General features: G+C 37.9%; 55 protein-coding genes and 1 other annotated feature (1 of these 56 running past the window's edge). Of the genes, 38 read left to right on the top strand and 17 right to left on the bottom strand.

What is annotated here, in order from left to right:
* Positions 1-573, bottom strand: partial view of an IclR family transcriptional regulator gene (locus N0O92_RS05600; protein WP_315613676.1) — the 5' portion only. 204 nt of this gene lie to the left of the window's left edge; the window shows 573 of its 777 coding nt (coding positions 1-573); its start codon is at positions 571-573; the stop codon falls past the left edge of the window.
* A 24-nt stretch (positions 574-597) separates the two neighbouring features.
* On the bottom strand, positions 598-1,359 hold the full coding sequence (locus N0O92_RS05595) for an IclR family transcriptional regulator (protein WP_315613675.1): 762 nt from the start codon (positions 1,357-1,359) through the stop codon (positions 598-600).
* A gap of 139 nt (positions 1,360-1,498) precedes the next feature.
* On the opposite strand from N0O92_RS05595, the gene N0O92_RS05590 reads away from it, so the two are divergent.
* Positions 1,499-2,692, top strand: coding sequence for a 4-hydroxybenzoate 3-monooxygenase (locus N0O92_RS05590; protein WP_315613674.1), 1,194 nt, complete (start codon positions 1,499-1,501; stop codon positions 2,690-2,692).
* Positions 2,693-2,734: 42 nt separating this feature from the next.
* On the opposite strand, the gene N0O92_RS05585 is transcribed toward N0O92_RS05590, so the two are convergent.
* Together N0O92_RS05585 and N0O92_RS05580 are read right to left on the bottom strand one after the other, a co-directional pair.
* The gene (locus tag N0O92_RS05585) at positions 2,735-3,676 is read right to left on the bottom strand and encodes an amidohydrolase family protein (RefSeq protein ID WP_315613673.1); all 942 of its coding nucleotides are present in this window, start codon (positions 3,674-3,676) and stop codon (positions 2,735-2,737) included.
* A gap of 92 nt (positions 3,677-3,768) precedes the next feature.
* Positions 3,769-4,545 carry an IclR family transcriptional regulator gene (locus tag N0O92_RS05580; protein ID WP_315613672.1) on the bottom strand — a complete coding sequence of 259 codons (777 nt, stop codon included), beginning with the start codon at positions 4,543-4,545 and terminating at the stop codon, positions 3,769-3,771.
* A 227-nt stretch (positions 4,546-4,772) separates the two neighbouring features.
* Between N0O92_RS05580 and N0O92_RS05575 the strand changes: the two genes are divergently transcribed.
* From N0O92_RS05575 to pyc, 8 genes are all read left to right on the top strand, one after another.
* The gene (locus tag N0O92_RS05575; protein WP_315613671.1) at positions 4,773-6,233 is read left to right on the top strand and encodes an aldehyde dehydrogenase; all 1,461 of its coding nucleotides are present in this window, start codon (positions 4,773-4,775) and stop codon (positions 6,231-6,233) included.
* 80 nt (positions 6,234-6,313) lie between these two features.
* Positions 6,314-7,096: a 2-keto-4-pentenoate hydratase gene (locus N0O92_RS05570; protein ID WP_315613670.1), complete on the top strand. Its 783-nt coding sequence runs from the start codon at positions 6,314-6,316 to the stop codon at positions 7,094-7,096.
* Between the two features lie 19 nt (positions 7,097-7,115).
* Complete coding sequence (locus N0O92_RS05565; RefSeq protein ID WP_315613669.1) at positions 7,116-8,003, top strand: acetaldehyde dehydrogenase (acetylating); 888 nt, start codon at positions 7,116-7,118, stop codon at positions 8,001-8,003.
* Between the two features lie 35 nt (positions 8,004-8,038).
* A complete protein-coding gene (dmpG, locus tag N0O92_RS05560; RefSeq protein WP_315613668.1) occupies positions 8,039-9,064 on the top strand; it encodes a 4-hydroxy-2-oxovalerate aldolase in 1,026 nt (341 codons plus the stop codon).
* A gap of 12 nt (positions 9,065-9,076) precedes the next feature.
* Entirely contained in the window at positions 9,077-9,865 is a 789-nt protein-coding gene (locus tag N0O92_RS05555) for a 2-keto-4-pentenoate hydratase (protein WP_315613667.1), read from the top strand.
* A gap of 398 nt (positions 9,866-10,263) precedes the next feature.
* Positions 10,264-10,461: a 4-oxalocrotonate tautomerase gene (locus N0O92_RS05550; protein WP_315613666.1), complete on the top strand. Its 198-nt coding sequence runs from the start codon at positions 10,264-10,266 to the stop codon at positions 10,459-10,461.
* 100 nt (positions 10,462-10,561) lie between these two features.
* Positions 10,562-11,386, top strand: a complete 825-nt coding sequence (locus N0O92_RS05545) for a DODA-type extradiol aromatic ring-opening family dioxygenase (RefSeq protein WP_315613665.1) — start codon at positions 10,562-10,564, stop codon at positions 11,384-11,386.
* Between the two features lie 226 nt (positions 11,387-11,612).
* Entirely contained in the window at positions 11,613-15,053 is a 3,441-nt protein-coding gene (gene pyc, locus N0O92_RS05540; protein ID WP_315613664.1) for a pyruvate carboxylase, read from the top strand.
* Positions 15,054-15,121: 68 nt separating this feature from the next.
* Here the strand turns inward: pyc and N0O92_RS05535 are convergent, their stop codons facing one another.
* Entirely contained in the window at positions 15,122-15,328 is a 207-nt protein-coding gene (locus N0O92_RS05535) for a heavy-metal-associated domain-containing protein (RefSeq protein ID WP_315613663.1), read from the bottom strand.
* Positions 15,329-15,511: 183 nt separating this feature from the next.
* Between N0O92_RS05535 and N0O92_RS05530 the strand changes: the two genes are divergently transcribed.
* From N0O92_RS05530 to N0O92_RS05520, 3 genes are all read left to right on the top strand, one after another.
* Complete coding sequence (locus N0O92_RS05530; protein ID WP_315613662.1) at positions 15,512-16,042, top strand: LysM peptidoglycan-binding domain-containing protein; 531 nt, start codon at positions 15,512-15,514, stop codon at positions 16,040-16,042.
* Positions 16,043-16,160: 118 nt separating this feature from the next.
* Positions 16,161-16,408, top strand: a binding site (T-box leader).
* A gap of 47 nt (positions 16,409-16,455) precedes the next feature.
* Positions 16,456-17,454 (top strand): tryptophan--tRNA ligase, encoded by a 999-nt coding sequence (locus N0O92_RS05525; protein ID WP_315613661.1) that lies wholly within the window; start codon positions 16,456-16,458, stop codon positions 17,452-17,454.
* 65 nt (positions 17,455-17,519) lie between these two features.
* Entirely contained in the window at positions 17,520-19,121 is a 1,602-nt protein-coding gene (locus tag N0O92_RS05520) for an N-acyl-D-amino-acid deacylase family protein (RefSeq protein WP_315613660.1), read from the top strand.
* 7 nt (positions 19,122-19,128) lie between these two features.
* Here N0O92_RS05520 and yyaC read toward each other — a convergent pair whose 3' ends face one another.
* The 3 genes from yyaC to N0O92_RS05505 form a co-directional block, all read right to left on the bottom strand.
* Entirely contained in the window at positions 19,129-19,731 is a 603-nt protein-coding gene (gene yyaC / locus N0O92_RS05515; RefSeq protein WP_315613659.1) for a spore protease YyaC, read from the bottom strand.
* Between the two features lie 187 nt (positions 19,732-19,918).
* The gene (locus tag N0O92_RS05510; protein ID WP_315613658.1) at positions 19,919-20,347 is read right to left on the bottom strand and encodes a hypothetical protein; all 429 of its coding nucleotides are present in this window, start codon (positions 20,345-20,347) and stop codon (positions 19,919-19,921) included.
* A 181-nt stretch (positions 20,348-20,528) separates the two neighbouring features.
* Positions 20,529-21,206, bottom strand: a complete 678-nt coding sequence (locus tag N0O92_RS05505; protein WP_315613657.1) for an NAD(P)H-dependent oxidoreductase — start codon at positions 21,204-21,206, stop codon at positions 20,529-20,531.
* Between the two features lie 266 nt (positions 21,207-21,472).
* Between N0O92_RS05505 and N0O92_RS05500 the strand changes: the two genes are divergently transcribed.
* Positions 21,473-22,450 carry a ring-cleaving dioxygenase gene (locus N0O92_RS05500; RefSeq protein WP_315613656.1) on the top strand — a complete coding sequence of 326 codons (978 nt, stop codon included), beginning with the start codon at positions 21,473-21,475 and terminating at the stop codon, positions 22,448-22,450.
* Between the two features lie 54 nt (positions 22,451-22,504).
* Here N0O92_RS05500 and N0O92_RS05495 read toward each other — a convergent pair whose 3' ends face one another.
* Complete coding sequence (locus N0O92_RS05495; RefSeq protein WP_315613655.1) at positions 22,505-23,968, bottom strand: NADP-dependent isocitrate dehydrogenase; 1,464 nt, start codon at positions 23,966-23,968, stop codon at positions 22,505-22,507.
* Between the two features lie 111 nt (positions 23,969-24,079).
* Here N0O92_RS05495 and N0O92_RS05490 point away from each other — a divergent pair, with 111 nt between their 5' ends.
* The 3 genes from N0O92_RS05490 (at position 24,080) to N0O92_RS05480 (ending at position 26,668) form a co-directional block, all read left to right on the top strand.
* A complete protein-coding gene (locus N0O92_RS05490) occupies positions 24,080-24,373 on the top strand; it encodes a DUF6407 family protein (protein WP_315613654.1) in 294 nt (97 codons plus the stop codon).
* Positions 24,374-24,559: 186 nt separating this feature from the next.
* Complete coding sequence (locus tag N0O92_RS05485; RefSeq protein ID WP_315613653.1) at positions 24,560-25,483, top strand: LysM peptidoglycan-binding domain-containing protein; 924 nt, start codon at positions 24,560-24,562, stop codon at positions 25,481-25,483.
* 111 nt (positions 25,484-25,594) lie between these two features.
* Positions 25,595-26,668 (top strand): DNA alkylation repair protein, encoded by a 1,074-nt coding sequence (locus tag N0O92_RS05480; protein ID WP_315613652.1) that lies wholly within the window; start codon positions 25,595-25,597, stop codon positions 26,666-26,668.
* A gap of 156 nt (positions 26,669-26,824) precedes the next feature.
* Here N0O92_RS05480 and proB read toward each other — a convergent pair whose 3' ends face one another.
* Both proB and proC read right to left on the bottom strand, forming a co-directional pair.
* Positions 26,825-27,958: a glutamate 5-kinase gene (gene proB, locus N0O92_RS05475; RefSeq protein WP_315613651.1), complete on the bottom strand. Its 1,134-nt coding sequence runs from the start codon at positions 27,956-27,958 to the stop codon at positions 26,825-26,827.
* Positions 27,959-28,042: 84 nt separating this feature from the next.
* Positions 28,043-28,888 carry a pyrroline-5-carboxylate reductase gene (gene proC, locus N0O92_RS05470; protein WP_315613650.1) on the bottom strand — a complete coding sequence of 282 codons (846 nt, stop codon included), beginning with the start codon at positions 28,886-28,888 and terminating at the stop codon, positions 28,043-28,045.
* Positions 28,889-29,051: 163 nt separating this feature from the next.
* On the opposite strand from proC, the gene N0O92_RS05465 reads away from it, so the two are divergent.
* Entirely contained in the window at positions 29,052-29,372 is a 321-nt protein-coding gene (locus N0O92_RS05465; RefSeq protein ID WP_315613649.1) for an antibiotic biosynthesis monooxygenase, read from the top strand.
* A gap of 56 nt (positions 29,373-29,428) precedes the next feature.
* Here the strand turns inward: N0O92_RS05465 and N0O92_RS05460 are convergent, their stop codons facing one another.
* Positions 29,429-29,722, bottom strand: a complete 294-nt coding sequence (locus N0O92_RS05460; protein WP_315613648.1) for a hypothetical protein — start codon at positions 29,720-29,722, stop codon at positions 29,429-29,431.
* 227 nt (positions 29,723-29,949) lie between these two features.
* Between N0O92_RS05460 and N0O92_RS05455 the strand changes: the two genes are divergently transcribed.
* Both N0O92_RS05455 and N0O92_RS05450 read left to right on the top strand, forming a co-directional pair.
* Positions 29,950-30,282 (top strand): toprim domain-containing protein, encoded by a 333-nt coding sequence (locus N0O92_RS05455; protein ID WP_315613647.1) that lies wholly within the window; start codon positions 29,950-29,952, stop codon positions 30,280-30,282.
* Positions 30,283-30,337: 55 nt separating this feature from the next.
* Complete coding sequence (locus N0O92_RS05450) at positions 30,338-30,478, top strand: hypothetical protein (RefSeq protein ID WP_315613646.1); 141 nt, start codon at positions 30,338-30,340, stop codon at positions 30,476-30,478.
* Between the two features lie 95 nt (positions 30,479-30,573).
* On the opposite strand, the gene htpX is transcribed toward N0O92_RS05450, so the two are convergent.
* Positions 30,574-31,488: a protease HtpX gene (htpX, locus tag N0O92_RS05445; RefSeq protein ID WP_315613645.1), complete on the bottom strand. Its 915-nt coding sequence runs from the start codon at positions 31,486-31,488 to the stop codon at positions 30,574-30,576.
* Between the two features lie 186 nt (positions 31,489-31,674).
* Between htpX and N0O92_RS05440 the strand changes: the two genes are divergently transcribed.
* The 3 genes from N0O92_RS05440 (at position 31,675) to N0O92_RS05430 (ending at position 35,713) form a co-directional block, all read left to right on the top strand.
* Positions 31,675-31,821: a hypothetical protein gene (locus tag N0O92_RS05440; RefSeq protein WP_315613644.1), complete on the top strand. Its 147-nt coding sequence runs from the start codon at positions 31,675-31,677 to the stop codon at positions 31,819-31,821.
* A 289-nt stretch (positions 31,822-32,110) separates the two neighbouring features.
* Complete coding sequence (locus tag N0O92_RS05435; RefSeq protein ID WP_315613643.1) at positions 32,111-34,096, top strand: S9 family peptidase; 1,986 nt, start codon at positions 32,111-32,113, stop codon at positions 34,094-34,096.
* 135 nt (positions 34,097-34,231) lie between these two features.
* On the top strand, positions 34,232-35,713 hold the full coding sequence (locus N0O92_RS05430; RefSeq protein ID WP_315613642.1) for a nicotinate phosphoribosyltransferase: 1,482 nt from the start codon (positions 34,232-34,234) through the stop codon (positions 35,711-35,713).
* Between the two features lie 63 nt (positions 35,714-35,776).
* Here N0O92_RS05430 and N0O92_RS05425 read toward each other — a convergent pair whose 3' ends face one another.
* Positions 35,777-36,427, bottom strand: coding sequence for a DsbA family oxidoreductase (locus N0O92_RS05425; RefSeq protein ID WP_315613855.1), 651 nt, complete (start codon positions 36,425-36,427; stop codon positions 35,777-35,779).
* Positions 36,428-36,914: 487 nt separating this feature from the next.
* Entirely contained in the window at positions 36,915-37,001 is an 87-nt protein-coding gene (locus N0O92_RS05420) for a YjcZ family sporulation protein (RefSeq protein ID WP_315613854.1), read from the bottom strand.
* 203 nt (positions 37,002-37,204) lie between these two features.
* Between N0O92_RS05420 and N0O92_RS05415 the strand changes: the two genes are divergently transcribed.
* From N0O92_RS05415 to N0O92_RS05380, 8 genes are all read left to right on the top strand, one after another.
* Positions 37,205-37,609 (top strand): BMP family ABC transporter substrate-binding protein, encoded by a 405-nt coding sequence (locus tag N0O92_RS05415; RefSeq protein ID WP_315613641.1) that lies wholly within the window; start codon positions 37,205-37,207, stop codon positions 37,607-37,609.
* 31 nt (positions 37,610-37,640) lie between these two features.
* Positions 37,641-38,183 (top strand): BMP family lipoprotein, encoded by a 543-nt coding sequence (locus N0O92_RS05410; protein WP_315613853.1) that lies wholly within the window; start codon positions 37,641-37,643, stop codon positions 38,181-38,183.
* A 31-nt stretch (positions 38,184-38,214) separates the two neighbouring features.
* A complete protein-coding gene (locus tag N0O92_RS05405; protein WP_315613640.1) occupies positions 38,215-39,867 on the top strand; it encodes a methyl-accepting chemotaxis protein in 1,653 nt (550 codons plus the stop codon).
* A 238-nt stretch (positions 39,868-40,105) separates the two neighbouring features.
* On the top strand, positions 40,106-41,074 hold the full coding sequence (locus tag N0O92_RS05400) for a glutathione S-transferase family protein (protein ID WP_315613852.1): 969 nt from the start codon (positions 40,106-40,108) through the stop codon (positions 41,072-41,074).
* 12 nt (positions 41,075-41,086) lie between these two features.
* On the top strand, positions 41,087-41,587 hold the full coding sequence (locus N0O92_RS05395; RefSeq protein ID WP_315613639.1) for a GNAT family N-acetyltransferase: 501 nt from the start codon (positions 41,087-41,089) through the stop codon (positions 41,585-41,587).
* Positions 41,588-41,859: 272 nt separating this feature from the next.
* A complete protein-coding gene (locus N0O92_RS05390; protein ID WP_315613638.1) occupies positions 41,860-43,593 on the top strand; it encodes an ABC transporter ATP-binding protein in 1,734 nt (577 codons plus the stop codon).
* 383 nt (positions 43,594-43,976) lie between these two features.
* Positions 43,977-45,176 (top strand): endo-1,4-beta-xylanase, encoded by a 1,200-nt coding sequence (locus N0O92_RS05385; RefSeq protein WP_315613637.1) that lies wholly within the window; start codon positions 43,977-43,979, stop codon positions 45,174-45,176.
* 208 nt (positions 45,177-45,384) lie between these two features.
* Positions 45,385-47,097, top strand: a complete 1,713-nt coding sequence (locus tag N0O92_RS05380; protein WP_315613636.1) for a SulP family inorganic anion transporter — start codon at positions 45,385-45,387, stop codon at positions 47,095-47,097.
* 89 nt (positions 47,098-47,186) lie between these two features.
* Here N0O92_RS05380 and N0O92_RS05375 read toward each other — a convergent pair whose 3' ends face one another.
* Complete coding sequence (locus N0O92_RS05375) at positions 47,187-47,369, bottom strand: hypothetical protein (RefSeq protein ID WP_315613635.1); 183 nt, start codon at positions 47,367-47,369, stop codon at positions 47,187-47,189.
* A gap of 225 nt (positions 47,370-47,594) precedes the next feature.
* On the opposite strand from N0O92_RS05375, the gene N0O92_RS05370 reads away from it, so the two are divergent.
* Both N0O92_RS05370 and N0O92_RS05365 read left to right on the top strand, forming a co-directional pair.
* Positions 47,595-49,010, top strand: coding sequence for a Na+/H+ antiporter NhaC family protein (locus N0O92_RS05370; RefSeq protein WP_315613634.1), 1,416 nt, complete (start codon positions 47,595-47,597; stop codon positions 49,008-49,010).
* A gap of 168 nt (positions 49,011-49,178) precedes the next feature.
* Positions 49,179-50,609 carry a hypothetical protein gene (locus N0O92_RS05365; RefSeq protein WP_315613633.1) on the top strand — a complete coding sequence of 477 codons (1,431 nt, stop codon included), beginning with the start codon at positions 49,179-49,181 and terminating at the stop codon, positions 50,607-50,609.
* Positions 50,610-50,805: 196 nt separating this feature from the next.
* Here N0O92_RS05365 and N0O92_RS05360 read toward each other — a convergent pair whose 3' ends face one another.
* On the bottom strand, positions 50,806-50,958 hold the full coding sequence (locus N0O92_RS05360; protein ID WP_315613632.1) for a hypothetical protein: 153 nt from the start codon (positions 50,956-50,958) through the stop codon (positions 50,806-50,808).
* 458 nt (positions 50,959-51,416) lie between these two features.
* Here N0O92_RS05360 and N0O92_RS05355 point away from each other — a divergent pair, with 458 nt between their 5' ends.
* The 6 genes from N0O92_RS05355 to N0O92_RS05330 all read left to right on the top strand — a co-directional run.
* Positions 51,417-52,253, top strand: a complete 837-nt coding sequence (locus tag N0O92_RS05355) for a pyruvate, water dikinase regulatory protein (RefSeq protein WP_396334470.1) — start codon at positions 51,417-51,419, stop codon at positions 52,251-52,253.
* The gene (ppdK, locus tag N0O92_RS05350) at positions 52,246-54,921 is read left to right on the top strand and encodes a pyruvate, phosphate dikinase (protein ID WP_315613630.1); all 2,676 of its coding nucleotides are present in this window, start codon (positions 52,246-52,248) and stop codon (positions 54,919-54,921) included. Before N0O92_RS05355 ends, ppdK begins: the two co-directional genes overlap by 8 nt.
* A gap of 168 nt (positions 54,922-55,089) precedes the next feature.
* A complete protein-coding gene (locus tag N0O92_RS05345; protein ID WP_315613629.1) occupies positions 55,090-55,296 on the top strand; it encodes a methionine aminopeptidase in 207 nt (68 codons plus the stop codon).
* 163 nt (positions 55,297-55,459) lie between these two features.
* Positions 55,460-56,158 (top strand): MerR family transcriptional regulator, encoded by a 699-nt coding sequence (locus N0O92_RS05340; RefSeq protein ID WP_315613628.1) that lies wholly within the window; start codon positions 55,460-55,462, stop codon positions 56,156-56,158.
* Between the two features lie 198 nt (positions 56,159-56,356).
* Positions 56,357-57,187, top strand: a complete 831-nt coding sequence (locus N0O92_RS05335; RefSeq protein ID WP_315613627.1) for a formate/nitrite transporter family protein — start codon at positions 56,357-56,359, stop codon at positions 57,185-57,187.
* Positions 57,188-57,217: 30 nt separating this feature from the next.
* Positions 57,218-57,671: NAD(P)/FAD-dependent oxidoreductase (locus tag N0O92_RS05330; RefSeq protein WP_315613626.1), on the top strand; the 454-nt coding region annotated here is incomplete at its 3' end.

Raw genomic sequence — 57,671 nt, 5'->3', positions numbered from 1 at the left:
TTGATATCGGATATTAGCCAGGGTTTTAATAAATTCATTTGGTGAAGTGATTGTTTTGGCTGTATATGCTTCTAAACCTTTTTCGATAACTGCTTGAATCTCACGGTCAGGTTGATAGGCAAGGATTGCTTGCCCTGAACTTGTGCAGTGAACAGGATTTTGTCTCCCCGCATGAGAAAGTAAGTGTACAGGGTGAAGGCTATCAACTTTATATAAATAAACAACTTTGTTATCTTTTAGAATGGAAATGTGTGCGGTTTCTCCTGTCTTTTTTGTTAATTCCTCTAAAATGGGGATAGAGTATTGTGACAGTCGGTATCTTTTTAAAAAAATGTTTCCCATGGATAGTATAGAAGAAGCAGGGCGGTAGGTTTTCATAATTGGTTCTTTTACTAGTAAACCTGAGTGAAGCAATGTGTTTGTTAAGCGATGAGCAGTACTATGAGCAATTTGAAGCTTGTCAGCAATCTCACTTAAATTTAATTCAGGCTCTTCAATTGTAAATAAGTTTAATAGTCTTAAAGCATTGCGCATGGATGAATAAGATTCGTTATTTATCGCTGGATACCTCATAGGTTTCTCCCTTCCAAATAAAAATTATAGATCAATATATCCAAGCTTTTCCGAGATGTCTTTTCCTGCTTTCACAACTTCCTTTACATAGTAAGGAAAAAGAGGTTCATTCATTCTGTGACTCGGTCCTACAATACTTACAGCTGCTATAACGTCCCCAGAATAGTCCCTTACAGGTGCAGCTATGCTGACAACCTCATCATGAAGTTCATTAATACAAATTGAATAGCCATTTTGACGAATGATTTCTAAATCTTTCATTAATTGATTTTGATCCGTAATACTATTAGGGCCACACTTTGGAAGTCCATTTTTAACCACGCTTGTAACAACCCAATCAGGTTGATAAGCAAGTAGTACCTTACCAGAGCTCGTGCAAGTGGCTGGATTATTTTTCCCAATGTAGGATAATAACTGTACAGGCTGGTTGCATTCTACTTTGTGTAGATAGGTAATACTTGCATCTTCAAGCACGGCGATATGTGCTGTTTCTTCAACTTTGTTGACTAAAGAATGTAAAGTTAATTTGGCTTCTCGGTAAATTTCTAAGTGAGATGTAACAACACCACTTAGGCAAAGGACCGAAATACCAAGTTGATATTTTGATCCATTTTTCTCCAAGAAACCTTCAAGAACAAGTTCCTTTACTAATCGACTTACTGTACTTTTGTTTAATGATAGAGCATTGGCCATTTCTGTTACGCCCCAAGTAGGTTTTTCATTGGTGAATAAATGTAGGATGTTAAGGCCGTTTGAAACTGATTTTAGGATACTTTGAAACTCCATACAGAAAAACCTCCACCAAAAAAGTTAAATGTTTCATATAAAAGAAATGCAATCTTTTATTCTGAACATTCTCATATTACCATTTTAATTGAGAGTGGTAAGCGTTTACAATATAAATATTTAAAGGAGCGCAAATAAAATGAAAACACAAGTTGGAATTATTGGTGCAGGTCCTGCTGGTTTAATGCTTTCTCATCTGTTGCATCTTGAAGGAATTGAATCTGTTATTCTTGAAAACCGTTCTAGAGAAGAAATAGAAGGAACGATTCGTGCTGGAGTACTTGAGCAAGGAACGGTAGATCTTTTAAATGCAACAGGTGTTGGTGAACGAATGATGCGAGAAGGTCATGCTCATCATGGGATTGAACTTCAATATAATGGTACGAGACACCGTGTAAATATGCATGAGTTAACAGAAGGTAAAAGTGTCATGGTATACCCGCAACATGAGGTCATTAAAGACTTAGTAGCAGAACGTCTATCATCAGGAGGTAAAATTTATTTTAGCGTTAGTGATGTAACGTTACATGATATTGAAACCGATTCACCGAAAATTCGTTTTAAGCATGATGGTGGGGAGGAAGAATTAATCTGCGACTTCATAGGTGGATGTGATGGCTTCCATGGTCCAAGTCGTAAAATGATTCCTAACCGTACAGAAAATCAAAAGATTTATCCATTTGGTTGGCTTGGAATATTAGCTAAAACACCTATTGCGAACCCTGAGTTAATTTATGCAAACCATGAAAGAGGATTTGCCTTAATTAGTCAGCGTACTCCTGAAATACAACGTCACTATATTCAAGTTGATCCAAGTGATGATATCGCAAATTGGTCTGATGACCGTATTTGGACGGAATTAAAAGCAAGAGTAGAAACAGATGGTTGGACTTTACCAGACGGTCCAATTATCCAAAAGAATATTGTTTCTATGAGAAGCTTTGTTTGTGAGCCAATGCAGCATGGTCGATTATTTATTGCAGGTGATGCAGCGCATATCGTTCCTCCAACGGGAGCAAAAGGGTTAAATTTAGCTATGTCTGATGTTCAAGTACTGAGTCGCGGCATTCAAACATTCTATAAAACTGGTAGCCAAGATTTATTATGCAGTTATTCAGAAATCTCTCTTCGGCGCATTTGGAAAGCTCAACGTTTCTCTTGGTGGATGACTACGATGCTACATCGCGACTTCAGCCACAGTTCTTTTGAAAGAGGAATCCAAATTAGTGAGTTAGACTATGTAACATCTTCTCGTGCTGCATTAACAAGTTTATCTGAAAATTATGTCGGCCTTCCTTTGGAATGGGAAAGCGTGAAGACATTACAGGTATAAGTATGTAAAGGCTACCATTTTGCTAAATGGTAGCCTACTGAATTATTTAATACCTAAAAGTGAGTTAGCACCTTTGGCAAAATTGCTAGCTGGTGGCCAAGCGCAAAGGTCGAACGGGAAGTCCGAACCTGGAACAATCCGTTCTTCTCCAACAGATTTAGCTAAATATTCTAATGTATTAGGATTCCATAAAACCGTATCATACCAGAAATCTTTTAAGTATTCTGTTGGTTCTTTTTGTAGTGCATTTGAAACAAGAGGCCACATTTCATAGCCTTTGTTCATACGGCCAATTTGATAAGGAAGAAATCCGCCGCCGTGTGCTAAAAGAATACGAACATCGCTATATGTATCTAGCATACCACTTAATAGAAGATCTGTAGCTGAGATAGTCGTTTCCCAAGGTACACCAATCAAGTTTGGCATCATTCTTTGATTTAATCGTGGATCTTCACATAATAATGGGTGAATAAAGATAATTGCTTTTTGAGTATTTGCTTCTTCCCAGAACGGAGTGAAAGAAGGATCAGAAAGTAATTTGCCATTAAGTCCTGGTCCAATAATAGCTCCGCGTAAACCAGCATCCATTGCATCTCTTAAGTCACGAGCTGCAAGATCTGGATTATTAAGTGAAACAGTGGCTAATCCTGATAGCTGTTTGCTGTTGGACTGACACCATTTGGCAAGTGATTGATTGTAAACAGTTGCTAATTCACTCGTAATCTCTGAAGGGAAATCATATAAAAATAGTTGAGGAATTGGGGAAACGATCGCATGTGTCACACCAACTCTTTCCTTATCGGCTAAATAAAGTTCAGCATCAATAAATTCTTCTTTTAGTTCAAACGCCCACTTATCATTAATAGAAAGAAACTCTTCTTTATTAGGATTTTTCTTAATCCAACTAGCGTTTACTTTCTCTTTGTTGTCTTTAATCCAGTCCATTACTTCGTTAGGAATAAAATGAGTGTGAAAATCATGCATGAATGTCAGCTCCTTCATAATTTAATCGTAAATTGGATCGAAATTTCGACTTAGATAATGCTCAAAGTAAGACAAGCCTTTTTGAGCACTATCTAAAATGATCGATATCCTAATCTTTCAGATATCTGTTTTCCTGCTTCGACTACTTTTTTTGTATGAACCGGAATGGTACGTTCGTTTAGCCTTTGCATCGGGCCGACAATATTCACTGAAGCAATGACTTGGCCTGTATAGTCTCTCACTGGGGCTGCTATTGAAACAACACCTTCAAAGATTTCTTCGATACTAAGGGCATAGCCTTTCGTACGAACTTCTTTAAGCGCTTTCAATAATTGGGATCGATTAGTGATTGTATTGTTAGTGAATTGTTCAAACCCTCTCTCGACTGTTCGATCAACAAATTGCTCTTCGTTATATGCAAGCATAATCTTACCAGAGCTAGTTGCATAGGCTGGGTTTCGTTTTCCAATGTGTGTGAAGGCACGAACGTGATGTTTGCTTTCTACCTTGTGGAGATAAATAACATCTAATCCATCTAAGATCGCTAAATGTGATGTTTCACCGGTTTTCTCTACTAGCGAGTGTAATACAGGCATTGCTTCCTTATGAATTTCAAAGTTTGATGTACAAACACTTGCTAGAGAGAGAATGGATAGTCCTAGGCGATAGCGTTGATTATCTGGATTTTTTTCAACAAATCCTTCGCTTGCTAAGGTGGACATTAATCGACTTACGGTACTTTTTCCTAAATCTAAGTCTTTTGCTAGATCAGTAATTTTTAACTCAGATTCTTCCATAGAAAACCTTCGCAAAATTCGCAAGGCATTTTTTACGGAAGAAAGTGTATAGTCTTTCTTTTCAGTTGTCACATAAAAACCTCCTAACTTGTTGTTTATAGAGGAACACAGTTCTTTTATGGGAGTTCAACTTACTATATCATATTAAATGAGAAAAATGAATAATCAAAAAATTTTTTAAAAAAGTTTTTATTTGTTGCTCATAAAAGAACATCGGTCTTTTATAAGGTACAAATATTCATTATTCTATATACAAGAACAACATATAAACTTCAAATTATATACTGGAGGAATGAGATATGAGAACGGTTACTGCGACAGGAATTGATTGTAGGCATTTTATTAATGGACAATATAGGGATTCAGAAAACAATAAAACATTTATTAACACAAATCCGGCTAATGAAGAAGTGTTAGGTTCTGTTGCTGAAGGTGGAAAAGAAGAAATTAATTTAGCGGTAGCGGCAGCAAAGAGAGCACTTAACGGACGTTGGAAAACGATGCCTTTAACAGAGCGCTCAAAAATTTTGCGCAAAATTGGTGACTTAATTTTAGAAAGAAAAGATGAGCTTGCTCGTTTAGAATCTTTAGATACAGGAAAGCCAATCTGGTTATCAAGTACGATTGATATCCCGCGTGCAGCATATAACTTCCATTTCTTCGCGGATTATATGACGACAATGGGTACAGAAGCGTACCAGCATGATGATGTTGCTATTAACTATGCAGTTCGTAAACCAGTAGGGGTTGTTGGGTTAATCAATCCTTGGAATTTACCAATGCTTCTCTTAACTTGGAAGTTAGCTCCTTGTTTGGCTGCTGGAAATACAGCGGTTTTGAAACCAGCTGAGTGGACACCAATGACTGCAACCGTTCTAGCGGAGATTTGTAAAGAAGCCGGTGTTCCTGATGGTGTAGTAAATGTTGTTCACGGATTCGGTCCTGACTCAGCAGGTGCTGCATTAACAGAACACCCAGATGTAGATGCCATAACATTTACTGGGGAAACATCAACAGGTACGGCAATTATGAAAGCAGCAGCGAATTCGCTAAAAAAACTTTCTTATGAATTAGGTGGAAAGAACCCGAACATTATCTTTGCCGATTCAGATCTTGATGAAGTGCTAGAAACAACAATTAAATCAAGCTTCATTAATCAAGGGGAAGTTTGCTTATGTGGATCTAGAATTTATGTTGAGCGTGCTGCTTACGATGAATTCGTGGAGAAGTTTGTTGCGAAAACGAAAGAGCTTGTTGTTGGAGATCCATTTGATGAAAAAACAAAAATTGGGGCTATGATTGGCAAAGAGCACTATGAGCGTGTTCTTGGCTATCTGGAATTAGCTCGTGAAGAAGGCGGAACGATCCGCACGGGTGGTGGGCGTCCAGAAGGCTTTGAAAAAGGATACTACATTGAGCCAACGATCATTACGGATCTTGATCGCAACGCACGTTGTGTTCGTGAAGAGATCTTTGGACCAGTTGTAACGGTTATTCCATTTGATCTTGAAGATGAAGTCATTGCGCAAGTAAATGACTCTCACTACGGATTAAGTGCATCGATTTGGACGAACGACCTTCGTCGTGCACATCGTGTTGCAAACGAAGTAGAAGCTGGCATCATCTGGGTGAACACATGGTTCTTACGTGACTTACGTACACCGTTCGGCGGAATGAAGCAAAGTGGTATCGGTCGCGAAGGTGGTATGCACAGCTTCGAGTTTTATAGTGAATTGAAAAATATTTGTATTAAGCTTTAATTTTTATAAGGCGGTGGAGCTAGTAACACTAGATAGTTTCGTAGCTCCGTCCCCTTTCGTCTATATAAGGAGGGAAAACGATGAGTACAACAGAATCGTTTGCAAATCAACTTTTACAAGCAGAAAAGGACCGAGTGGGCACGGTTGCTTTAACAGACCAAGATACTTCATTTACAGTTCAAGATGCTTATGCAGTTCAATTAGAAATTATTAAACAAAAACTTGAACAAGGACAGACGATTGTAGGAAAGAAAATTGGCCTTACATCTGTGGCTATGCAAAAACTATTAGGTGTAGATGAGCCTGATTACGGTCATCTTTTAGACGGAATGGTTGTAGAAAATGGAACAGAGCTTGCTTTTGATAGAGTGATGCAACCAAAAGTAGAAGGGGAAGTTGCTTTTGTTCTGAAGAAAGACTTAAAAGGACCTAATGTGACAGCCCAAGATGTTATGCAAGCAACGGATTATCTTTTGCCATCTCTAGAAATTGTCGATAGTCGTGTAAAGGATTGGAAAATCAAGCTACCAGACACAATTGCTGATAATGCTTCTAGTAGCCACTATGTATTAGGCGGGAAGCCAGTAAGTGTAGATAAAGTAGATCTAGCGCAAATGGGAATGGTTTTGCTTAAAAATGGTGAGGTCGTTAACACGGGTGTAGGTGCTGCCGTCATGGGCCATCCAGCTAATTGTGTTGCGTGGCTAGCGAATAAGCTAAGTGAGTTTGATATTACATTAAAAGCAGGCGAAGTTATTTTATCAGGTGCTTTATCCGCTGCTGTAGATGCACAGCCAGGCGATTTATTTACAGCAAAAATTGCACATTTAGGTGAGGTTTCGGTTCGCTTTTCTTCAAAATAACGTTCGGAAGGAGATTCACATGGATAAAATTAAAGTAGCGATTATAGGGACAGGAAATATCGGTACAGATTTAATGTTGAAAATAGAGAGATCTAACACTCTTGAGCTGACGTCGCTTATCGGAATCGACCCACATTCTGATGGGGTAAAGCGTGCAAAAGAAAGAGGATATCAAACATTTACGAATGGCCTTCAAGAGTTCTTGGAAACTAATAGTGATTTAGCAGATATTTTCTTTGATGCGACCTCAGCAAAAGCTCATGTCCGTCATGCTAAGTTACTAGAAGAAGCAGGGAAACAAGTTCTCGATTTAACACCTGCTGCAAGAGGACCATTTGTCGTTCCACCAGTCAATTTAGGTACAAAATTAGATGTGCCGAATATTAACTTAATTACGTGTGGAGGCCAAGCAACAATTCCGATGGTGCATGCGGTTAACCGAGTGGCGCCAGTTGAATATGCTGAAATCGTTGCAACGATTTCAAGTGAAAGTGCAGGTCCTGGTACAAGAGCAAATATTGATGAATTTACTCAAACAACAAAGCGTGGAATTGAAGAGGTAGGAGGAGCGAAAAGAGGAAAAGCGATTATTATCTTAAACCCTGCAGAGCCTCCAATTCTAATGAGAGATACAGTTTACGCTGTTGTAGAACCTGGGAAGATGGATGAAGCTGCTATTACAAAATCAATCCAAGAAATGGCAGATAGTGTTCAATCATATGTACCAGGATATCGTTTAAGAACAGAGCCAATCTTTGATGGCAACCGTGTCACGATTTTCTTAGAAGTAGAGGGCGCGGGAGATTACCTACCTTCTTATTCTGGTAATTTAGATATTATGACTGCTACTGCAGTGAAGGTAGCAGAAGAACTTGCTAAAAACAAGCTGAATTCTGCAATCATCTAAAAAAGACGAACTTCTTATAGAAAGGGATGGATAGAATGAGCGAGAATAGAGATATCATACTTACTGAAGTGGCCTTGCGTGATGGAAGTCATGCAATTGGCCATCAATATACAGTAGAACAAGTAACAGAAGTGGCCCGTGCCTTAAATGATGCAGGTGTCCCGTACATTGAAGTAGCTCATGGAGACGGCTTAGCTGGATCTTCCGAACAGTATGGTCGTTCGTTAACGGATGAAATGAAATTAATAGAGGCAGCAGTATCGGTTTGTGACCAAACAAAGGTAGCGGTACTCCTCATTCCTGGAATCGGTACAATGAATGAGTTGAAGCAAGCTGCTTCACTTGGTGCGAAAATGGCTCGTGTTGCTACACATGTCACGGAAGCTGATGTTGCGCCACAACATATTAATCTAGCAAAAGAGCTAGGAATGGAAACAGTTGGGTTCCTTATGATGTCCCACATGGCTCCAGTGAATAAGCTTGTGGAACAAGCGAAGTTAATGGAAAGTTACGGAGCAGATACGGTTTACGTTGTAGATTCAGCTGGTGCACTACTTCCAAATGAAGTACGTGAACGGATTAGAGCGCTTCGTCAAAGTTTAACCATTAATATTGGATTCCACGGACATAACAACCTATCTCTTGCGATGGCTAATTCACTTGCTGCGATTGAAGAAGGCGCAACTAGAATTGATGGAAGTATTCGTTGCTTAGGTGCGGGTGCTGGGAATACTCAAACGGAAGTGCTCGTTGCCGTATTAGAGAGAATGGGACTTAAAAGTGGAGTAGATTTATATAAAATGATGGACTTGGCAGAAAATGTGGTTGCGCCAATTCTTCCTCAACCACAGGAGATTACGAGAGATAGTCTTGTTATGGGTTATGCGGGAGTGTACTCAAGCTTCTTACTTCACTCTCAAAGAGCAGCCAAACAATTCAATGTAGATTCTCGTGATATTTTAATTGAGCTAGGGAAGAGAAAAGTAGTTGGTGGTCAGGAAGATATGATTATTGACGTTGCAGCAGAAATTGCAAATAAGAAAAATAGTCTGAAAGTGTAGTGGGGGGATATTATGAGTAACATGTCGAATAAAGAGATAGCTAAATTCTTATTAGATGCTGAATTACAAAGAAAAGAAGTGACTAAAATTACTTTGGAGAAAGCTCCTAACTTAACAGTAGAAGATGCATATACTATTCAAGAAGAGTTAGTGAAACTAAAGCTTGAACAAGGTCATTCTATTGTTGGGCCTAAAATGGGTTTAACGAGCAGAGCGAAAATGAAGCAAATGAATGTGGAAGAGCCTATTTACGGATATGTTTTTGATAACATGATTGTTCAAGATGGCGGACAAATCTCTTTATCTGATTTCATTCATCCGAGAGTAGAAGCAGAGGTAGCGTTTATCCTTGGAAAAGATATTGAAGGTCCCGGCGTCTCAGGTGCTCAAGTTCTAGCTGCAACAGAGTATGTTTGTTCAGCACTTGAAATCATTGATAGTCGCTATGAAAACTTTAACTTTACCCTTCCAGATGTAGTTGCAGACAATGCATCAACTTCTCAAGTTGTATTCGGAAACAAAGTACGTAAGCCAGAAGAGTTAGATTTAGAGCTAATTGGAACGGTCTTATCTATTAATGGTGAAATTAAAGATCTTGGTGCTGGAGCAGCTGTATTGGGTCATCCAGCAAACTCCGTAGCCATGCTAGCAAACATGCTTCATCGTAAAGGTGAAAAACTAAAAGCCGGTCAAATCATTCTAACAGGCGGAATCACCGGAGCCCATCATTTATCATTCGGTGACCACGTAACAGGAAAACTAGACGGTCTAGGCGAAGTAAGCTTCACGGTAGGAGAGTAAAAGAAAAAGGGCGAACTTCCCTTTTTCTTTTACTCGACGCGATGAGCGGAGCCGCCGTAAAGGTTTAAAGCTTTTTGAGTGAACTTCTCAAAAAGCGCACGGCGAGTGAAGCCATCGCAAGCATGTTCGCACAAATAGGAAAAAGGGCGAACTTCCCTTTTTCTTTTACTCGACGCGATGAGCGGAGCCGCCGTAAGGTTTTAAGGTTTTTGAGTGATCTTCTCAAAAAGCGCACGGCGAGTGGAGCCATCGCAGTATGTTTACACTTAAATAAAGAAAAAGGGCGAACTTCCCTTTTCTTTTACTCGATTACTCGTAGCTAGAAAAATAGAATGTAAGGATAGGATAGAGGTGTATCATAATGATGCATTTTCTATGTTAATAAAGGAGGGAATAAAATGCCGATTGTAAACGTTAACATGATGGAAGGCAGACCTAAAGAGAAAATTGAGAAAGTAATTGCAGAAATCACTGAAACCATTACTTCTACGCTTGAGGTGCCGAAAGAAAGTGTTAGGGTTATTGTTACTGAAATTCCAAAATCTCACTGGGGAATTGCTGGAGAATCAGTTGAGAAGCGAAATGCTTCCAAATAACAAAGTAACTGCAATTAACACTCTTTCGTCTTTATTGAAGAATAAAAGCTTATAGTTAGAACTCTTAGGGGAGAATATTTACTATTTAGGGGGAATGAAAATGACGATTGAATTAGGTATTTTAGCGGCTCATGTTCCTAGTATTTGTCATCGTGAAAATGTTCCTGACTTTCAAAAAGATATCGTTGCAAAAATGGATGAGATCTCAAAACAAATTGAAGAGATTAAGCCTGATGCTGTTATCCTTATTTCTTGTCACTGGCAATCTACGTTTCATCATTATGTAGATGTGTCACCACAACATAAAGGAATTTTAACAGCATTTGAATGTCCTGATATTATCTCAGATGTTGCATATGACTATCCTGGTGATCAAGAACTTGGAGAAAAGCTGGTTCTAGCTGGAAAACACGCGCGTCTACCTGTTATTGCGGTAAATGATCCAACGTACGTTTGGGATTATGGAACAGTGGTTCCTTTACGATATTTAGTTCCAAATGCAGATATACCTGTAGTGAACCTGTCGATAACGATGGCTGCTGGATTGGATGAAACATATAAGTGGGGCCAAGCGATTGGAGATGTGTTACACAATAGCGATAAGAAATATGTGTTTGTGTACAGTGGAGCTTTGGCTCATAATTTAGTTCGTGGTCGCCACCATATGCCAACTGTTTCAGAGCAAGCGTTAGATAAACAGTTTATTGATTATATTCTAGATCGTAATTGGGATTTAGCTAAAGAAATGCTTCCACAATATGCAAACGTGGCTGGAGTTGAAGGGGGAGGGCGCCATATAGCGATGTTATTAGGCACGTTAGAAAACAAATATAAACCATCCTTCCTTGCTTACGCCCAATCATCAGGAAGTGGAAATGCGATTATGACATTTGAGCCTGAAAAATCATTACAAGGCAGTAAATAATAGAGCCTATTCTAATAAGGAAGAAAGTCTGTGGGAAGGCATTCTATGTGTAGAATGTCTTTTCCTGTTTTTTAAAGAATGCTATATAAAACAAACTGGTTAGTCTGATCCTATATCAGGAAAAATGATGGCTGATACAGACTATTTAGTTGCTTTTTGACAGAAAGTAGAGGTTTTTTTTTATACGTAAGATAGAAAGCAACTAAAAGAAGAGAAGAGGGCATTTATGAATATTAACAAGGTATTAGTAGCAAATCGTGGGGAAATCGCAATTCGGATTTTTAGAGCGTGTACAGAATTAAACATTAGGACTGTTGCAATTTATTCCAAAGAAGATTCCGGGGCATTTCATCGCTATAAAGCGGATGAGGCTTACTTAGTGGGTGAAGGGAAAAAACCAATTGAAGCCTACTTAGATATCGAAGGGATTATTGAAATTGCTAAGCGAAATGAAGTAGATGCCATTCATCCTGGATATGGGTTCCTATCTGAAAACATCGATTTTGCTAGAAGGTGTTCGGAAGAAGGAATTATTTTCATTGGACCAGAGCTTGAACATTTAGATATGTTCGGGGATAAAGTTCAGGCAAGGGAACAAGCATTGAAAGCAGGATTGCCTGTTATTCCAGGAAGTGATGGTCCTGTTGAAAGTGTAGATGAAGTACAAACATTTGCGGAAAAGCATGGGTTTCCTTTTATTATTAAAGCTTCACTCGGTGGTGGTGGTCGAGGGATGCGAATCGTTCGGTCTGCTGAGGAATTACGTGAATCTTATGATCGTGCTAAGTCTGAGGCTAAATCTGCATTCGGTAATGATGAAGTGTATGTTGAAAAATTCATTGAGAATCCAAAACATATTGAAGTGCAAATATTAGCTGATAAACATGACAATATTGTCCATTTATATGAACGAGATTGTTCGGTTCAACGACGTCATCAAAAGGTTGTAGAGATAGCTCCGAGTGTTTCGTTAAGTGAAGAAGTTCGTGATCAAATTTGTGATGCCGCGGTACAATTAGCAAAAAACATTAAATATGTAAATGCAGGAACAGTGGAGTTTTTAGCGACAGATGACGGTAAGTTTTACTTTATTGAAGTGAATCCACGTGTTCAAGTAGAGCATACAATTACTGAAATGGTGACAGGAATTGATATTGTTCAATCGCAAATTATGATTGCCGATGGAGAACCATTACATGGACCTAAATTAGGTATTCCAAGACAAGAAAATATAGCTTGCAGTGGCTTCGCGATTCAATCGCGTGTTACAACAGAAGACCCTAGTAATGGATTCTTGCCAGATACAGGACGAATTAATGCGTACCGCTCTGGTGGCGGGTTTGGTGTTCGGCTAGATGCAGGAAATGGATTCCAAGGTTCTGTTATTACTCCTTTTTATGATTCATTACTCGTAAAAGTATCAACGTGGGCATTAACATTTGATGGTGCTGCATCAAAAATGTTAAGAAATTTACGTGAGTTTCGAATTCGTGGAATTAAAACGAACATTGCTTTTTTAGAAAATGTTGTTCAGCACCCCAAGTTCTTATCGGGTGAATACAACACTTCTTTTATCGATCAATCACCTGAATTATTTGTTTTCCCTAAACGAAAAGACCGTGGAACAAAAATGCTTTCGTTTATTGGAGAAACGATTGTTAATGGGTATCCTGGTTTGGAGCAAGCTAAGAAACCGATCTTTGAAAAACCACCTGTTCCAAAAGTGAAGTATACAGATCCTATCCCGGAAGGTACAAAGCAAATATTAGATCAGTTCGGACCCGAGGGGTTAGCGAAATGGGTGAAAGACCAGAATGAGGTTTTATTAACGGATACGACGTTCCGTGATGCGCATCAATCCTTGCTAGCTACAAGAATACGTACACATGATTTAAAGAAAATTGCCGAGCCGACAGCAAGACTTCTTCCTAACCTCTTCTCTTTAGAGATGTGGGGTGGAGCAACATATGATGTTACGATGCGTTTTCTGCATGAGGATCCGTGGGAGCGTCTATTAACATTACGTAAACAGTCACCGAATGTGCTGTTTCAAATGCTTCTTCGTGCATCCAATGCCGTTGGGTATACGAACTATCCAGATAACGTAATTGAACAATTCGTTAAGAAATCGTCTGAAGCCGGGATCGATGTGTTTAGAATTTTTGATAGCTTAAACTGGGTTGAGGGAATGCGCCTTGCTATTGACTCAGTTCGTACGAATGGAAAAGTGGCTGAAGCATCAATGTGCTATACAGGAGATATTTTAGATTCAAGCCGATCGAAATATGATTTGCAATACTATAAATCTTTAGCAAAAGAACTAGAAGAAGCAGGAGCTCATATTCTAGGAATTAAGGATATGGCTGGACTATTAAAACCAGAAGCGGCGTATCAATTAATTACAGAGTTAAAGGACAGCATTTCGATTCCAATCCATTTGCATACACATGATACGAGTGGAAATGGATTATTCACGTATGCTAGAGCCATTGAAGCAGGAGTTGATATCGTTGATGTAGCTGTTAGTTCTATGGCAGGTCTTACATCCCAACCAAGTGCCAATAGCTTGTATTATGCACTAAGCGGTTCTAATCGTCAGCCGAAAGTCGACATTCGAGCCTTTGAGCAACTAGCCGATTTCTGGGATGGAACTCGTAAATATTACGCTGGTTTTGAAAGTGGCATGAATGCGCCGCATACAGAAGTGTATGAACATGAAATGCCTGGTGGACAGTATAGCAATCTTCAACAACAGGCAAAAGCAGTTGGTTTAAAAGACCGCTGGAATGATGTTAAGAAGATGTATCGGACAGTAAACGATATGTTCGGCGATGTGGTAAAAGTAACCCCATCTTCTAAAGTAGTAGGAGACATGGCTCTATACATGGTACAAAATGATCTTTCTGAACAAGACATATTTAAACGTGGACAACAACTTGACTTTCCTGATTCTGTAGTGGAGTTTTTTCAAGGGCAACTTGGAAAGCCGTATCAAGGTTTCCCAAAAGAACTACAAAGTATCATATTAAAAGGGAAGCAACCGCTTATAGGTCGTCCTGGAGAAACTATGGATCCTGTTGATTTCCAAGCTATGAAAGAAGAACTATTTCATAAATTAGGTCGACAAGTCACAAGTCACGATATGCTTTCTTATGCACTGTATCCGAAAGTCTTTACAGAGTTTGAACAATTTCGTAACCAGTTTGGAGATGTCTCAGTATTAGACACACCAACGTTCTTTTACGGACTTCGTTTAGGAGAAGAAATTGAAGTTGAAATTGAAAAAGGGAAAACACTAATCGTGAAACTTGTCTCGATCTCTAATCCTCAAAGTGATGGAAATCGCATCGTTTATTTTGAATTAAATGGACAACCGCGTGAAGTGGTCATCAAAGATCAAAATGTTAAGTCGGTTGTGACAACAAAAGTGAAAGCTGATAAAACCAATCCAAGCCATATTGCTGCATCCATGCCGGGAACGGTTTTAAAAGCTCTTGTCGTGAAAGGGGATCAAGTGAAAAAAGGTGATCACCTTATGATTACAGAAGCAATGAAAATGGAAACGACGGTTCAGGCCCCGTTTGATGGGGTAGTCAAAGACGTTCATGTGAGTAATGGAGAAGGAATTCAGACAGGGGATTTGTTGTTAGAGTTGGAAAACAAATAATTATTTAAAGCCCTACCTGACGAGAAAGCCCTCCCTTAATTTGGGAAGGGCTTTCTATTAACCAAATATTAAATAATAATATACCCTACCTCTTCTACAGCCTCAACTAAATGATTGACGTCCGTTTTCGTTTCGTCAAACTGTACACTAACTGTTTTGTCTTTAAGTGACGCATTTGCTTCATTAACTCCAGTAACATTCTTCAACGCCGTTTCTACTGTAGAAAGACAATTACCACAACTCATTTTTTCAATTTGAAGTGTAATATTTTGCATGGCCCTCACCTTACTTGTTTTTCCATATTCTTAGATTTAATGGAGATAAATATTCATAAAAAAGAATTGTTGAAAAACTCACAACCATATAGGCAAATGAATAAAATATAACAATTGATTAAGAGGGAGGGGATTTTTATTTATTACTATAACAACTTTAACTGGACTGATGTTAGGCGCCCAATGAGCTGTTCATACGATCAACAATATTTTGTTCAACCTGGCGATACTTTGTATTTGTTGGCTCAGAGATATAATATATCTGTAATTGGAATTGAGCAAGCTAACCCGGACATCGACTCAACTAACTTACTAGTCGGGCAACGGATTTGCCTACCGTTGCCCCCGTGTGAAAATGGTCTTCAATATATTGTGAAACCAAATGATACATTGTATCACATTGCCCAGATGTACAATGTTAGTCCGGAAACTATCTTAAATAAAAATCCCGCTGTCAATTTATATCAACTACAAATAGGGCAAGCAATTTGCATCCCTCCTAGTATTGATGTCGAATGTCCGATGGATCGATTTCATATCGTGAGGCCAGGAGAGACGTTAGGTGAACTTGCCATCCGGTTTAATATTCCACTAGAGTCGTTACTTGCTGTAAATCATCATATTGATAATCCAAATCAAATGATAGTTGGAACCAAATTGTGTGTACCTAGTCCAATGGTTACTCCACCTGTTGTGGATTTTTATTATGATTAAGGTAAAGAGAAAGTACTTATTATCTCGTTTTTAGTTTTGACTTGTCCTAGTGTGTATTTTTAAAATTCTCTTGCATTTCTATTTTCCATATTTTACAATAGAAAGTAATTTAATGGATGGAAATGCGATGATGAAGAAGAGTAGGCATTTAAAACGCTTCAGAGAGCTGATGGTTGGTGAAAATCAGTGCAGGATAAATGTTGAATGGGCTTCTGAGCTTCTAAACTGAAATTAAAGTAGGTTTAGCGGGATGTCTTGCCGTTAAAATAGACAAAGTATCGAAGCAGTTAGCATGTTTCTGTACGGATTAAGTGCGTTCACTTAGTGAGCGAATGAAGGTGGCACCACGGGTTACTCGTCCTTTTTATAGGATGGGTAACCTTTTTTGCGTTGTTATAAAAGGAGGGTATCTTGTGAAGAAAACAATTTTAACAGGAATCAAACCAACTGGGCAAATTCATTTAGGGAACTATATAGGAGCAATAAGACCGGCTTTGGATCTAGCGCAAGAACCTAGTTATGTACCAGCATATTTTGTTGCTGATTATCATGGTTTAACAAAAATTCACGATCCAAATGAGTTCAGAGGTTTATCATATGGCATTGCTGCTACATGGCTAGCACTTGGTCTAGATCCCGATCGTACGATTTTCTATAGACAATCAGATGTTCCGGAAGTGTTTGAGTTGAACTGGATTTTAGCCTGCTTTACTTCAAAGGGATTAATGAACCGAGCTCATGCATATAAATCGATGGTTGATAGCAATGAGCAGATGAACCGTGAATCTAACTTTGGTGTCAATATGGGACTCTTTACGTATCCCATTTTAATGGCTGCAGATATTCTTATGTTAAAAACAGAAGTGGTCCCAGTAGGAAAAGATCAAATTCAGCATGTGGAAATTGCAAGAGATATTGCTGAGAGCTTTAACCATGTATATGGAGATACATTTTCATTGCCAGATTATAAAATTCAGGAAGGAGGTTCTGTACTACCTGGACTTGATGGAAGAAAAATGAGTAAAAGCTATCACAATACGATTCCGTTATTTGAAGAGCCGAAGAAGCTTCAGAAGCTGATTAACAAAATCAAGACGGATTCTCTTCCTCCAGAGGCGCCGAAAGATCCTGATTCCTCTATTATTTTCACTTTATATGAAGCTTTTGCACAGCCAATTGAAGGAACACAAATGAGAGAGCAATTTTTGCAAGGGATTAGTTGGGGAGAGGCAAAAACGGAATTATTTAATGTGATGAATCGATTCTTAGAAGAACCACGGGAGAAGTATAACGAATTAATGGAGAAACCTATGATATTAGATGAGATATTAAAAGAAGGGGCCGAAAAGGCAAGCGGAATTAGTGCTCCATTTTTAAAAGAAATTAAAGGAAAAATGGGGTTTAGAGTGTAATGCCAAAGTAAGAGTGGAAAAAAATTTAAAAAGAAACAGAAAGAAAAAACATAAGGAGTGAAGAAATGAATGTTGATACTTTAATAAAAAATGGATTGGTCATCGATGGTACAGGGCAAAAAGGAAAGCATCAATTAGTAGCAATAAAAGAAAATAAAATTATATTACCTCAGACTGAATCTCACGTTATTGCAAAAGAGGTCATCGATGCAGATGGACTGGTTGTTGCACCAGGGTTTATTGACATTCATACTCATTCTGATATTACACTATTAGTCGACTCAAGGGGAGCAAGTAAAGTGTCTCAAGGAATAACGACTGAGATCATTGGAAACTGTGGAATGGGAGCAGCGCCTTGTCCTTCTGAGAGAAAAAGTCAAATAAAGGAAACAGGTTCGGTCATTTATGCAGAAGAAATAGAGTGGTCTTGGAATGAATACAAAGAGTATTTGAAACAGTTTCAAATAAAAGGGGTCTCCATGAATGTAGGATTTTTACTTGGTCATGGGGCCATACGTGCTGCAGTTATGGGCTTTGAGGATCGAACACCGACAAAGGCAGAAATGAATGAGATGAAGGAGTATATTCGAGAAGGGCTGAAGCTTGGCGCTGTCGGAATGTCATCTGGATTAGAATATCCTCCAGGTATGTTTGCTGATGTGGAGGAGTTAGCTGAACTTTGTAAGGTTGTAGTCGAGTATGGTGGTATTTATTCTACCCACATGAGGAACGAAGATGAGTATTTGCTAGATTCTATTGAAGAATCAATTGAAGTAGCTAGAAAATCTGGTGTGTCTTTACAAGTTTCACATTTAAAAGCGGTCGGTAAACAAAATTGGGGGAAAGTTGTATTGGCGATAGAACGTTTAGAATCTGCAGAGAAAGAGGGACTAAATGTTCATTATGATTTTTATCCGTATACAGCCAGTTCCACCTCCTTAACCTCTCAACTGCCGAAATGGGCTCAAGCTGGAGGCTGGAGCAAATTAGCGGATAGGCTTTCAGATGTAGAGTTAAGAAAGAAGATTATAGAAGAAGTGAAGCAAAAAATTGAATCGTCAGTTGGATGGGAGAGCATTGTAATTGCCTCCGTTCAAACAAAGGAGAATGCGAAGCTTGAGGGAAGGAATCTTGAGGAAATTGCGAAGGTAAAGAGGCAATCTCCTGTAGAGGCAATGCTTAACCTGATATATGAAGAAACAGGTTCTGTGAAAATGATCAAATTCTCTATGAGTGAAGAAGATGTAAGTACTGTTGCGGCAGGGAAGTTGTCTATGGTTGGATCCGATGGCTATGCATTAGCTAAGGAAGGACCATTAAGTATTGGAAAACCGCATCCGCGTAGTTATGGGTCGTTTCCTCGAGTCTTTGCTGAATACCAACGAAAACAAAACCTTTTTTCATTAGAGCAAGCAATTTATAAGATGACAGGAGCAGTGGCAAAGAAACTTAATTTCATTGACCGTGGAACAATCCATGAAGGTTGTTATGCTGATCTTGTTATTTTTCATCCAGAATTGATTAAAGATGTAGCTACTTACACGAATCCACATCAATACTCAGAAGGAATTCACACTGTTTATGTTAATGGTCATAAAGTATATGAAACTGGCAAATTCTTGGATCCAAAAACTGGTGTGATGATTAAACCGGGTACTAATTTGTAGAGAGCTCCTACAAGTTATGAAGAATTGGATGATCAGAAGGATAATGAAAATATTGACGAGTAGTAAGAGAAATACCTCGTGCAATCGTTGAAGCCATTGTATAGATAAGGTGAAGATTCGTATAAAAAAGAGAAGATTCAAGGGCAGGATTATCCTCTAGGACGACACCCATAATGCTGCAATCTCCAATTGGTGGTAGCACTTGACCAAGCCCTTCTCCAGGGAGTATCGAACCTTCTCGGATGACAATAGAATTGACATTTCTTTTTGGACCTAACACACTGTCAATGGCAATCACAAAACTGTTTTCTGGCACATTTAGTTGTGACAGAACAGGCTCGATCGTCGTTGCATCGAGTGGAGACTGTAGACTTCCTAACACAGTTAAATGTTTGGAATACATGTCGTGAAGCAATGTGCCAACAAATGGTCCTAGGCTGTCACCGTTTATTAAACTTGAACCAATTCCTGCAACATAGATATGTTCTGTTCCTTCAGGTATAAGTGAAAATAGTTTATTACGAATGAAAAGTGGAGCTAATTTATGGTCGTATGGAATGATCATTTTTGAAGGTGTTATTACACGTTGCAAAGCTTGTTGTTGAAACATTCACTTCACCTCATTCGTCTGTTGATTGTAGAATCTAGTATGGTATAATTCTTCATTCGACGAAGATTCCCCTTTAATTTAAAAGAAAAAGGGGACTAGTTGAACACAGTAAAGAGTCATTACACTTGGTAATGACTCTCTATCTATATTTCTTTTTGAACGTGATATCTTATCTTAAAAATAGGTGTTAATTGTCGGTAGTCTGCTTTTGAAGCATTTTTTCTCTTATTAAGATTAATTTTGCTTTTGTTTCTTTTACTTTTACTTTTTCGTTTGCTTGTATGTATTCATACAATTCCATTAAATGATAATCCATTTCTAAATAGAGTGTTTTATAGTTTGTCTTCACTTTGTTACTTAGAGGAACACCTAGGACTTCTTCAAATACGGAGATAACCTTTGGATTTGAAGAATCTAAATGTTGAAAAATAAGGTTGTTACCATTTTTAAAAGTTGCTACACTAATTTGTTTTGTTTCATAATCATATATTGATAAAATGCTTTCTTTATCCTCATGATTCCAACTTAATTTGAACTTTTTTTCAGGCAATGAACGGACCACATACCGAAGTGCTGGCTTACTTACGATTTTATTTACACCAGTTGTCTTTTTCATAATGGTATCACCCCATGTAGTTTTTTATCCCCTTATTTATATTATAAACGTATTTGAAATAAAATTAAAGCGCTTTCATTTTCTAAAATGATGCATAAATCATTTTAATTAGACAAAATACTTAGGAACCATTGAATACAAGACAACGTATGAGACTTAGCCCCATACGTTGATGGTAAAATTATTTAATCCATTGGACAACTTCATCCATTTCTTTTCTTACTTTTGGACGTGGTTCTTTAGCTCTGTATCCAAAAGCAACCATGACAGAGACGGCTAAGTGATCATCCTCAAGTAAATTTTCTTCTTTTAAAATTTTCTGGACGCTATCAAATTGGAAACCTTCAATTGGACAAGAGTCAATGCCAAGAAGAGCAGCGACAGTCATCATATTTGCTAAGGCGATGTATGTTTGTTTTCCTGCCCAATCTAACATCGTTCGATCACTTTCTAGCAAATGAAGGTCGTCCTCTTGGAATGATTTATAACGTGCTTTAATTTTATCAAATAATTCAGGTGGGAAACCTTTCACATCAAGCATTTGATGTTTCACATAATCTGAATCATACTTTGTATCTTTTATCGTTCGAGCTAAAATGACGACAAAATGGCTAGCTGTAGGCAATTGTCCTTGTGCTCCCCAAGACACCTCATGTAGTTTTTCTCTTAGTTCTTTATTTTGCACTACAAGAAATTTCCAAGGCTCATAACCGACGGAACTAGGGGATAGACGTGCAGATTCTAGTATGAGGTGAAAATCTTCATCAGATATTTTTTTCTCAGGGTCGAATTCTTTGGTTGCATGTCTAAAAGCAAATGCATCAAGAATCTCCTGTCTTTGGATGGCTTTGTTTTCCATATGTAAACACTCCTTTTTATTATGTCAGTACCTATTATCCGCTACGACATCTATTATTATAGGTGAGCTATAAAGTGTTTAAAAATAATCTGCTCGTAGAACTTGTTTATTATTGACATGATTTTTTCATCTGTGTTATATTTATCTCGAATTAAAGATATTCTATTCTGAGATAAAAGAGCAGTGTGTAATAAGATGAAGAAAAGTAAAAGATGAGAGCATGTAGTTCGATTAGAAAAATATAAGGTTAGTTGGAGGAAGAAATCATGAATGAATTAAAGGGAATACATCATGTCACGGCTATTACAAGTAGTGCAGAAAAGAACTATGAATTTTTCACGTATGTACTTGGAATGCGTTTAGTAAAAAAAACAGTAAATCAAGATGATATTCAGACATATCATTTATTTTTTGCCGATGATTTGGGAAGTGCAGGAACGGATATGACGTTTTTTGACTTCCCAGGCATTCCAAAAGGTTCTCACGGAACAAATGAGATCTCAAAAACATCATTTCGCGTACCAAGTGATGCGGCTTTAGATTATTGGGTGAAACGCTTTGATCGACTTGATGTGAAACATACAGGAATTAAAGAGCAGTTTGGTAAAAAGACGCTTTCTTTTGTTGATTTTGATGATCAACAATATCAGTTAATTTCAGATGAGTTTAATAAAGGAGTAGAATCAGGAACCCCTTGGCAAAAGGGTCCGATTCCTCTAGAGTATGCTATTACGGGATTAGGACCGATCTTTATTCGAATTGCTCAATTTGACTACTTTAAAGAAATGCTTGAGAAAGTCTTGTTATTTAAAGAAATTGCGAAGGAAGGATCTTTTCACTTGTTTGAAGTAGGGGAAGGTGGTAATGGGGCACAAGTAATTGTTGAGCACAATGTTATGCTTCCTCAAGCACAACAAGGTTTTGGTACGGTTCATCACGTGGCATTTCGTGTCGAAGATCGAGATGTTCTTAATGAATGGATTAAACGTCTTCCAACATTCGGCCTTCAAACATCTGGTTATGTAGACCGTCATTTCTTCGAGTCCCTTTATGCAAGAGTGGCACCACAAATTTTATTTGAATTTGCAACAGATGGCCCTGGGTTCATGGGTGATGAATCATATGAAACATTAGGTGAAAAATTATCATTGCCTCCGTTTTTAGAGTCCAAACGTGAGTCTATTGAAAAAGCGGTTCGCCCAATTGATACAGTAAGAAGTACAAAAGAGTTTGTGAAGGAATAATACGATTTATAAAGGAAGGAACTAGACATTAGCTCAACGTCTAGTTCCTTCCTTTTATTGTCCCTGACCTAACGAGTAACCTCTTTCCCCGTTAAATCGATACAAATTTTCTATCTTAATAAAATCTAATCCCGCTTTTTGAACACGGCCTAGTAAGGAGATGATGTCTTGATTTGTTATCGTTTTTTGAGCTGCATTTATTTGAAAGCGGCAACGCCAATGATCGGTTGTGAACGTTTCTGGAAATCCATTAGGGTATACTTTTACGCCGCGGTTGGTGATAACGGCTAATGAAAATTCAGGTCCAGCTACAGCTTCTAGAGCTTCTCCGATTTCTTCAGACGTTTGCTCATTGTTACATAGAAATATGTCAACCCCATCAAGTTCACGAACAACATCTGGCTTTTCACGGTCTTTGACGGCAGGTGACATGGAAAAAGAAGACTCATCTGATGGCTCTGTAAGCTTATACTCTACTGGAGTTACAGTTGTCGGAAGCTGACCAAGTCTTTCTATAACAGCTTCTGCAAATTCATTTGTTCCAACTGATGATCCACCTTTGGCGATATCTCCGGTGTGAACCCCATCTTCTAACGTTTTAAACCAGGCATTATGAATCTTAGTTGCTACATCTGGCTGTCCAATATGTACCAACATCATAATCGCTCCATGAAGCAAGCCAGATGGGTTTGCAATCCCTTTACCTGCTATATCAGGTGCACTGCCGTGAATAGCTTCAAACAAGGCGAACTGATCTCCAATATTAGCCGAACCAGCAAGACCAACGCTTCCCGTAATTTGAGCAGCAACGTCAGACGCGATATCGCCATACAGGTTTGGCATGACGATTACGTCAAAGTCTTGAGGAGTATCAGCAATTTTTGCCATTCCAATATCGATGATCCAATGTTCAGTTTCAATGTCAGGATATTCCTCGGATATTTCTTTAAATACTTTATGAAATAGTCCATCTGTTAATTTCATAATATTATCTTTTGTAAAACATGTAACTTTTTTACGGTTATTTTTTCTTGCATATTCAAATGCATAACGGACAATTTTTTCAGAGCCTGGACGAGTAATTAATTTTAAACATTGAACCACTTCAGGTGTTTGTTGGTGCTCAATTCCGGCATACAAATCTTCTTCGTTTTCTCGAATAATGACAAGGTCCATATTGGGATGCTTTGTCTTAATGAACTGAGCGTAAGAAATATTCGGTCTTACATTTGCAAATAAACCTAATGTCTTTCGGATTGTTACATTTAAACTTTTGTACCCACCACCTTGAGGTGTGGTGATTGGTCCTTTTAAAAACACTTTATTTCGACGAAGTGAAACCCAAGCCTCATTAGGAATTCCTGATGTATTTCCGTTCAAATAAACTTTTTCACCAATATCAATAAATTCAGGTTCAAATTGAGCACCAGCATGTTCAAGGATTTTTAACGTTGCGTCCATAATTTCAGGACCAATGCCATCTCCTCGTGCAATGGTAATCGTTCGTTTATCAGACATTATGATTCTCTCCCTTCAAATTCTTCCGAGCACTATGTTATAGTTTGAACAAATTGTGTTATTTTATTGCCTTTGAGTGTAAAAAATAGAAGTGATAAAGGAAGTGATAAGATGGGAGCAAGAAAATCATTTGAGGACTTTGTTCAAGACCAAATAAAAAAAATAGAGCAATTCGACTGTAGCAAAAGTGAAATAAAGACAATCATCAAGTCTGCTATTCAATATTACGATTTAAAAAGTGAAGAAATAATAGATGAGACAGAAAGTGGGGCTGCTGGCGTGTTGTATTTGGCGTCAATGGCTGAAGAGAACATACTTACTAAAATCGTATATTTATCTAGCGGGAACAAGACAGGAAACAGTTTAGAGCAAGTTTACAACAGTCGAATAGTTCGGAAACATTAAAAAATGAAAGGGAGTCCAGAAACTGGACTCCCTTTCGATATGATTAGCTAACGTTGGTGAGCTTACATAGCTTGTAGTAAATGAATTCTTCAAAACGGTTTTAGGCTTGTTATATTGTGACTTATTGGAAAATGATATCGTTACATAATCGAATACAACTAAGAATAACAAAAAGAGGTGAATGAAATGGCTAATATAAAACGTTCTCTGAAAATGACTGTAGTAGGCTTGTGTCTCCTATTGGGTTTGGGATTCTCTCAAAATGTAGAAGCAGAAATGTACGAGGTGAAACACGGAGATACTTTATATCGAATTGCTTTAGAAAAGAAGATAACAGTTTCTAAATTAAAAGAGATGAATTCGTTAACAAGCAATTTGATTTATCCTGGTCAAAAACTACTTCTGAATGACGAGGTGCTAGAAGTCCATCAAGTAGTAAGAGGAGATACCCTGTACAGCATTTCAAAAAAATACAACATGACAGTAGATCAATTAAAGAAGGATAATAATTTAACAACCACACTTATTTTTCCTGGTCAAACTCTTAAAGTTCGAGATCGTAATACAATTTACTATGAAGTGAAAAAAGGAGATACGCTGTATAGTATTTCAAAGGTACATCAAATAAAGGTTGATGAACTTAAGCAAAGAAACAAGTTGATTACCAATATTATTTTTCCTGGTCAGTCTCTTGTGATTCCTGTAACCTATACGTCAAATATTCCTACCGTAAATGTCGAGAAGGATTACCAATTTGTTATGGAAGAACCACGAACCTATCAATTATTTTCAAAAAAAGATCCAAGTTTTTTCGTTAGGATGCAGGTATTGGATAGCCCAATAACAATAGCTAAGTTAAAAAGTGATACGAAACAATACCTAGAATCAGTAGGTCCTGTTACTGAAGTTAAACAAGTTCAATCTTTGCATCCTTTCTATAAGAATGCTAATGTTTATATGATTAGTTCCAATTCGGAAGTAAGACACAGTGTTGTAATAAAAGAAATAAACGGTCAAACAGTTAGGTTCTTTCTCCATTTACCTGACAAAGAAGAGGCCGAATATTACACACCACGTTTGTTAGACCAGCTACTGACAATCAAATTTTAAAATACCAGACCGAACCGTACGATGTGCTGGTTCGGTTTTTTTTATCTTCCACAACCATATATTTGCGGAGGTTATTACTTATTAGACGAGACTACGAAAGGAAAACGTAAAATGAAACAATTAAAAGATATTTATAATGAAGTGTTTGTTAGTTCTCTTGGAGAGTCTATCATTAAGCAGTTTCCGCAATTTGAACATGAACAATTAATGCAGCTTACTTTCAAGGAGGATTGGCCTGAACTTGCATTAAAGCAACGAATGCGTCGAATTACAGAAGCGTTATATGAAACGTTACCTAAAGACTACTTAAAAGCACTAGCCATTTTGCATCAAGTCGAGCCAAGTATAAAAGAGGGGCTTAGAGGAATTGTTTTCCCTGATTATGTTAGTAAGTACGGGTTGGCCAATTGGGAATCTTCACTACAAGCTTTAGAAACATTTACTCAGTATTCTACGTCTGAATTTGCGGTGAGGCCATTTTTATTAACTGATCCGGAGAGAATGCTCCAGCAATTCATGAGGTGGTCCCGTCATAATAATGAACATGTAAGAAGACTCGCGAGTGAAGGTGCTAGGCCACGTCTTCCATGGGGGCTGTCAATTCCTTTATTAAAACAAAATCCAAGTCTCGTTTTACCTATATTAGAAAATTTAAAACAAGATGATTCTATATATGTTAGAAAAAGTGTAGCAAATAATCTTAATGATATCTCCAAGACACACCCTGAATTAGTACGAACCATTGCAAAACAATGGTTTGGTAAACATCCATATACAGACTGGATTGTGAAACATGCTTGTCGCACATTATTGAAGCAAGGAGATTCGGATGTACTATCCATTTTCGGGTACGAAGATGCGGAGACAATTCACATAAAAACCCTATCAAGTACAAATGAGGTCTCTATTGGAGAGAGTTTGCCATTTTCCTTTTCGATCCAATCGGAACAAGAGCAGAAAATAAGGATTGAATATGCGATTGATTATGTAAAGGCAAGAGGCAATAGAAATCGGAAAGTGTTTAAGATTTCGGAAACGTCTATTCGAAAAGATGAAATAAAGCATTATACACGAACACATTCGTTTAAAGACTTATCTACGCGGAAGCATTATAAAGGAATTCATTCATTAATGATTCTTATAAATGGGACAGAGAAAGCTTCTTTTTCATTTTCAGTTATGTAACAATGGTTCTCTAATATAGGAACGGCGATATTAAAAAGCCCTACACTCAATAGCAAGGCTGAGTGTAGGAAAGGATTCAAGGCTCATTTTTTTGATCAATCGAAATGGCAACACATAGTTGTTCAAGAAAAGGATAAAAAATCATCCTTTTCATGTTTACGGTGTCGTTATTTCAGTAGAAACAAAGTCATGTTGTCGTATAGCTTCTAGTTTTGTTATTTTTATGTGTTTAGGAATGTCATTTGCTTTGAGCCGTTTGATTTTACGAAGTTGTTCTGCTGAGTAATTTATGAGGCCACGCCCAATTACTTCTCCATTTACATGCCGGATCGTGACAACATCACCTCGGTGAAACGTACCATTTACTTCGTGAACACCTTGTGGAAGTAAGTGGTTTTGTTCTTTTGTGATCGCAACGCGGGCACCTTCGTCTATAATGACTTCACCACTTGGGCCTGAATTAAAAGCAATCCAATGTTGCTTCACATCAAGATCTTCTTGCTCAGCATCTGGCTTAAAATACGTTCCTTTTGCTTCGTGGCTCACGACATCAAATAAAATGTTAGGTTTGTTGGCATCACCGATAAAAGTCTCAATTCCAGCGGCTAAAGAAATTTTGACAGCTTCAATCTTTGAACACATACCACCAGTTCCAATAGCACTGTTTGCGTCTCCGGCTGCGGCTTCAATTTCTGGTGTAATGTCATGTACAACCTCTAATAGTTTAGCTTGGGGATTGAGCTCTGGATTATCATCATACAATCCGTCAATATCCGTTAGAATGACTAGTTGGTCTGCTTCAACTAAGCCTGCCACTTTCGCTGATAACGTATCGTTGTCGCCAAATTTTAATTGTTTTATCGTAATTGTATCATTCTCATTTACGATAGGAACGACCCCTCTTTCGAGTAGAACTTGAATTGTATTTCGAGCATTCATGTATCTTTTTTGATCAGAAAAGTCACTTTTCGTAATTAAAATTTGTGACGCGACATAACCGTGAGATCCGAACCTTTCAGAATAGGCTTCCATTAACAAACACTGACCAATTGATGCAGCTGCTTGTTTTTCTGATAAATTGGTTGGGCGCTCGATAAATCCGAGTTTGCGATAGCCTGCAGAAACAGCTCCTGATGAAACCAAGATAAGTTCGTGTCCATCATCTTTAATTTTTGCAATTTCATCGACTAAATGTACTAGTTTTCGATAACTTATTTCTCCATTACGACTCGTTAAGGAACTACTTCCTATTTTTACAACAATCCGTTTTTTATCTTCAAGATTAGTCATTTCTCCACCCCTATTTTTACAACAATCCGTTTTTTATCTTCAAGATTAGTCATTTCTCCACCCCTATTTTAGAAATAACCATACTTATTTACGTGTATTCTCAGGAAGTGTAGACATCTCTTTTGTAATTTCTTGTGAGCGTTCGGCTGCTCGTTTAATACAGTTGCTTACGATTCGTTGGAGGTCATGGTTTGCTAGAACTTGTAGACCAGCCTCTGTTGTTCCACCTGGACTTCTCACTTTTTCATAAAGTTCACGTGGTGATTCTGTCGTGTGTTTTAAAAGATCGATGGATCCTTGCATCATTTGTAATACCAACTCTTCACCTAGTTCAGGGTCAATTTTTAGCTCCTTTAAGGAATTCATCATCGCTTCATAGAAGTAATACATATAGGCTGGACCACTCCCTGCAATTGCCGTAAGACGATCAACTTCCTCTTCTTTTACATGCTTAACGATTCCGACGGACTCAAAAAAGGAGGCTGTTGTTTGCAGGTGTTCGTTTTTTACATATCTGCCCGGTGCAATAATCGTTGTAGAGGAACCAACTGATGCAGAAGTATTTGGCATCACACGAACTATGGGAGCTTTATGGCCCAATATGTACGATACATAGTCGGTTGTAATCCCGGCAAGGACGGAAATAAAAAGTTGATGCTTCGATGTAAAGGGAGAAATCGATTCGAGTGCTTCTTTTGCACCTGATGGTTTCATAGCAAGGATAATTACATCAGCATCTTTTACAACTGATGCTGATAGGGAATGACATTGCACTCCATATTTGTCTTTAAGTTCAACCAAGCGTGATTCATCTTGGCGGTTTGCCACATAAATTTGATCTGGAGATAGCTTCTTTTTCTGGCATAACCCAGAAATAATAGCTTCAGCCATTGAACCTGCTCCAATAAAAGCTAGCTTTTTGAGTGCCACGAATTATCATCTCCTTTTATTTTGCTTATAGAGTTAACCCTATTTATTAAAGTCGTAAAATATTCTTCTGTTTTAGTTTTCAAAATCTTACCAAAAAACTATAGACAATGAAAATCATTATCAATTATAATGGGACTATCATTGATTGATAGGAGCTGTTTTTATGTTCGTACAAGTAAGAAGAATTCAAGTAACTGAGGGCAATAGTGATCAAGTTGTAGAGAGATTTAGTAAACCTGGGATTATTGAGGAACAAGAAGGGTTTATTGATTCAACAATCATGGTGAAAGATGTAAGACGTGGGGAAGAAGAAGTGGTCATTCAAATACGCTGGGAATCGGAGGAGTATTGGAAACAATGGGAAAAGAGTGAAGCCCACATTGCCGGACATAAGGCGAATTTAGGAAAACCGAAACCTGAATATATTATTCAAACTGATGTAAGTAAGTACCATGTGAAAGCTGTAAAAACGCCCCAGAACTAACGCTAAATAGAAAATTGCACAAGAGCTCTCTATTCAAAAAGCTCTTGTGCCCATTTTTAAATGGAAAAACTAATTCCACCATCTTCGCTTATTTCGATAGTTGAGTAGCTCTCAAATGGTTCCATGCTTGTTATTTTGTGTTCTACCTCACTTGTTAAGCTGTCCATATACTCCTCATAAACGTCAGGATTTTTTACAAGGTGGTAATAATACACTCTTTCTCCTTCCATCTCATCGCTATTTTTTAATATAAAACGATCTCCGTAGTGTTCTTTAAACCAAGACCTTGCTTCCTCATGACTATGGAAATCTGGCATTTTATTATAAAGTGACGTAATATTAAAATCCATTATGACCCCACCCCTTTCGCTAGAGGTTAGTATGGTTCATTCTTGATATATTATCCATTTGAGATATGACTAAAGCAAAGATGTTTGTATATAATGATATGTTTAACTCTCTATTCTTCATTTGAAGAAAATATAGTCAAAATAATGTTTTCATATTCTATTTTAGATGTTTTTGGAAACGAAATGAGCGGATAAACTAGTAGAAGAAGATAGTTAGGGGGGAGCATGTGGATACAAAAGTAATTATTGTTGAAGGAACAAGCGATCGAAAACGAATAAAGAAAGTACTAGACGAAGAAGTAGAAATTATTTGTACAAATGGAACGTTAAGTGAAGAGAAGCTAGAAACGCTCATTTTGCCAATAGAAGATCAAGATGTCTATATTTTGGTGGATGCCGATGAATCCGGTGAAAAACTTAGGAAACAGCTGAAGAGGGAATTGCCAAATGCAACTCATCTATACACACAAAAGGGATATGGTCAGGTAGAGACAACACCATATGAATATCTTGCTGAAGTACTAAGACCGTATTTTCTTGTAAAAGAACTTTTTTTTTGAGAGGAGTATTCTTGGCGTAATTGATATGGAGGAGATTTTTAGAAAGGTGGCTTCATTGCCTTTAAGTAAACGAACCAAAGTAGAGGGGCTTGCGAAAAAGAGAAAGGATATTATCTTACCAGGAATACAAACGATTTTATCCTTAATGAAAGTAGTAGATGCCTCTTGTATTATATCCAGTGGGAACACGATTTGAGATGGGATCCTATATGAAGAAGTGATACGTCGGAAAGTAAAGAAGTAACAAAAAAGCCGTCTGCTCTAATAACTAGGCAGGCGGCTTCCAACAGTTTAACGTTGTTCCAACCGAGCGATACGCTCATTTAAATCAGGGTGAGAAGAGAAAAGCTTTGCCATTCCACCGTTTCCGTTAATTTTCATTGTTTGAATAGCAGAGTCATCTGTTCGGTCATTTACATTTGCACGGTCAACATACGATCTAAGTGAACGTAGGGCATGAGCCATTTTATCACGTCCAGCTAAATCCGCACCACCTTGATCTGCATGAAATTCACGGTAACGAGAGAAGGCCATAACAACAAGACTTCCAAGAATGGAAAATAGAATTTGAAAAATGATAATCGCGGCGAAGCGAACAATGCCTTGCATTTCAGAACGCACTAAGCGCGAAACAAGAATGGCAGCAATTCTTGAGAAGAAGACAACAAAAGTGTTAACAACTCCTTGTAAGAGTGTCATCGTAACCATGTCCCCATTAGCTACGTGCGCCACTTCATGGGCAATAACCCCTTCAACTGCGTCATCATCCATGACGGTTAGCAGACCTGATGAAACAGCGACAAGTGAACGTTTCTTTGAAGGCCCCGTTGCAAAGGCATTTACTTCAGGAGATTGATAGATTCCTACTTCAGGCATATGTGTTAAGCCAGCCGCGCGAGATAGACGATGAACTTTCTCAACAACACTACGCTCTTGTGCAGAAAGTGAACCATTCGGATCCAATACTTTTACTTTCATCATTTTTTTCGCCATCCATCTAGACATAGCAAGAGAGATGAATGATCCCGTAAATCCTACAACTAAACTAAAAGCCCCTAAAGCAACGAAATCTATTCCTAATCCAGGGCCTCCTGTTTCAAAAGACCCTCCGATGTCTGTGAATGTGGTAATAATTGACCAAACAATGACAATGGTCGTCATAACTAGAATGTTTGTTAAAACAAAGAATAATAATCGTTTCCCCATTATACGCCTCCTATTCAAATAGTCCTATTAATTTTACCATATATATTTGTTGAGAAAGAAAGATTTTGTCACCGATTTATGAAAGTTCACAAAGGAATTACTGTGTCTTTAGGAGCGTTAGAATAAATTGGAAGTGTTGTGTCATACTACACGTTGTTATGACTTTATTAACAAGGAGGAATGATTATGAACGAGAAAAAGAATCAAGAACAGCAAGTTACCTCTTCGACTAAGGAGCAAACTACACAAGAGGAAGGACAACAACAAGCAGAACATTCTGCTCAAACGGACGGCTTTCGCTATGATTATGATGACTCTTCTGATCTTAGGTAGTATCACCATTTATTGATAGGTAGATGAATTTTCCAATAACTTCTTTAAGAAACGCTCTTCTATTTTTACAATAGAAGAGCATTTTCTATCCAAAATATCTATTTTTCTAGAATGTACAACAATACATTTGCTGGATTTAATAGACACATTGTAATCCGTAAAAGGGATAGCAGGGAGACTTATTTATCGTTATAATAGTAGGATAGAAGTATTTTGGATATCGAAATACTTCTGCAAAGAGACGATTACATACATTATTTTTTCATTATTCGAACAAAGGGGAATGGATATGCACACAAGAGGAATGGTAGCAGAGGATTTATATGAATTAAAATCAGTAAAAAATCCAGTTTTATCTCCAGTTGGAAAGCGTTTTGTCTTTGTTCAAACTGTGATTAATAAAGAAAAACATGATTATCAATCGCATATTTTTGTAGGTGAGGTAGAGGGAGGAAAGGTGAATCAATGGACGTTTGGGGATGTGAAAGACAATTCGCCAAGTTGGTCACCTGATGGGAAATGGATTGCCTTTGCTTCTAATCGGTCTGGCAAATCACAGCTTTATTTGCTACGTGCAAATGGTGGTGAAGCAAAACAAGTAACGTTTTGTAAAAATGGGGCTACAAATCCAGTCTGGTCTCCAGATAGCTCAAAATTATTGTTCGAAACACACTTGGCTAAAGCGGAGAAAATTATCGATAGGGATGAAGGAGAAAAAGAGGACCCATTATTAGAACCAATGGTTGTAGAACGTATTCGTTATAAATCAGATGCTGTAGGGTTCTTGGATGATAAAAATCAACATGTCGCTGTAGTTGATGTAGTAACGGGGGAAGTGGAACAGTTAACTGATGGAGAGCGTGATTATGCAGCAGGATGTTGGTCTCCTGATGGTTCACAAATAACGGTTACAGCAGATTTATCTGATGATCCAGACTATAAACTTGTAACGGACATCTTTCTCTTGCCTTTATCAAATAAAAAATTGAGTAAAGTAACAAACAGCAATGGATTTTTTGGACTGCCAACATGGTCGCCAGATGGTAACTATCTCGCTTTTATCGGACACGAAAAAGAGTTCGAAAGTGCAACGTTATCAAGGTTGTGGCTATATGATATCCGGACCGCTGATTTACGCTGCCTTACGTCTGAGTGGGATGTTCAAGTTGGTGATGTCGCAATTGGAGACTTTCATTCAGGTACGGTAAACCCAGGTGCAATTTGGACAAGCGACAGCAAAGGTTTTTATTTTATAGCAAGCGAGCATGGCAATACGGGAATATATTATAGATCGATTGACGGAGAGCCTTCTCCGGTATTGGTTGAGAACCAACATGTATATGGAGTAACTGTAAATCCGAATACACATGAAGCTATTGTTGCCATTAGTACGCCAACCCTTCCAGGTGATTTGTTTCACATAGACTTTAAAAGTGGAAAGAAACAGCAAATCACTTATGTGAATGCCGATATGCTGTCAGGAATTGAATTATCTCAAGCAGAAGCTATTACGTTTCAAGCACCTGATGGATGGGACATTCACGGCTGGGTAATGAAGCCAATCGGTTATAAAGAAGGCAAAAAGTATCCAACCATTATGGAAGTTCACGGTGGGCCACATGCGATGTATGCGAATACGTATTTTCATGAATTTCAAATGCTAGCTGCAAAAGGTTTTGTTGTTGTATTTACAAACCCACGTGGAAGCCATGGGTATGGGCAAACGTTTGTTGATGCCGTTAGAGGAGATTACGGAGGCAAGGATTATTTAGATGTGATGGCAGCAACTGATTTTGCTGTAACTTCTTTTGATTTCGTTGATGAAACGAATCTCGGTATTACGGGAGGGAGTTATGGTGGTTTTATGACGAACTGGGTTGTTGGTCATACACAACGTTTTAAAGCCGCGGTAACGCAACGGTCCATATCGAATTGGCTCAGTTTCTACGGAGTAAGTGACATCGGCTACTATTTCTCAGAATGGGAAGTGAAAGGGGATCTGATCACTGATACGGAGAAACTTTGGAAGCATTCTCCACTAGCTTATGTTGATCAAATAGAAACTCCTTTGCTAATTTTACATGGGGAAAAAGACTATCGTTGCCCAATCGAACAAGCAGAGCAGTTATTTGTTGCATTAAAAAGACAAAAGAAACCAACTACATTTGTTCGTTTTCCAGAATCGAATCATGAGTTGTCCAGAAGCGGGAAGCCTAATTTGCGTCTGGAGCGTTTGAATCATATACAAAATTGGTTTGTGAAGTATTTACTTTAAATCATAATCGCAGGAGCCGTTGCTTGGTATCCTGCTTTTCTTTTTTAGTGATTGAAGTAAGAGTTGCTTTACTTTTTAAAAATGGATCATTAAGGTGATACTTATAAAAGAGATAAGTAGTAGGAGGATGTACTTATGAAAAACTACAACGATGATAGTTTAGCCTTACATACGGATGCGTACCAAATAAATATGACTGAAACCTATTGGCATGACAATATGCATAACAGGAAAGCGGTCTTTGAATTGTATTTTCGTAAAATGCCATTCGGTAATGGATACGGAGTTTTTGCGGGATTAGAGAGAATCATTGAATATATAAAAGAATTTCGTTTTACAGAAAGTGATATTGAGTATTTACGTAACGCTGTAGGTTACGAGGAAGAGTTTTTATCTTACTTGAAAACGATTCGGTTTACGGGCACAATTCGCTCAATGAGAGAAGGGGAATTGGTATTTGGTAATGAGCCAATTCTTCAAGTCGAGTCAACGTTAGCTGAAGCACAATTGATTGAAACAGCGTTATTAAACATTGTGAATTATCAAACTTTGATTGCGACAAAAGCATCGAGAATTAAGCAAGTAATAGGGAATGAGAAAGCATTGGAATTCGGATCTCGTCGAGCACAGGAAATGGATGCTGCAATTTGGGGAACAAGGGCTGCTTTTATTGCCGGTTTTGATTCAACAAGCAATGTAAGAGCTGGCAAAAAATTTGGAATTCCCGTATCGGGTACACATGCTCATTCGATGATACAAGTATATAAAAGTGATTATATTGCGATGAAAAAATACGCTGAAAGCTGTATGAAACGTGGAAATAAAGTGTTCATTCCCCTTGTTGACACGTATGATGTTCTTCGGTCTGGAGTACCAGCTGCAATTCGGGTTGCAAAGGAGTTTAAGGGACAAGTTGACTTTAAAGGAATTCGATTAGATGGCGGTGATATGGCTTATTTATCAAAAAAAACGAGAGAACTGCTTGATGAGGCAGGTTTTGAGTCCACTCAAATTGTGGCGTCAAGTGATTTAGACGAACAAACCATCTTAAGTTTAAAAGCACAAGGTGCCAAAATTGATGTATGGGGAATTGGAACAAAATTAATTACAGCTTTTGACCAGCCTGCTCTTGGTGCGGTATACAAAATTGTGGCGATTGAAGACGACCAAGGTAAGATGGTTGATACAATTAAGATTTCTTCCAACCCAGAGAAAGTGACAACACCAGGGCAAAAACGTGTGTACCGCATTATTAATAACAAGAACGGAAAATCAGAAGGGGACTATATTGCTCTAAAAGAAGAAGAGCCACAAAAAGAAGAACGGTTAAAAATGTTTCATCCAACGCACACCTTTATAAGTAAGTTTGTTTCTGACTTTGAAGCAAGGGAACTGTTAACAGACATTTTTGTCGAGGGTGAATTGGTATATAAGAGCCCAGATATTTATTCGATCCAGCAATTTGCCGCAGAAAATGTAAATGTGCTTTGGGAAGAGTATACACGAACATTAAATCCCGAAGAATATCCTGTAGATTTGAGCCAGAAGTGTTGGGATAACAAAATGTCGATTATAAAAAACATCAAGGCAGAGATTAAAGGACGGATAGAGGGGTAAAAAAAGTAAAAGATCGAGTGTGATACACTCGATCTTATTAAAAGGTTATGGATTTGCTCCTAATTAATCCTTAGGAATCTCACACCCGTCTTCATCACAAGCTATTCCAGGTTGATTTTCTTCTATAAGGCCATCTTGCGTAATAATTTGCTGTAACGATTGAATCAAAATTTCAGTTGATTGTGCACCAGTAATGGCATATTTTTTATTAATGAGGAAAAACGGTATGCTTCTAATTCCATATTGAGTAGCTTCCTGTTCATCTTGACGAACAATGTCACTAAACTCATTAGTAGCAAGCAAACTCGCCACTAACTCTCGATCAAGGCCCACTTCTTCCCCTAAGTTAGCTAATGTTTCATGATCTCCAATATGTTTGGACTCTGTATAATGGGCGCGTAAAATTCGATCTGTCATTTCATGCATAAGCCCTTTCGTTTTTGCAAACATAACCAACCGGTGAGCATCAAATGTATTTGTTAATATTTGCGACTCGAAATTGAAAACAAGTCCAACTTCTTTTGCTGTCTGCTCCATGTTTTGACAATTTGCTTTTGCTTGCTCTAAGCTCATTCCATACTTTGAAGCTAACTTCTCGTATATGTTGTAATCGACATCGAGTTTCGCATTAGGGTCTAATTCAAAACAACGATAGTCTACTTTTACTGGATGATTGATTTGCTGAATAGCGTCCTCCAGACGCTTTTTGCCAATATAGCAAAATGGTCAAGCGAAATCTGTCCACATTTCAATGGATAACATAGGAATCCCTCCAACTTTTCTTCATTTCATTATTAGTATAGCTAGTAAAAGTGAATTTGACCAATGAGATGAATTGTAGAAACGCGGATAAAAAAGAATAAATAAAAAAGTCATCCTTAAGTATGACTTTTAGAATATGAGTCTAATTCGTCGCAGCAAAAAGCACCATTCCAATAATAAAAAAGAGGATTACAAGCGGTAGGACCAATCCTTTTCCATAACCTGCACCAGTCATTGTTCCCCCTCCTTTTTTAGGTCTTTTTTTCCTTCCTTTAAGAATATGTTGATCCACTCAAATTGGTATGGGCGGAAGTTAGGAAGATTACCTCCCTTTGTATGTTCGTTGTATCTAATGATCCCTATTCAGCTAAATAAACAGCTTGTTAAACTTTATGAACGATCGATAAAAGGCAAGGGAAGCAGTTCCCTTGCCTTACTATTAAAATGTATACGCAGACCCTACAATGACAAGTAGGATAAACAACACAACAAGTAAAGTAAAGCTAGTTCCTGTAACGTGACTCATGAAGAATTCCTCCTTTTTGAGTGACTACACCATATACCTATGTTAAAGCATTAGAAACGGGTGGGCTAATGTCCTGTTTATTTATACATTGGGCTCATGTCGAGGTTGAAAAATGACGAAAAATGTAGAAAAAGTAGTGGGTAAAAATGTCTAATTCTGATATAGTAATGAGATGCTTGACATTTATGGAGGGAATAAACATCTTGAAAATCAACATTTTTAATTTAGCATTTTCTTTATTAGTAGCAACACTTTTAAGTGGCTGCAATTTGGAAGAGACCAACCCAATTGAAACAAAAACGAAAATTGGTATTATGTTGTCAGACGTCGGACTTGGTGACCAATCTTTTAGTGACGCTGCGTTTCATGGATTAGTTAGAGCTCGAGATGAATTAGGAATTATCTTTGATTACCGGGAATTACAAGATACAAAGACGTATGAACATGGATTAATTGAGTTAGTAGAAGCGGATCACGATCTCATTGTTGGTCTTGGATTTATGGTTCAAGATGAGCTTGAAAAGGTAGCCGGGCAATATCCAGATCAATTATTTCTACTTGTAGATGCTGTATCAGAGGTAGAAAATATAATTTCAACTTACTTTTAAGGAAGACGAAGGTAGCTATTTAGCAGGAGTAATTGCTGCTTTAACAAGTGAAACGAAGACGATCGGTTTTATTGGCGGCGATAATGTTCCTCTCATTCAGAAGTTTGCTAATGGATTTGTCCAAGGGGCAACATCAGTAGACTCTGAAATAGAAGTCCTAATTCAATACGCAGGTGATTTTGGGAATGATGTATTGGGCGCAGAAATAGCGAGAGACATGATTGAACAAAATAGTGATGTTTTGTATTCGGCTGCTGGCTTTACTGGTGTGGGTGCACTAAGAGAGGCCGAACAAAATGGAATTTATGCCATTGGAGTAGATAGTGATCAATTTTATTACGCTGAAGAAGCTATTGTAACGTCAATGTTGAAAAATGTTGATATTGCTTTGTATGATACCGTAAAAGAAATACAAGAAACCGAGCAGTTGGCAACGAAACACATAGAGCTAGGGTTTGCTGAAAGTGGTGTCGGTTTGGCTCCGATTAGAATCGTTCACCTTTCTACTGAACAAGAGAGAAGGTTGAAAGAGGCGGAGGAAGCGATATTACAAGGAGAAGTACAATTTCAGTAACTAATAAGGAATTGCAACAGGAGGAAACCCGATGTCTATTAAAAGAAAAATACTTTTTCATTCATTATTAGCACTAATATTATCAATTTTTATGATAGGATTCATCATTACAAGGATGTTGTCCATACAAGCATCTAATCAGGATAATGTTGATGTATTAATTGCTGTTCATGAATTGAATGCAGAGATGAAGATAGCTATGCAAAGCATGAACAATTATGCAAATAATAATACGGAAAGCAATAAACAAGAAGCGTTAACAGAAATTCAACTTGTTGGTGAGCTATTTAATAAAGTCGATTCTTTATTAACCCATAATGAAGGCAGGAAGTCGTTTGAAATAGCTTACTCTAAATTTAATGATTTGAAGCAAGGTGCTGAACAAGCATTAGTTGAAGAAAATCTTGCAGAAGTGAAGCGTCAAGCTGTTCGAACTCAAGGAATTTCAAATGATTTATATTTGTTGAATTTACACGCAACATCGCATTATGACTATCTTCAGGAAACAACAAGAGTACAAATTGAATTTGTTATTACATTCGCAATTATTGGAAGCATTGTTCTTGTTTTAGTATCTTCCTTTATTCTTATACGTATGGTTAACAGTATTACGAACCCTTTAAAAGAATTAACAACAAATGCACAAAAAATTGCCTCTGGCGATCTAACTGTGGACAAAGTCAAATACAGTCATAAAGATGAATTAGGACTACTCAATGAATCATTCACAAAGATGGTAGAGCAATTGAGAACATTATTAACCTCGGTTGGATCTGCAAGCCAAAAGGTTGATTTGTTTACAAAAGAGTTAAAACGAGAAAACCAACAGTTGTCGGAAGCGAGTCAGCAGATTGCCGTTTCAACTGACGAACTGTCAAAAGGATCTCAGACCATCTCTGAAGAATTGCAAAGTTCGGTAGAGTTAATTGAACAGATGGATCAAGGGTTTGCAACGAATGTTGAGAGAGCTCAACAGTCCGTTTCCTATATGGAAGAGACAAGCACAGCAATTGGAAATGGTCGAAATGTAATTGATGAACAACAATTATTACTAACAGAAAATATAGAAGCGACTCAATCAATTGAGCAAGCAACAGAAAGATTCACTAATTATGCCACCAAAATTGAAGACATGGCCCATACAGTTTCTAACATTGCTCAACAGACAAATCTCCTTTCCTTAAATGCAGCTATTGAAGCTGCTCGAGCAGGCGAAGCAGGAAAAGGATTTGCTGTTGTTGCCGATGAAGTGAGAAAGTTGGCAGATGAATCCACAGAAGCAACAAAACATATTTTTGAGATGGTGAAGCTAATTAAAGAAGGATTAGAAACGATTACAGTATCTGTTGAAAAAGGTGTGAGAATTTCTAAAGAACAAAGTCATCACATGAACGTAACTTTAGGAACATTTGAACAGATGGAAGAAAAAGTACGTGATGTTTCAGGTGTACTTACAGAACTGGTAACTGGTGTAGATCATTCAAAGAAATTTAATGAACATGTTCTTAGTAATGTTGAAAATATAAGTTCAGTCGTTGAGCAAACAGCGGCGGGTAGTGAAGAAATTTCAGCCTCTACAAATGAACAATTGTATTCGATTGGCAATGTTGTCGAGAAAATTCAATCTCTGCGTGAACTAACGGAAGAGTTAAATGAGACACTATCTCAATTCACTATTAAGTAATAAAAGTAAGAGACCTTTAATTAATAATAATTAGAGGTCTCTCTTTGAGTATGTTACATCTATAAGCTGAAAAATTAGAAGGTTGATCTTGTTGATAAGTGAAGTCTATTTTCTGTATATTAGGAATATTGAATGGTATATTGAAGTAAATGGTTGGAAGGATGATTTTATGGCTAGGAATAATCATCAAGACAGTTATCAGATTGACTTTAGTACTAGTGCAAAGGATTCAACTAATATGACCAAGGAATTTAACAAAGATGGATCTTTTCAGCGTCAAATAAATCGCTTCACTACCCCATTTGGAGACCAACCAGGTGAGTTGCCTATTGAGAAAGATCGATATCGTCTTCTTTGGTCACCTGCATGTCCATGGGCCCATCGTTCAGTTATCGTTCGTCACATTCTCGGTCTTGAGGAAGTAATTAGTATAGGGACAGCTAGTCCAATGCGCCCCCAAATTGAAGAGGTTGATTGGGAATTTTCGTTAGATCCAGATGGTGTTGATCCTGTCTTAGGAATCAAATATATGAGTGAAGTGTACAAGCAGGCTGATCCAACTTATGAGGGAAGACCAACTGTACCCGTCATCGTAGATCTTACAAACAAACAAGCTGTTAACAATGATTATTTTAAACTAACCAATTATCTAGAAACGGTGTGGGCCCCCTATCATAAAGAGCAAGCTCCAGAACTTTATCCTGAGTATTTGCGTAAGGAGATAGACGAATTAAATGATGTGATTTTTCACGAGGTTAATAATGGCGTTTACAAATGTGGGTTTGCTCGTTCTCAAGATGCGTACGAAGAAGCTTATGATACGTTGTTTGCGAGATTAGACGATTTAGAGAAACGTCTAGCAACAAGACGATTCTTATTCGGTGATTTTATTACCGATTCTGATATTCGTCTCTATGCAACGCTAATTCGGTTCGATGTAGCTTATTATAATGGCTTTAAAACTAACCGTAATCTCATTCGAGAATATGAGCATTTATGGGGATACCTTCGTGATTTATATCAAACTCCTGGTTTTGGAGAAACAACTGATTTTGATGCTATTAAAATGCACTATCATCTTTCCATCACCATTTTTCAGAACAATGGTGATGTGAAAATTCTCCCAAAAGGTCCTGATCTAATGTTGTTTGAATCCCTGCACAACCGTGAGAAATTAAGTAGTCAAGTGGATCCATTTTTAAGATAGGAGGAGAAGAAAATGAATATACGAAATGCGTTGCCTAATGAATTAAACTACATTCGTAACCAAAGAATGAATGCATATAGTGAGCATGCACAAGCAATTTCAGAAGAACATTGGAAAGCGTTAAAACAAGCTATTTCCTCTGAAGCTGATGTTCAAGAAGGAGTGGAACTAATGGTTGCAGAACTACAGGGGGAGATTGTAGGAAGTGTTGCTTTATTTCCACCAAAGTCTGATGCTTATGAAGGATTAGTTGGAGAAATCGACTATTCTGAAATTCGTCTCCTTGCAGTGACCCCAGAAGCTCGTGGAAAAGGCGTTGCATTAGCTCTAATTAACGAATGTATAGCACGAACAAAAGGGAAAGGGTATCATGCAATAGGGTTACATACGGCGGACTTTATGAAAAGCGCTCTTGCGTTATACGAAAGAATAGGTTTCGAGCGTCTGCCCCAATATGATTTTGAGCCAGCTGATGATGGAGTCACTGTAAAAGCCTTTCGATTGGCCATTTAATTTTGAAGAAGGTCAGTAAAGCCTTATAGCTTACTTGACCTTTTTTGCATTGTGTCGCTTGTTGAAAAGGTCCATAATTCATAAAAGGTTAATATCAAAAGGTAAATGAAGTAGGAGCTTCATTTGTCTTTTTTAAGGTGGAAAAAGATTGTTTAGTAAAAGTTGTAAAGAATAACATTCATGGAGGTAAGAAACTTTCAATTAAAGCACTTGTTTTGTATGATGAGAAAGAGACTTTTACAGAGTAAAAGGGGTAAGAAGGAGAAAACATGATGAAAGATAAGAATAGCGGGATGAAACCATTTGTGGAACTTGTTTTATCAACGAATGTCCCGAAAACAGGATTAATTATAGGGCTAGTTGCTAGTATCATTACCACATTAGCAAGCCTTGTTGTTCCGATTCTTACGAGAGAATTGGTAGACGGATTTTCTATTGAAGCCTTTAGTGTTACCATAATGATTCTACTAGGAGTGGCTTTTATTATTCAAGCAGTCCTTAATGGCCTTTCTTTGTACTTGTTAACAGCAGTTGGTCAAAAAGTGGTGGCTAGATTACGTGAAATCATTTGGGTTAAAATGCTTCATTTGCCTGTCAGTTATTTTGATCAACAAACGAGTGGAGAATCTGTTAGTCGTGTTGTGAATGATACAAGTATTATTCGACAGTTGATTTCAGATCATTTTCCTCAGTTTATAACTGGGATCATCTCAATTGTTGGAGCTGTTACGATCCTTTCCATTATGGATTGGAAAATGACCTTATTGATGTTATTATCTGTTCCCTTTACTGTGGCCATTATGATTCCTTTAGGGCGAAGGATGGCCAAGTTATCACGAGGTTTGCAAGATGAAACAGCTACTTTTTCTGGAAGTATTCAGCAGACATTGGGTGAGATTCGTTTAATGAAATCATCAAATGCAGAAAAAGTAGAAGAAAGAAATGGATTTGCAGGGATCGAGAAATTATTGCAATATGGTTTAAAAGAAGCGCGTATTTTTGCTCTAATCGCACCGCTCATGCAAACTGCTGTTATGGCCGTCATTGTCCTAATTATTGGATATGGAGGAATAAGAGTAGCTAATGGTACGATGACAACAGGATCCCTCGTTGCATTTCTTCTCTATTTGTTTCAAATTATCATGCCACTTACATCGTTTGCTAGATTTTTCACTCAGATGCAAAAAGCAAAAGGAGCAACAGAAAGAATCATTGATATTCTTCAATTGCCAGATGAAGAAGAGCATGAAGGGAAAGAGCTTGATATTTCGAATTTGGCTATCCATGTTTCAAATGTTTCCTTTTCCTATGACGAGAATGAGCCGATACTCGAAAAGATCTCCTTTGATGCTAAACCTGGGGAAATGATTGCATTTGCAGGGCCGAGTGGTGGTGGGAAAACAACGATGTTTGGTTTGCTAGAACGATTTTATGAACCTACATCAGGGGAAATTCGAATTGGTAGTACTCCTATCAAAGAAATTGCACTGTTTTCTTGGCGAAGACAGATTGGGTATGTTTCTCAAGAAAGTGCGATGATGGCTGGGACGATTAGAGAAAACTTATGTTATGGTCTAAACACTCAAACAGAAATAACAGACGAAATATTGTGGGATGTTGCGAAAATGGCTTATGCTGACCAATTTATTCACTCTTTTTCAGAAGGATTGGATACGAAGGTAGGAGAGAGGGGGGTGAAACTCTCAGGTGGACAACGCCAACGTATAGCCATTGCACGTGCGTTTTTACGCGATCCGAAAATTCTTATGATGGATGAGGCAACTGCAAGTCTCGATAGTCAATCAGAAGGCGTTGTTCAGCAAGCACTAACTCGCCTGATGGAAGGAAGAACGACATTTGTCATTGCTCATCGTTTATCCACGATTGTTGATGCAGATAAAATTGTCTTTATTGAAAAAGGGAAAGTAACAGGCATTGGGACGCATAGAGAATTGATTGAAACCCACGCGTTATACAGAGAGTTTGCCGAGCAACAGTTAACTTGAAAAGGAAATTTGATGTAATTGAATCTCACATGATTTGAACAAATTTATGGATGGGTCTCAAATTAGTACTTATAGGTACTTTAGATGAGGCCCTTTTTTTATTTGTAGGTCTTTAGCTGATATAATTTGTTAATTATTCTGACAAACAAGGAAATATCTACCGATACGATTCTATCATTTTGAAAAAACTTTGTTAGTGCAGTAGATGAACTAAGTTGAGGTTGCTATAATGAGTTCGAGTTAGAAAGCTTGCAGGTAAACAAAATTTTTGAAACTTATTTGTAAGCCCTTACTTTTTCTACAGGCGTTCATTCTTGATAAGGAGGTTAAATAGCTACTTTCGTATTCATGAAAAATTTACTTATGAAAAAGGAGTTGTTCACATGCTAAAAGTACTTAGAAAACCTATTATTGCAGGACTGGCTTTATCTCTCGTATTATCAGGCGGAATTGGTAGTGTAGCTGCTCAAGGAAATGGACATAAGGGTGTATTTGGAGAAGGTCAAAAAGGAAATGAAAACGTGCAACCTCATGCATGGCAAGTCGCTCCTCTAGCTGAAAGATATGAAAGCGATTTCGATATTGGTGCAGCCGTTGAACCTTGGCAATTAAACGGAAGACAAGGGAAGATTTTAAAGCATCATTACAATAGCATAGTGGCAGAGAATGCGATGAAGCCGATCTCTCTTCAACCTGAGGAAGGTCAGTGGAACTGGGAAGGAGCAGACCAAATTGTTGAGTTTGCTCGTGAAAATGATATGAATCTTCGTTTTCATACACTAGTTTGGCATAATCAAGTACCTGATTGGTTTTTCTTAGATGAAGATGGAAATCCGATGGTTGATGAAACTGATCCTGAAAAACGTGAAGAAAATAAAGACCTTTTATTAGAGCGTTTGGAAACTCATATAAAAACAGTAGTTGAACGTTACAAGGATGATGTGGATTCTTGGGATGTTGTGAATGAAGCGATTGATGATGGGACTCCAAATGAAAGAGGGCTTAGAGAATCAGTTTGGTACCAACTAACTGGAGATGAATATATTAGAGTCGCTTTCAAAACGGCAAGAGAGTATGCTGGAGAAGATGCGATGCTTTATATTAATGATTATAATACAGAAGTTACACCAAAAAGAGATCATCTTTTTAACCTTGTTGAAGAGTTAGTAAATGATGGGGTTCCAATTGACGGGGTTGGACATCAAGCACATATTCAAATTGGGTGGCCAACTCTTGACGAGATGACAGAATCTTTTAATATGTTTACAGAGTTAGGTTTAGACAATCAAGTAACCGAACTGGACGTTAGTCTTTACGGTTGGCCACCAGATAATGCATATGAGACATATGCTGATATTCCAGCAGATGATTTTGAAAACCAAGCTGTTCGCTACAACCAATTATTTGAGCTTTATGAAGAATTAGGAGATGACATTAGCAGTGTAACATTTTGGGGTATTGCTGATAACCACACATGGTTAGACGATCGTGCAGAGCAGTTTAGTGGTGTTGGAATCGATGCACCATTCTTATTTGATGAAAATTACAGAGTAAAACCTGCATTCTGGAGAGTTATTGATTAATAATAAATTATGAAGAAGATATAAAAAATAAGTAGCACAGACCAAATTCGGTTTGTGCTACTTATTTTTTATATTGTCAAAGTATAGGAAAACAGAAAATAAAACCGGACTCATATGAACCGAAAATAGTATGGTATGATAGTAAGAAGAAAAAGAGGGTGAGCACCAGTCACTCCTCTACTTAGTTATCGTTACGGGGGAAACAGCTATGTATATAAAAAGAAAAGGGAACAATGGTCGCTCTATCTATCATCCAAGTCTGTTAAGTAGAGATGTTATTGCTGGAATTACCCTTTTTGTTATGCTCATTCCTCAGGGAATGGCTTATGCGATGTTGGCGGGTTTGCCACCAGTGATGGGATTATATGCGGCTACAGTTCCATTATTAATTTATGCTATTTTTGCTTCATCAAGACATTTATCGATCGGACCTGTTGCCATAACTTCATTGCTTGTCTTTTCGGGTGTGTCCATCTTAGCAGAACCTGGGTCAGGAGAATATATTTCTCTTGTCATCTTGTTAGCTTTGGCAGTTGGAGTTATCCAGCTTCTTCTTGGGATTAGTAAGTTAGGATTTATTGTTAAATTTATCCCTCACTCTGTCATGAACGGATATACATCCGCTGCAGCCATTGTAATTGGATTAAGCCAAGTAAAGCACATTTTAGGCATTCAAATTGGGAATCACCTGCAAGTACAATACCTTCTTTTTGCAATTGTCGAAAAAGGACATGAAATAAACGTCATCACCATTACCATTGGAGTAATAAGTATTTTATTGCTAATCGTGCTTAAAAGGATAGCTCCTCGTTTTCCGGGCGCTCTGCTTATTGTCGTATTGTCGATTTTAACGGTTTTTGTTTTGAATTTAGAGAAAAGAGGAGTTCAAATTGTAGGGTATGTTCCACAAGGATTTCCGCAATTTCAAGTACCGTCCTTTTCTTTAGAAACAATTAAAGTTCTTGTGCCAATGGCTTTTATCATAGCACTATTAGGGTTTATGGAGTCGTTAGCGATTGGAAAAGCCGTTGCGAAAGAGGAAAAATACAAAATTAATCCAAACCGAGAATTAACCGCCTTGGGATTATCTAATATTGTAGGGTCGTTCTTTCAATCATTTCCGGTAAATGGGAGCTTTTCAAGGACCGCGGTTAATCATCAATCAGGTGGAGCAACTCAAATGACATCTGTTATAACAGGAGCTCTAATCATCATTACGCTCTTCTTTTTCACGTCGTTGTTTTATTACTTACCAAACGCAGTATTAGCTGCTATTATTCTTGTTGCCGTTTATAAATTGATTGATATTAAGGAAATGAAGCATTTGTTTCAAGTGAAACGATTTGAAGGTTGGGTATGGGTTGCAACCTTTATCGTTACGTTATTTGTAGGGATTCAATGGGGGATTATTATTGGAGCGTTATTTACACTCGTTCTTTTGGTGAAGAAGAGTGCGGAACCGTCGATTGTTGAGTTAGGTTACGTAAAAAAAGAGAACACGTTCCGTAATATTGAACGCTATACAGAAGCTGTGACATCTGATGAAGCCACGATTATTCGAATTGATTCTAACATTCATTTTGCTAACATATCCGTTATTGAAGAAAGAGTGAAAAGCCTTCTTAAGGAACGAGACAAAACGAAATGGCTCATTATTGACATGTCTGGTGTAAACGATGTCGATACTGTTTCCGTTGATACACTAGAAGCAATGATAGACTATTATCAAAATCAAGGTATTACGATTTTGTTCGCAAGTATGAAATGGTCCATTCGTGATACGGTCAATAAAGTAAACTGGGATCAAAAGTATAAAGAACAAGAGAATCATTTACCGCTTGAACAACTTTTAAGATCAAAGGGCATTAGAATAGAGAAGGCAGACCCAATTCAAGACGGACCTTGGGATTTTCAAATTTAAAAGGTATTTACGTGAAAGAACTAATTTAAGGCTGTTGCTGATAGACCTATCAGCAACAGCCTTTGTTTCATTTCAAGTGGAATTTAAAGTTAGACACCCGTTCTTTTTCTTTGATTGTTTTGTTTTTTCGTTTGTTGGCTTTTCATTTTCTTTGTTGATTCGTATGGGTTGTTAGAAGGTTTGTTAGTCATGGATTGCTTCTTTTTGTTCTCAAGTTGTTGTTTGATGGCTTCTTGTAAGCTGATTTTTTTTCGTGGAGTTTCATTTGACATGTGAATGTTCCTTTCTCGTTCAATTCTTTTCTAGTATGTACAGTATAATCTAAATGTTGTTAAGCGTGTAATTTTTTTTGTGACAAAATTATATCATGATAATGTTTCTGGTGATTATCGCAAAGCTCATCTAGTTATCTGATTTGACAGTATAAATATCTTATCCAATCACACTATAAATAGGAACTAATTATGAGCAAAATTTTTTTAGAAGGGTGATTGCAGATGGAAGCAAGCTGGCTCTCGATTGTCCCATTTTTAGTAGTGATTCCTGTAGCCATTTATACGAAGCAAGTGTTACCAGCCCTTTTCCTAGGTTTGTTGGTTGGCTCCTATATCCTTGAACCGACGATTCTTGGTGGTATACAAGCCATGTTCACCTATGTAGTACAAGCCCTTATTGACACAAATAATATCAAGATTGTTGTCTTTCTTTATGCCTTCTCAGGTCTAGTCGGCATGATTAAAATGACAGGTGGAATAAGGGGATTTGTTGAGAAGGCAGCGGAAAAAATACAAACAAGAAAACAAGCCCTTATGCTAACGTATGTGTCTACGATAGGTACGTTTGCCGCACCGACATTTCGTTTCGTTACGATTGCTCCTATTATGAGAGCTTTGCTTAAAAAGGTAAAAATGACAACAGCGGAGCTTGGATTTGTCATTGAAACTACGGCGACTCCAGTTATTGTCTTAATTCCTGTAGCAACAGCATTTGTAGGATATATGGTTTCAATTATCCAAATTGCAACAGAAAACCAAGGGCTTACAGTGGACCCGTATTCATTATTTATTCAAAGCATCCCATTTAATTTCTTCTCGATCGTTACGATTCTTCTAGGAATTTATCTAAGTTTTTTTCATCATTCGAAGAAAAAATCAACGGCACCGATGCAAATTGATGAGAAAACGGTTGAAGAGGAAGACGATTGGCATGATTGTCATCCTGTTGTATCAAAAGAACTTCCGATTAAGCCTATGAATTTACTCCTTCCACTCGTTTTGGTTATTGGATTAACTTTATTTTTAACGTGGTGGGATGGTCATGTTCAAGGATTTGGCTTTCTAGAAGCGTTTATTGAGGCTGATGTTCTCGATGCCATGGTCGTCGCTCTCCTTATTACCGTTTTGTTATCAATGGGCTTTTATCTTATTCAACGATTTAAATTAGAGGAGCTTATTAGAGGGTTTATTGATGGTGGAAACGAGTTAATGTCAGTTATCTTGTTACTATCGATCGTGTGGGGTCTCTCTTCCATTACGGATGATTTAGGATTTTCGGCATTTGTTACAGCACATTCTGGTTGGATACCGCAAATGTTTATTGCTCCTCTTATTTTTGTATTTGGGGCTGCAGTTTCTTATTTTATTGGATCGGCATGGGGGACTTGGGGGATTTTGATGCCTCTAGGAATTTCACTTGCGATGGTTGGGGATGTTTCCCTTCCACTTGTTATTGGTGCAGTCTTTGCGAGTGGTTCGTTTGGAGCATTTGCCTCTCCGTTAAGTGATGATACGAATACGATTGCTAAAATATTAGGGCTTTCTGTTATGGAATATGCGAAGTATAAATTAAAGCCAGCTTTAATCGCAGCGGGCATTACGACTGGGCTTTATATTATGGTGACATTTGTGTTATAAACGAAATGAGGTTAGCGAAAGCTGACCTCATTTTTGGCGTTCTTGCTAAGTGAAAAGGAAGTTACGGTAATGAGGCTCCTATAAACGGTAGATAGGCACACTCACTTACAGGTTACATATAGTGTTTGTATGTTCACTTCATTTTAGAAAAGATGAAAGGAGCTTACAATGGAACCCGTTTCGATTACTTTTGCTCACTGGGTGTTCCTTCTTGTGATTTTCACTATATTCACGTTCATGGTGTTTAAGCGAGATGTAGTACTACCTTCTATTGTAGGGACGTTTATACTGGGGCTCGTTTATCATGCTGATAAAGGTTTTGTTGATGGAGTAATTGCTTCCATCCAGGTTGTATTTTTTGGATTCTTGAATGCAGGAACCGAATTGTTCGATATTATGCTCGTCATTGCGTTAATGGTTGCGATGCTAAAATCGATGCAGGCTTCAGGCGCAGATGTGTTAATGGTTTCACCGATGAAAAAGTTGATGGTCAATCCAACAACAGCGTTCTTTGTGCTTGGTGGTACGATGTATCTAGCGGCTACATTCTTTTGGCCAACGCCTGCTGTCGCTCTTGTTGGTACGGTATTAATTCCTGTTGCGATAAAATCGGGTTTGCCAGCAATGGGAGCCGCGATTGCAATTAACTTGTTTGGGCATGGAATGGCATTGTCTGGGGACTTAGTTATTCAAGGGGCTACTAGGTTGACAGCATCGTCTGCAGGACTAGAGTCTTTTGAGATCCTTCCATACACTGCTTTATTTTCATTCATAGTTGGGTTTATTGCTATTAGTATTGCGTTTCTACGCCTTAAAAGAGGAATGAAGAAAGGAAAGTTCGAGACTAATCCAACGGGAGAAGGGTTGGAACTAGGAAAAAGTGAAGTGCCAACAAAGCCATCGAAACAAGCAAAATTTCTCGCGATATTCGTTCCTTTTGTGCTAGTTTCCATCGTTTTCCTTATGATGTATAGGGCATTTTTTCATCCAGACGAAGCGATTCGTGGAGACGGGGCAACTGGATTACTTGGTGGAACAGCTGTTGTTCTATTATTGCTTGCTTCTTTTTTAACTCAGGGATCAAAGGCTATTGAAGGCATTGTTTCCTATATTCGAGAAGGATTCTTTTTTGCGATAAAAATCTTTGCTCCGATTATTCCTATTGCTGCGTTTTTTTTACTTGGGCATCCGGATCACGCTGAAACGGTGTTAGGAGATGGAGCGCCTGGATTTTTATTTGACCTTGGCTCCTCTTTAGCCAATTATATAGAAGGAAGTAAAATTACCGTCGTATTCGGTATGATCATCATTGCCCTTCTTTCAGGGATGGATGGCTCTGGCTTCTCAGGCTTACCGATTGTAGGGGCACTGGCAGCTGGTTTAGGAAGTGGTTCTGGATTGGATGTCGCTGTATTAGCATCATTAGGTCAAGTCGCTGCGATTTTTGCTGGTGGTGGTACGTTGGCAGCCTGGGCATTTGGTGTAGCGGCTGATTCCGGGATCGCGGGGGTTAAGCCAATGGACCTCGTTCGGCAAAACTTTCTCCCGGTAATGACAGGGTTATTTGTTGCTGCGATTGTTGCGATTTTGATCATTTAAGGTAAAGAAGGTTCTTGTCCATTGGGCAAGAACTTTCTTTAGCTTAGTCAATTTTTGTGAGTGAAATGTAAGGAATGGTAAGTCAACATCTATATAAAAATCGTACAGAATCTGGTTGTAAGTCATCAAGTGTAAGATCGAGTTGTCTACTCATTTGTTCTGGTCTTGTCCATTCACCTAGTTTAATAGAACTAGTTTAGTTGATGATTTGGTTGTTGTAATATTCTTCATTTCTAACAATCTCTTCTAAACGTCTTCTGCCTTCATCTGTCAAATAAGCTGTTTTGTCATTTAGTAGTTTTTTGGCTAGTTCTACTGTGATTTGGGGTTCGATTTTTTTATTAGCCATGTAAAATCCCTCCCTTCATTGCTTTTCCATTCCATCATATTCAAGTTTAGTAGAAACGAATTGGACAAGAATAATGAGTATGAAGCGGAATTTAAGAATGTACTTGTCCCCAGTTTTGACAGTATGTCATATTGAAAAAAGTGCTTAAGAAGCGAAGAGTGATTACCGTCACTATTTATAATTGAAGTCACAACAATTTTCGTTTTAACCCCAAAAAGGGGTTGTAACGAATGAAAATCAATGGTAATATACTATTTAATTTAGTGTATAACACATTTTGGTTAATACGCTAATTAGTATGACATAAATGTTCAGGCTGTTGATTAGAATACTATCATTTGAATTGAGTTAAATAGACGAGAGAGTGATAGTTTCTAAAAACGTTCTTCAGAAATAGTACATAACCAATCACCTATTGGTGAATCACAGCCAGCGAAAAGTGCAGACAATCTAGCAGGATGAAAGGGGGATCGAATGTGACAAAGGAAGTCGTCTATGTTGTTTCAGATTCAGTAGGGGAAACCGCTGAATTGATGGTGAGAGCTGTTGCCTCACAGTTTAACGGAGGAGAAGTAGAAATTGAACATGTTTCTTATGTAGAAGATATTCAAGATGTAGACAAAGTAATTAGAGCATCTATAGAAACCAATTCGATCATTGCTTACACACTCGTTATTCCCTCTTTAAAGAATTACCTTCAAGAGAGGGCTAATGAGGAAGGAATCGTAGCTGTTGATCTAATGAATCCTCTAATGGAGGCTTTTACACAAAAGTTCAAAAAGGAACCAAACCGTCAGCCAAGACTCATGAGAAAACTGGATGCAAACTATTTTCGAAGAGTAGAAGCTGTGGAATTTGCAGTCAAATATGATGATGGGCAAGATGCACGTGGGATACAGCGGGCAGATATCGTATTAATTGGTGTATCTAGAACATCGAAGACGCCGCTCTCAATGTATTTGGCTCATAAACGATATAAAGTAGCAAATGTCCCATTGGTTCCAGAGGTTTCACCACCGCCAGAACTTTTTCAAATTTCAAAAAATAAGTGTGTTGGTTTGGTCATCACACCAGATAAATTAAATGAAATACGCAAGGAACGATTAAAGAATTTAGGATTAGGGGTCGCAAAATATGCTGATCTAGATCGAATTTTAGAGGAACTCGATTATGCGGAGAAAATTATGAAACGTATAGGATGTCCCATTATTAACGTTTCAAATAAGGCAGTAGAAGAAACAGCAGATTTGTTATTGGCTATGTTAAAAAAGAGAGGGGTAGGATACCGTGAATAAATTTGTCTACATGTTCGACCAAGGAAGAGGAGACCAGAGGGAACTATTAGGAGGAAAAGGAGCAAATTTAGCAGAGATGACTCGAATTGGCTTGCCGGTTCCATTTGGATTTACGATTTCAACAGAAGCTTGTAATGCATATTATGAGGCTGGCAAAGCTTTCTCAAAGGAAATGGAAGACCAAGTATTAGAAGCTTTACACAACCTGGAGGAAAGAACTGGGAAAAAACTAGGAGATGCATCGAACCCATTGCTTGTTTCCGTACGTTCTGGTGCTGTACATTCTATGCCGGGAATGATGGATACGGTGTTAAATTTAGGGATGAATGATAAAACTGTTGAAGGAATGGCAAAGCTAACGAATAATCCAAGGTTTGCTTATGACTCTTACCGTAGATTCATTCAAATGTTCAGTGATGTTGTGTTGAAAGTAGACGGTTTTTATTTTGAACAATTGTTAGAAGAAGTAAGGGAAGAAAAAGGATATGAATCGGATCCTGAGATGACAGCAGAAGATTGGAAAGACGTGATCAAAGGGTACAAAGAGATCGTAAAGAAGTATACGAAAGGTTCTTTTCCTGAAGATCCGAAAGAGCAACTATTTCTATCAATAAGTGCAGTGTTTGATTCTTGGAACAACCAACGAGCTGTTATCTACCGTCGATTGCAAAAAATTCCTGGACATCTTGGAACCGCTGTCAATATTCAAAGCATGGTATTTGGCAACATGGGCGATGATTCAGGTACTGGTGTTGCATTTACGCGAAATCCTTCTACAGGGGAAGCAAAATTGTATGGCGAATATTTAATTAATGCTCAAGGTGAGGATGTGGTTGCTGGTATTCGCACGCCACAGCCAATCGTCACTCTTCAAAATGAAATGCCAGAAGTATACCAACAATTTGTTGAAACATGTAACCTTCTTGAAGGTCATTATCAAGACATGCAAGACATTGAATTCACAGTCGAACGTGGTCAATTGTTCATTTTGCAAACGAGAACAGGTAAGCGAACAGCGCAAGCTGCGATAAAGATTGCTGTTGATTTAGTCGAAGAACAAATTATTAGTAAGAAGAAGGCTCTATTACGAGTTGATCCGGATCAATTAAATCAGCTTCTGCATCGACGAATTGATGAATCGTATGAACGAAATGCATTAGCTAAAGGCCTTCCGGCGTCACCTGGTGCGGCAACAGGGCAAGTCGTTTTTGATGCTGATGATGCAGATCGATTAGCAAAAGAGGAGAAAAAGGTCATCCTTGTTCGTCCAGAAACAACACCTGATGATATTCATGGAATTGTCGCAGCTCAAGCAACCGTGACAAGCCGAGGTGGAATGACAAGTCATGCTGCTGTTGTAGCGAGAGGAATGGGGAAAGCGTGTATTTGTGGGTGTGAATCCGTATCAATTGATTTAAAAGGAAAGAAATTTAAAGTTGGCGAAACGTTTGTTTATGAAGGCGACGTTATTACGATTGATGGATCTACAGGAGAGATATTTATAGGGGAAATTCCAATGATTGAACCACAGCTTTCTGATGAATTTCAATTACTGTTAACGTGGGCAGATGAAGAAAGAAAATTAGGGGTCCGAGCCAATGCTGATAATCCAGAAGATGCAAGGAAAGCAGTCGAATTTGGAGCTGGTGGAATTGGATTATGTCGCACAGAGCATATGTTTATGGATGCAACTCGTATTCCAATCGTGCAAGAGATGATCCTTGCTGACAGTTATGAACAACGTGAAGTGGCTCTTAGTAAGTTATTGCCAATGCAACAAGAAGATTTTGAAGGAATCTTTGAGGCGATGAAAGGTCATCCGGTAACGATTCGTCTATTAGATCCTCCTTTACATGAATTTTTGCCAGATAAAGAAGAATTACTTGTGGAAGTGACAAAGCTTCAGATGACGAATCCAGAATCTGAAGAATTAAAAGAGAAGGAATTTTTGTTACGAAAAGTACGCCAATTAGATGAATTTAACCCTATGCTAGGACACCGTGGTTGTCGATTAGGAATGAGCTATCCGGAAATTTATGTAATGCAGGCAAAAGCAATTTTCTATGCAATTGCAAAAGTAATAGAAAAAGGGACGAATGTAAAACCTGAAATCATGATTCCATTAGTAGGGCATGTGAATGAATTAAAAGAAATGCGTCAACTAGTCATCGATGCGGGCAAGCAAATTGAACAAGAAACTGGACAGAAGTTTGACTATATTGTTGGTACGATGATTGAGGTACCACGTGCAGCTTTAACAGCAGATCAAATAGCTGAAGAAGCAGACTTTTTCTCTTTTGGTACAAATGATTTAACTCAGACGACGTTTGGGTATAGCCGTGATGACGCAGAAGGAAAGTTCCTTCAATCTTATATTGAAAACAAAGTACTACCTGAAAATCCATTTACAGTTCTCGACCAAAATGGGGTCGGCAAACTAGTAGAAACGGGTGTAAGGCTTGGGAGAAAAACGAAGCCAACTTTAAAAACTGGAATTTGCGGGGAACATGGTGGAGAAAAACAATCAATTGAATTTTGTCATGAAACAGGGCTGGATTATGTAAGTTGTTCCCCTTACCGTGTACCGCTAGCTCGATTAGCAGCAGCACAGGCGATGATCAAACATGAATTAAAACAATCAGTTAATGAGCTACAAGCTCAGAAATAAGCAATTTGGGAAAAGATCTGCCTTTATGGCGGTCTTTTTCTTTTTTAAGGGGGAATAAATGTTTTACTTACCTTCTAGCAAGTTGAGCATATTTCCTAGCAAAAGAAATGGCTTAAGATGAATAATATTCCCCTAATAGGAGATGTTATCTCTGAGGTGAGGAAATTAATGGGAATCATGCAAGTATTTGATGATTGGATTGAGAAAAAAAGAGAAAAGCGAATTGCTTTTGCTGAATCACAAGGGACATGTCCAGAATGCCAGGGCAGAGGGTTTACTATGTTAGGAAGTGAGATGTATACATTACATTCATATTATGATTGCGGTGGTTGTAATGGAAGTGGTTCGTATTCTGATTGGGTCGAAACCAACTAATAAGTATGGTCAAAAATGCAGGAATATTCCTGCATTTTTTACGTAATTACGCCGAATTACGACTTATTGTTAGAAGTTTTGTCAGGTAGGAGGAAAAAGGTTAGGGACGTATCTAATATGTAACTATACAAAGATATTTTCATATTAAAAATGAGGTGAGCATATGCAAAATCAACAAACGAAGTATACGATCAAGGAGGTTTCAAAGAGCTTAAAAATTTCAATAGGGAAATTAAGAGAGTGGGAGAATATGTTTCCTGAGGCTCTTTACGTACAAAGGACGAAAACGGGAGCTAGAATGTATACGGACCATGATCTAGAAATGCTGAAGAAAATTAAGCTACTAAAAGATAAAAATATAAACGAGGAGAACGTTAAGTTTATTTTAGATATGAACAGCTCTGAGGTGGAGAGTGTAGAACAAGCGGAGGATACACAACCACAAGATCATGAATTTGTAGAGGCGCTTTTAGAGTTGCAAACGGAAACAAATGAAACACTTCAAAATTTAACAGAAACGGTTACTACGATGAAAAAAGATTTTATCGATGAGGTGAAAAAAGAATTAAAAAATGAAATGAATGCAGGTCATCATAAAACGAAATCTTTGATTCAGTCTTACTCTCATATTATCGTTGATACCGCCGAAAGTACAAAAGATGAATTATCGCAATTGAGACAAGACATTCACCGTGAGGAAGAGGAGAAGCTTTTTATTCAACAAAAGCTTGAAGAACGCGAAATGCATTTTCAAGAATTTGTTCAAGCGTATCGGGAAACAGCTGCAGCAAAGCAGAAATTTCCAAACTGGTTAGTTAATCTATTTAAGCAGAAAAAAGAGAATTCAATGGATTTTTCCTAGATTACAAATAAACAGGTTCCTTTTAGGGGCCTGTTTTTTCTATGGAGATGAAACTATTTTTCAGAAAAGTTTGTCAGGAAAACTGACAAGGTTTAACAATTATGAAAGTTGATAATATAGGATAAAACATGTATTTAAAATGTATCTTTTGATAGGGAAGTTGATTTGTAGAAAGAAAGGTTAGGGGGAGAGAGTCAGTTGTATAAAGAAACATTAGAAAAAATTAATGGAATGGCGGTAGGAAAAAGAGAGTTGTTAGAAGCAAGTTTACCAAGATTTTTAGTTTCTGCTTGTTTAGCAGGCGCCTACATAGGATTGGCCGTTGTACTAAGTTTTACAATAGGAGGAGTATTTACCGAAGTATCAGCTCCGTTGGCTTCGTTGTTAGTAGGACTCTCGTTTGGTGTTGCGTTAGTGTTAATTATTTTTGCGGGAGCAGAGCTGTTTACAGGCAACAATATGTTTTTTACCGTAAGTACGTTATCTGGAGCAACCACGTGGAAAGAAACGATCAGAAATTGGGTTTGGTGTTATTTTGGCAATTTTATGGGAGCTACATTATTTTGCGTTTTAATCTTCTTTTCAGGCGTTTTCTCAGGTATTTCCAACGATCACTTTTTAATGACGGTAGCGGCTAATAAGATGAGCTTAAGTACGTCAGAGTTATTTTTCCGAGGGGTATTGTGTAATTGGCTTGTATGTCTAGCCATTTGGTGCACGATGAGAACGCAAAATGATGCAGCTAAAATTATGATCATTACGTGGATTCTTCTTACATTTATTGTCTCAGGGTATGAACATAGCATTGCAAATATGGCGATATTAGGGTTGGCGTTAATCCATCCTAGTCCGGATACCGTAACGCTAGCAGGTTACGTCGGCAATTTAATTCCTGTAACCATTGGAAATGTTGTTGGGGGGACCGTTTTTGTTGGTGGTTTATATTGGTTCCTAAGTCCGCAACGGGTGAAGGAAAAAGCAGCAAAGAAAGAGGTTCTTGTTCGAAAATCAGTAGCTTCAATGAAATAAATATAGATGCAAAAAAGGGGAGTGGAATTTATGAGACAAAAACTAGTACTAATTGGAAATGGAATGGCCGGTGTACGTACGATTGAAGAAATCCTAAAGAACGATCCTGACCGTTTTGACATTACGATTTTTGGTGAAGAACCGCATCCGAACTATAATCGAATTCTACTATCTTCTGTTCTTCAAGGAGATACAACCGTTGATGATATCGTCTTAAATGAGTACAGCTGGTATGAGGAAAATCAAATTGAGCTTGTAACAGGGGACCCAGTTGTCAATGTAGATACAGAGAAGCAAGTGGTCGTGAGTCAAAACGGAATCAAACGTTCATACGACAAGCTCATTTTTGCGACTGGCTCGAATCCGTTTATGCTGCCGCTACCTGGTGCTGACAAAGAAGGCGTGATTGCGTTTCGTAACATAAAAGACTGTGAGACGATGATTGATACATCGAAAAAGTATAAGCGTGCAACGGTTATCGGCG

The organism is Alkalihalobacillus sp. MEB130, from assembly GCF_032335535.1.
Taxonomy (GTDB): Bacteria; Bacillota; Bacilli; order Bacillales; family Bacillaceae_D; genus Halalkalibacter.
Note: the sequence above shows the minus strand (reverse complement) of the source record. Positions and strands in the feature narration are given on the sequence as shown.

Coding starts and splice junctions, on each gene's coding strand:
- yyaC (WP_315613659.1), bottom strand. CDS start 19,731: ATGTTTCAACAACAAGCTTTGCAACGTGTAATAACACCTTCAAAAATG.
- N0O92_RS05575 (WP_315613671.1), top strand. CDS start 4,773: ATGAGAACGGTTACTGCGACAGGAATTGATTGTAGGCATTTTATTAAT.
- N0O92_RS05360 (WP_315613632.1), bottom strand. CDS start 50,958: ATGGCTAATAAAAAAATCGAACCCCAAATCACAGTAGAACTAGCCAAA.
- pyc (WP_315613664.1), top strand. CDS start 11,613: ATGAATATTAACAAGGTATTAGTAGCAAATCGTGGGGAAATCGCAATT.
- N0O92_RS05405 (WP_315613640.1), top strand. CDS start 38,215: ATGTCTATTAAAAGAAAAATACTTTTTCATTCATTATTAGCACTAATA.
- N0O92_RS05485 (WP_315613653.1), top strand. CDS start 24,560: ATGGCTAATATAAAACGTTCTCTGAAAATGACTGTAGTAGGCTTGTGT.
- N0O92_RS05545 (WP_315613665.1), top strand. CDS start 10,562: ATGACGATTGAATTAGGTATTTTAGCGGCTCATGTTCCTAGTATTTGT.
- dmpG (WP_315613668.1), top strand. CDS start 8,039: ATGAGCGAGAATAGAGATATCATACTTACTGAAGTGGCCTTGCGTGAT.
- N0O92_RS05395 (WP_315613639.1), top strand. CDS start 41,087: ATGAATATACGAAATGCGTTGCCTAATGAATTAAACTACATTCGTAAC.
- N0O92_RS05465 (WP_315613649.1), top strand. CDS start 29,052: ATGTTCGTACAAGTAAGAAGAATTCAAGTAACTGAGGGCAATAGTGAT.
- N0O92_RS05555 (WP_315613667.1), top strand. CDS start 9,077: ATGAGTAACATGTCGAATAAAGAGATAGCTAAATTCTTATTAGATGCT.
- N0O92_RS05420 (WP_315613854.1), bottom strand. CDS start 37,001: ATGAGTCACGTTACAGGAACTAGCTTTACTTTACTTGTTGTGTTGTTT.
- N0O92_RS05370 (WP_315613634.1), top strand. CDS start 47,595: ATGGAAGCAAGCTGGCTCTCGATTGTCCCATTTTTAGTAGTGATTCCT.
- N0O92_RS05430 (WP_315613642.1), top strand. CDS start 34,232: ATGAAAAACTACAACGATGATAGTTTAGCCTTACATACGGATGCGTAC.
- N0O92_RS05550 (WP_315613666.1), top strand. CDS start 10,264: ATGCCGATTGTAAACGTTAACATGATGGAAGGCAGACCTAAAGAGAAA.
- htpX (WP_315613645.1), bottom strand. CDS start 31,488: ATGGGGAAACGATTATTATTCTTTGTTTTAACAAACATTCTAGTTATG.
- N0O92_RS05520 (WP_315613660.1), top strand. CDS start 17,520: ATGAATGTTGATACTTTAATAAAAAATGGATTGGTCATCGATGGTACA.
- N0O92_RS05365 (WP_315613633.1), top strand. CDS start 49,179: ATGGAACCCGTTTCGATTACTTTTGCTCACTGGGTGTTCCTTCTTGTG.
- N0O92_RS05590 (WP_315613674.1), top strand. CDS start 1,499: ATGAAAACACAAGTTGGAATTATTGGTGCAGGTCCTGCTGGTTTAATG.
- N0O92_RS05505 (WP_315613657.1), bottom strand. CDS start 21,206: ATGGAAAACAAAGCCATCCAAAGACAGGAGATTCTTGATGCATTTGCT.
- N0O92_RS05375 (WP_315613635.1), bottom strand. CDS start 47,369: ATGTCAAATGAAACTCCACGAAAAAAAATCAGCTTACAAGAAGCCATC.
- N0O92_RS05565 (WP_315613669.1), top strand. CDS start 7,116: ATGGATAAAATTAAAGTAGCGATTATAGGGACAGGAAATATCGGTACA.
- N0O92_RS05595 (WP_315613675.1), bottom strand. CDS start 1,359: ATGGAGTTTCAAAGTATCCTAAAATCAGTTTCAAACGGCCTTAACATC.
- N0O92_RS05385 (WP_315613637.1), top strand. CDS start 43,977: ATGCTAAAAGTACTTAGAAAACCTATTATTGCAGGACTGGCTTTATCT.
- N0O92_RS05490 (WP_315613654.1), top strand. CDS start 24,080: ATGGGAGCAAGAAAATCATTTGAGGACTTTGTTCAAGACCAAATAAAA.
- N0O92_RS05535 (WP_315613663.1), bottom strand. CDS start 15,328: ATGCAAAATATTACACTTCAAATTGAAAAAATGAGTTGTGGTAATTGT.
- N0O92_RS05495 (WP_315613655.1), bottom strand. CDS start 23,968: ATGTCTGATAAACGAACGATTACCATTGCACGAGGAGATGGCATTGGT.
- N0O92_RS05530 (WP_315613662.1), top strand. CDS start 15,512: ATGAGCTGTTCATACGATCAACAATATTTTGTTCAACCTGGCGATACT.
- N0O92_RS05585 (WP_315613673.1), bottom strand. CDS start 3,676: ATGCATGATTTTCACACTCATTTTATTCCTAACGAAGTAATGGACTGG.
- N0O92_RS05345 (WP_315613629.1), top strand. CDS start 55,090: ATGGGAATCATGCAAGTATTTGATGATTGGATTGAGAAAAAAAGAGAA.
- N0O92_RS05570 (WP_315613670.1), top strand. CDS start 6,314: ATGAGTACAACAGAATCGTTTGCAAATCAACTTTTACAAGCAGAAAAG.
- N0O92_RS05510 (WP_315613658.1), bottom strand. CDS start 20,347: ATGAAAAAGACAACTGGTGTAAATAAAATCGTAAGTAAGCCAGCACTT.
- N0O92_RS05380 (WP_315613636.1), top strand. CDS start 45,385: ATGTATATAAAAAGAAAAGGGAACAATGGTCGCTCTATCTATCATCCA.
- N0O92_RS05355 (WP_396334470.1), top strand. CDS start 51,417: ATGAAAGGGGGATCGAATGTGACAAAGGAAGTCGTCTATGTTGTTTCA.
- N0O92_RS05480 (WP_315613652.1), top strand. CDS start 25,595: ATGAAACAATTAAAAGATATTTATAATGAAGTGTTTGTTAGTTCTCTT.
- N0O92_RS05400 (WP_315613852.1), top strand. CDS start 40,106: ATGACCAAGGAATTTAACAAAGATGGATCTTTTCAGCGTCAAATAAAT.
- proB (WP_315613651.1), bottom strand. CDS start 27,958: ATGACTAATCTTGAAGATAAAAAACGGATTGTTGTAAAAATAGGAAGT.
- N0O92_RS05390 (WP_315613638.1), top strand. CDS start 41,860: ATGAAAGATAAGAATAGCGGGATGAAACCATTTGTGGAACTTGTTTTA.
- N0O92_RS05500 (WP_315613656.1), top strand. CDS start 21,473: ATGAATGAATTAAAGGGAATACATCATGTCACGGCTATTACAAGTAGT.
- N0O92_RS05340 (WP_315613628.1), top strand. CDS start 55,460: ATGCAAAATCAACAAACGAAGTATACGATCAAGGAGGTTTCAAAGAGC.
- N0O92_RS05435 (WP_315613643.1), top strand. CDS start 32,111: ATGCACACAAGAGGAATGGTAGCAGAGGATTTATATGAATTAAAATCA.
- N0O92_RS05440 (WP_315613644.1), top strand. CDS start 31,675: ATGAACGAGAAAAAGAATCAAGAACAGCAAGTTACCTCTTCGACTAAG.
- N0O92_RS05460 (WP_315613648.1), bottom strand. CDS start 29,722: ATGGATTTTAATATTACGTCACTTTATAATAAAATGCCAGATTTCCAT.